Consider the following 55704-nt stretch of genomic DNA (forward strand, 5'->3'; position numbering starts at 1 on the left):
TGACGGTTCTTCCCTCTTGCTGCCACAGGTCATCCTCGGAAATGCCCTGTCACCGAGATTATCGTGTCTCACTTGAGGGGTGCAGTCCAGTGCACCTAGTGCGCGCGCGAACCGAATTAGGCGCACGGTCATCGCATAGCTCACGATAAGTTCGCTGGAGGCGACTACTTCGAGCGGCCGAAAAGTTTCTTCAAGTCAATGTTCATTCCAAACATTCCCGGCTTGATGTTCAGCGCATCAATCAGCCGTTCCCACCATTTGCCTTCCGTACTCTTCACTGTCGGCAATAGCTCCCGATGGGCTTGCGCCAGCCGCAGAATCTCCACATTGGTTGCGCTGTGCATGCCGCTACCCTCAACGGGGGGATCCTTTACCGGCACACCGCGTCCTGTAACGGCCCGATAGGTCTCTAGGGCGCGGGTTGCTACCGCGGCTACAAATTGCCGCAATAACCTCTCCGTTCCGTCCAAGGACGACGACCGTAAGGTTGCTGGATAGGATCGGGTGTCTTGGTCCCATTTCTGGAAGGTCTCATGAACCTTGCCATTCAAATTCCGCCCGATCGCCTGCCAATAGATCGACTGCGCCTGTCCCTCAAATCGTACGCCGCCAATTGTGATCCGGCCCCCATCAAATCTGGGAACGTCGACTGTTCGCCCTTCCATATTCAAGCAGTGCCATTTGAATAGCCACTCGTTATCGAAGCGCAGCCGCTCAATATCGAGGTCGTGCTTGAGGCTCAGTTCGAACGGCGTCATCACAATTCCGACTCAGCGGCCCGCGACAGTATACCCGACATCTTCCCGCAGTCGGGGGACCGCTATGCGGACATACTGGTGTTTATGGCGCCGCGAAGATGGCAGGCGTGATAATGTGGAGACTGCCCCACCATCCGAGGCCCCCCATGCTCCCCATTCCCGCCGACATTTTTACCGAGTCCGACGACGTCTCCCCGGACGGTCTCGCCAATCTCGGCCCGCTCCGCCGTCTCGCCGGCGTCTGGCAGGCCGACAAGGGCATCGACATCAATCCGAAGGCGGAGGGGCCGGAGCGGCGGGTGTTCATCGAGCATATCCAGATGGACCCGATCGATCCGCAGGCCAACGGGCCGCAGCTGTTCTACGGGCTGCGCTATCACATCCACATCAACACGCCCGAGGAAGACATCACCTTCCACGACCAGGTCGGCTACTGGCTGTGGGAGCCCGCGACCGGGCTGATTATGCAGACGGTGGCAATCCCGCGCGGGCAGGTGTTGCTCGCATCGGGCAAGGCCAGGCCGGATGACAAGACAATATCCGTCACGGCGAAGCGCGGCGATACGGCTTACGGGATCTGCTCGACCGACTTCCTGGAACAAGCCTTCCGCACCGATACTTATCGCTGCGACATCACCTTCAACGATGATGGCAGCTGGAGCTATCTGATCCAGACCGAGCTGTTCGTGAGAGGCGCCCCGTTCAATCATCACGACAGCAACACGCTCAAGCTGGTCGCGCCGCCCAAGCTCAATCCGCTCGCGGTGATCGTGAGCGATCGCGCCAGGAACCCTGAGAAGGGTCATGGGCCGGCTGTCTGAGAAGAAGGTGCGGAGAATTGACATGAAGCCCTACGTCATCTGCCTGATGCACTCCAGCCTGGACGGTCGCACGCATCCCAGCCGCTGGCGTCCGAAGGGCGCCGGCGCCGACTGGTTCGAGAAGATCCATGACGAGCTCGGCGGCGATGCCTGGGTGATCGGCCGCGTCACCGGCTCGGAGTTCGCCAAGGGCAAGCCCTATCGCGCGACGTCTGGCGAGACATTTCCGCGCGAAAACTGGTTCGCGCGGCGCGATGCCAAAACTTATGGCGTCGTGCTCGATGCACACGGCAAGATCGGCTGGGGCCGCTCCGACATCGGCGGCGATCCGATCGTCGTGGTGCTGACCGAAAGCGTGCCGGATTCGCATCTCGCAGGCCTGCGCGGCGAGGGCGTGTCCTACATCTTTGCAGGCCAAGCGGAGATCAACCTGGCGCTCGCACTGGACATCCTCAATCGCGAGCTCGGCGTGAAGCGCCTGCTGGTGGAGGGCGGCGGCGTCGCCAATGGCGCGTTCCTGCGCGCCGGCCTGATCGACGAATTCAATCTGATCCTCAGTCCCGCCATCGATGGTGCCAAAGGCGCACCTTTCGTGTTCGATTCGACGGACGCCGAGAGCGACCAGCGCGCGCCGCTCACAGCGATGACGCTGGAGAGCACGCGACAGCTCAGCGGCGGCGTCCTGCTGCTGCGTTATCTGATCCAGAACGAGGCCGCGGGCCAGTAAAGCAGCGGCATGTCAGGCACGGCAGAGCACATCGTCATCGTCGGTGCCGGCGCGGCTGGCCTGATGGCGGCCCGCGAACTCGCGCGTGCGGGCAGGCAGGTGACGATCCTGGAGGCGCGCGAACGCTGCGGCGGGCGCATCCATGCATTGGCCGCCTCGCAGTTCGGTTATCCTGCCGATGGTGGCGCCGAATTCGTCCATGGCGAGGCTCCGGTCACGCGCGGCCTGCTGCGCAACGCGGGGCTGTCGTTGCAGGCCATCGAAGGCACGCAATGGAGCTTCGACGGTACGAAGCTCTCGCGTGAGGGCCGCGATGATCCGCATCAAGCCGAGCTTCACGCTGCGCTGAAGGATTTGAAGGACGACCTCACTGTCGCTGATTTCCTGCGCCGACATTTTGCCGACGGCGAACACGCGCGGATGCGGCATTCCATTGAACGGATGGTCGAAGGCTACGACGCCGCCGAACCCGAGCGCGCCTCGACGCTGGCGCTGCGCGACGAATGGATGGACGGCGGACGTCACACGCAGGCCCGCATCGTCGGCGGCTATGGCGCGCTGATCGAATTCCTGGTGGCCGAATGCCGCAGGCATGGCGTTGTGTTTCGCCTCAGCGCTGTGGTGTCGGCGATCGAGGAGGCCGGCGGCGCGGTTGCCGTCCGTTGTGCCGGCGGTGGGGGTCTTTCATGCGACAATGTGATCCTCACCGTGCCGCCGCCGCTGTTGCGAGAGATCGCGCTTCCGCCACGTGCGCGTGAGAAGGCCGCGCTGGCGGCCGATATCGGCTTCGGCAATGTCATCAAGATCCTGCTGCGTTTCGAGAAGCCGTGGTGGCGCGACAGAGCGGAATATCTCGGCGATCTCACCTTTCTGCTGTCGGATGAGACAATTCCGGTGTGGTGGACGCAGCGCCCGGCCGATCATCCCGTGCTCACCGGCTGGTTCGGCGGCCCGCGGACGGCGGAGCTATCTGGCCTCGATCCGCAGGCGTTGATCGATGCCGCGATCGACTCGCTTGCGGCCGTGTTCGACTTGCCGCGGAGTGATCTCGCACGCGACGTCGTCGCGGCCGTGGCGACCAACTGGGCGCATGATCCCTTCGCCCGCGGGGCCTATTCCTGGGCGACGCCGCAGACGCGCGCGGCGCAAAAAATTCTCGCGCGTGCCGATGGCTCGGTGCTGTTCTCCGGCGAAGCGCTCTATCGCGGCCGCGACATGGGCACGGTCGAGGCCGCGCTTGCGAGCGGCCTGGAGACGGCGGGCATGATCTTGCGGGGATGAAAAAAAGGCCCGCGCGCTCGCGGGCCTTTCGTTCACCGGTGACGGTTGTTTACCAGCGACTGCCGCCGTAGCCGAAGGTCACGCCGGGGCGGCCGCCGCCATAGTAGCCGTACGGTCCGCCGCCATAATAGCCGTGATGCCGCGGGTAATAGCCGTAGCTTCGGTAGTGCGGTCGATAATGGCCGTGATGGCGCCACTGCTGATGATAGCGGTGACCGTGATGGTGGTGCCGGTGCTGCGCGCTGATGTCGGTCGATTGGGTCTGCGCGTTCGGCCTGGCCTTTCCGCTGCCGGCGGCGTTCGCCGCTGATCCGCTGGCCAGTGCCGCAGCACCGACAGCCATCGCGACAAAGAGATACTTCATGTCATCACTCCAGTTGAGACGTCGAGTGACAACAGATGGGTGTTGGCTGCGTTCCGGCGAGGGCGGGCGTCGAAACGACGCAGACGCGAATGGTTGAAGTGCGTTGAGGTTTATTGTCGCACTGTTGCGAGCGAGGTGATCACGTCATTCGTGGTCACAATGCGGGCGAATTCGCCGTTGAGATTCGACAGCGTCATCGCGTGGATCGCCTCGGCCGAATGCGTGTCGCCATCGGGCCCGACGCGGTCGAACGTCCAGGTGGCATCGCGCACGAGGCGTGCGTCGAAGCCGAGATTGCCGGCCATGCGTGTCGTCGTCTCCACGCAATGATTGGTGGTGGCGCCGCAGATGACGAGCGTGCCGATGTTGCCTCCGCGCAGGCGGCTTTCGAGGTCGGTGCCGATGAAGGCGCTGTTGACGTGCTTCACGATCACCGGCTCGCCGGCCTGTTCGCGCGCCTCGTCCTTGACGGCATAGCCGGAGTTTTCGGGGCGGAACGTCGAGTTCGGCTTCGTGCCCTCATGGCGGATGTGGAAGATCGGCGCGCCGTTCGCCCTGAACGCCTTCAACAGATCGGCGATGCGCGCCACCGCGTCCGGATTGTTGCGCCGCTTGCCCGCCACTTCCCATTCATCGAAGGCGCGCTGGACATCGACGACAATGAGGGCGGGGAAGGGGTGCGGGTTGGTCATGGAGAACGGATTCCGGCTTTTGTCGAGCCGAGTATGCGAGGCATGTGCCGCGGCAGGCAATGCCGATTTTCCCTCGTTTCGGGACGGCTATCGTAGCCCGGATGCAGCGTAGCGTCTCTTTGACGATGCGCTGCATCCAGGGCCCATCTTTCTGAGCGCGACCGCTGCAGCATAGGTCCCGGCTCTGCGCGGCAACGCCAAGCGCGTTGCAGCGCGTCCGGGACACGAGAATAAGTGATGTCGCTACTTGAACGGATCCTGGATCGACGGCGCCGACTGCCTGATGCGGCGCACGCTCACCGGCTTGCCGTCGGAGACGAACAGCAGCTCGTATTTCCGGCCCTCATTGTCGGTCGCAGAGCAGGTGACGTCGTTCACCTTCTTGGCGGCAAAATTGCCGGTCTGGCGGCAGACACCGGTGGAGGTCTGCTCCGCCGGCACCGGCAGGCCGTCGACCTTGGGCCGGTCCTTGGAGTTGAGCAGCATGCGGTCGATCGGCAGCTCGTAGGAATTGTCGTCGGCCCGCTTGCCGTTCTCGCCTGAGAACGACACGACGTGGTTCTCGTCGGTGGGATCGTCGACGGCGACCGCGAAATTGACCCGGCCCTTGTCGCCATGGGCGTAGGCCACCGTCTTGCAGGCGAAGGTGCGGCCGGCGACTTTCAGCGTCTTGCAGTGGCCGGAGATCAGCGCCAGCAGGTCGACGAAGGAATTCTGCTGGGCGGACGGATTGTTGACCGGGATCGCGGTGGAAGACTCGGCAAAACAAGGGCTTGCGAAAGCCGGGATCAAGACCGTGAGGGTTGCAGCCAGAACCGGTCGGCGGAGGCGCATCATCAGGCTCGTATGCCAGAGGGCCAAGGACAGGGCAAGGACAGGACCACGGAAAAGTTCCATCCAACAACCATCGAACCACGAATTGGTTGCGATCCCGTTTCTTCGGCCAAGCCCGTCTGGAATACCACCGCGCCACCCATCGGCGATTCGCATCGATCGCCCCGACCCGTCCCGGCAGGCACTTGCCGCCAGGGCGATGTTTTTTTCGTGGCAGAGACGGCAGCGATCATGCCGCCTGCTTCATTGTCCGCGCAAAGGCCGGGTAAGTCTCGGCGAGCTCATCGAGAATTTTTCCGCGCAATAGCGCAAGGGTCGCGGCATCGGGCCGCAGCGTTTCCCGCACGACCTCCGGCTCCTGATAGGCGAAGCCGGTATTCTCGCGGATGTCGGCCGGCGTGAACGGCGGGTGCACTGAGCGCAAGGCGAAGCCGCCCGCCTCGCGGTCGAAGTCGAACAGCGCCATGTTGGTCAGGAGCGCGTGGGGGCCGCCGCGGCGAGGGATTTTCGGCGTGATCGCCCGGGCGCTGACGAAATCGACCTTCGGCACGAACACGCGCGGCGAATGCTCCTCGCGAAACAGGATCACGCGCGGAACGAGGTGGTAGAGATAGGCCGAGCCGAATGAGCCCGGCCAGCGCACGTTGCTGGTGGGATAGTCGCCGGTGCCGACCAGATTGATGTTGCCCTGGCCGTCGATCTGGCCGCCGCCGAGGAAGAAGGCGTCGACGCGGCCCTGCGCGGCGCAGTCGAACAGCTCGATCCCGCCATTGGTGAAGAAATTATGCGCCTGCGATCCCAGGATCGAGATGCGCACCGGCGGCTTGCCGTCGCGCGCATTGCGTGCGCGCAGCAGCATTGCGCCAGCGGCGGGGATCGGCGACGACGCGCCGACCGCGACATGGCGGATGCCGTCGAGCAGATCGGCGATGGTGGCAATGAGGATTTCGCGCCGTTCGCGTTCGGACGACATCGCCTCACGCCACTTGCTTGCGGTGTGACAGGAAGGTCGAGAGATAGGCACGAAAGCCGTCCTCGCTGCGCGCCATCGCCGCGTAGCGCGCGATCTCGGCCTCGTCGGCCGGATATTCGTTCCACAGCGCCAGCGGCCACGCCCCGCGCGCGGCGACAGCGATGGTGTCGACGTAGAGCGAGGGCAGCACGCCCGCGGCGGAGTCCTCCGACTCCAGCAGATTGCGGTCGACGATACGCTCGACGGTCACAAGCGTGCGTTTGGAGGCATAGGCGAGATCGGCGAGTTCGCGATGGCGGCCGATGCGGATGTTGCCGGCGCGGTCGGCCTCGGGCGCATGAAACAGCGCGACGTCTGGGGAGAGCGCGGGCACCACGACCACCTTGCGCGCCTCGCCGACGGGATTGTCGATCACCTGCCAGTCGGGCCGCACCTCGAGCAGGTCGCTGCCGATGATGCCGGCGATCGGCATGAACGGCACGCCCTTCTGCGCGGCGAGCAAGCCGGCGAAGATCGCCGGGCAGGTGGAGTCGCGTAACGCGAAGGCGCCACTCTTGACGCCTGCGGTGAAGCGCGGCGCGCCGCCGGCCTCACCCAGCGATACCGCGCTGGTCTCGATCGAGGCGATCGCGCCGGCGCCGATCAGGAGGTCGGCCTGGAGGCCCGAGATCGGCACGCAGATCAGCCCGAGATCGCGGATTCCGGCCTCCAGCAGCGCCGCGGTCGCCGCCATCGCCACGCCGGAGCCGTCGACGGGGATGGCCAGCGACTGCCCCGGTGTGACGCGCGCAGCCAGCGCCTCCAGCGCAACGATCTCGGTCATCGGCGTCCTCCGGTCTTGTTTTGGCTATCCTGCCTCAAGCCATTGCCGCCTGCCAGCGCGTATCGCGTGAGGACGGGCGGCGGTGAAGGCGGGCATCGAGCATGGCGCGGGCGCGCGGCAGTTCGCCGCTGCGCATCAGCGCAACGATGAAAGTGTCCTCGATCAACTCGCGCTGGGCGTGGCTGCCGCCGATGCGCACGACCTGGCTGAGGACAGGTGCGAGTTCGCGCACGCAAGCGGCATAATCCTCATCCGCAAAGGCCGCCAGCGCGCGGCAGATCGCCGGCACCACGGGTCCGGCCGGCAGCTTGCCCTCGGCGAGGCGCTGCTCGATCACGGCAAGGCGTGCGGCGAGCGCTTCGCGATTTTGGGTTGCGGCGGCGAACAGCGCCATATGGACGTCGGCGAAAGGCAGGCTCGATTTCGGGAACAGTTTTTGCGCAGCAACGTCGGCGTCGAGCCAGAGCGGTTTCGGCACGGCGTGGCCGTAAGCCGACAGGCGCCAGAGCAGCGAAGCGGCGTCGGTGATGATGTTCAGCGGCGGTGCCTGCGTAACCGCGGGCTGGAGCACGTCGGCGTAGATCGCGAGCGCCCGCGCCGGGTTGCCATGTTCCAGCGCGCCGAGCGCCTGGTGCCAGAGGATATGGCCGTGCAGAATTCCGGCGCGGCCGTAAGAGGGAATCCAGTCGTCGACGAGACGGTCGGCCTCGTCGATCGAGCCGTCCTCGAACATCGCATGCAGCACGGCGTGGGCGGCATGAGCGTTCTGCCGCCGCAGGCCGAAACCGCGTTCGGTGACGCTGCGGCCACGTGCGACATTGCCATTCTCGGTCATCGCCCAGCCGTAGAGCGTGAGGAACCACCAGTCCTCGCCGTAATGCTGCGCGACACGCTCGCACAGATCCTGCCGCGCCTGGTCGTGATCGGCCATGCCGGAGATGGCGAACAGGCCGAACGCGCCGAGCGGCAGCGACAGCACGATCGTATCGCGCGGCCAGCTCTCGATATGCCGCAGCGTCGCGGCCAGCGCCTCGGGCAGCCGGCCCTCGATCGCAAGCGCCAGCGTCTCGACATGCGAACGCTCGCGTTCGTCGCCGCGCTTCGCAACGAACTCGCGTGCGACTGCCGCCTTGGCGCGTGCAAGATCGCCCTGCTGATAGAACGAATGCAGCCGCGCCCGTGCGATATGCGCGAGCGCAAAATCCGGATCGGCTGCAATCGCACGCTCCAGCACCTCCGCCGTGCCGGTCCAGCCCGCGAGCATGAGGTCGACGCCGTCGCGATAGGCGCTTGCGGCCTCATGCGAAGAGGTGGAGAGCGATAATCCGCAGCGGTCTTCAAACGCCATCGCCGTCTCCCACTCTCACGCCGTCCGTGCGCGGCGGCCCTCGATCGGATAGGCCGGGTCGTTGTAGCCCGGTGTCGACGGATGGCCCGGCGTCACCAAACGGTCGATCAGCGCCTCGTCCTCGGCGGTGAAGCGATAGTCGAGCGCGCGGATGTAATCGTCCCACTGTTCTTCTGTGCGCGGACCTGCGATCACGGAGGAGACGAAGGCGGAATTGAGCACCCAGGCGACCGCGAGCTGGCCGGCGGTGATGCCCTTCGTCTCCGCGTGGGTCTTGATCTCCTGCGCGAGCTTTAGCGACTCCGGCCGCCATTCCGTCTGCATCATGCGGGTGTCGTTGCGGCCCGCGCGCGTCTCCTTGTCCGGGGCTGCGTCGGGCCGGTATTTGCCGGTGAGCACGCCGCGCGCCAGCGGGCTATAGGCGACGATGCCGAGGCCGTAATAACCGCAGGCCGGAAAGTGCTCGACCTCGGGCATGCGGTTCATCGCGTTGTAATAGGGCTGGCTCGCGACGGGCCGGTCGATGCCGAGCCGGTCGCAGATGTTGCAGATCTCGGCGACGCGCCAGGCGCGATAATTCGAGACGCCGAAATAGCGGATCTTGCCGGCGCGGATCAGGTCGCCCATCGCGCGCACCGTCTCCTCCAGCGGCGTCGCGTGGTCCTCCTTGTGCAGATAGTAGATGTCGATCTGGTCGGTGCCGAGCCGCTTCAGGCTCTCGTCAGCCGCCTGCAACACCCAGCGCCGCGACAGCCCGACGCGATTGGGGTCAGTGCCCATGGGATTTGCAAGTTTCGTCGCGAGCACCCAGGCGTGACGGTTGTTGCCGATGGCGCGGCCGACGACCTCTTCGGAGCCGCCGTTCGAATAGGCATCTGCGGTATCGATGAAGTTGATGCCGGCCTCATGTGCCTTCGCGACGATGCGCTGCGAGGCGGCTTCATCCGTCGGGCCGCCGAACATCATGGTGCCGAGACAGATCGGCGAGATCTTGAGGCCGCTGCGGCCGAGCTGGCGGTATTGCATGGGGTTTCCTCAATGCTGCTGTGAGGGCCAGCATAACCATCTCGTTCCGTCATTGCGAGCGCAGCGAAGCAATCCAGAGATGCATCCGCGGAAAGAGTCTGGGTTGCTTCGCTGCGCTCGCAATGACGGTGTTTGTTGAGACACCACTATCTCCCCAACGTCGTCCCGGCCGCGCAGCGATGGCCTACCCCGGCCCCCTCAATATCTTGAACACGCCGTTGGCCATTACCACGCAACGGTCGTCCACCGTCACCTCGGTGCGCATGAAGATCAGGCTGCGCGTCGCACGCACTACACGGGGGCGGGAGATCAGGATGTCACCGATCTGGCCGGCTTCGACGAAATGGGTGTCGAGCTGCACGGTGGCCATGAATTCCTTGCCCGAGACATAGCGGGCAGTCATGCCGCAGGTGCGGTCCGCAAACGTCATCATCACGCCGCCCTGGACCATGCCGCGGCGATTGTGGTGCTTGTCCTCGGTCGCCAGCGCGAATTCGTAGTGGCCGTCGATTTTGCGCTCCCAGAGCGGGCCGACCAGGTGCATGAAGCCGGTGGTCTCGAGGATGGTCCAACCGTCCTGTTTGAGCTTTGCGGCGGTCTTGTCGATCATCTCCCGGTCCATCCTTGCAACGCTATCTCTCCTCGTTTCATCAAGTGCGGTCCTGGTGTAGTCAAGCATCATGAGACCTTTCGACGATGCCACCAGACGGAATATCGCAGACGCCTGTGCAACATTCGCGCGGCTGCCTGACGCGGCTGCACCGTCAACGCTGAAGCGGGCCGCAGTGGTGCTGGCGCTGACCGCATCCGATCACGGCAACGATGCCGCGTTCCTGCTCACCAAGCGTGCTTCACACCTGCGCGCGCATCGCGGCCAATGGGCCTTGCCGGGCGGACGTTGCGATGCCGGCGAGACGCCGGTCGAAGCGGCGCTGCGCGAGCTCGACGAGGAGCTTGCGCTCAAACTCACGGCAAACGACGTGCTCGGCCTGCTCGACGACTATCCGACGCGCTCCGGCTATCTGATCACGCCGGTTGTGGTCTGGGCCGCCGACAGCGCTGCGATCATGCCGAACCCGGATGAGGTCGCCTCGGTCCATCGCATCGCGCTCGCGACAATCGAGCGCGAAGAGGCGTTCGATTTCGTCGCGATCCCCGAAAGCACGCGCCGCGTGATCCGCTTCCATCACGAGAGGAGCCTGATCCACGCGCCGACGGCGGCGCTGATCTACCAGTTCCGCGAGGTGCTGGCGGGGCGGCAGACCCGCGTGACCGACCTGGAACAGCCGGTGTTCGCCTGGAAGTGACGATGGTAAACGACGCGTTAACGTGACGGTTACCGGATGCCTGCTAAGAGGGCAGCATGCATCATTCGATTCGAAAACATCTGGCGCTGGTTCCAGTCGCGCTCGTCCTGCTCGCGCCCACAGCGCGAGGTGGTGACGCCGACGCGCTGCCGCCCGCCGTCAGCAATGCCAACGCCCAGCTCTTGTCGCAGTTTTTTGCGCAAGGCGGGGCGTCGCCGGCCGTGCTCGAATATCGCCGCAAGCTGCAGGAGTATCAGCAAATCCGCGGCGCCTTCGACGAAGAGGCCGGCGCCTATTGGAGCCAGGTCACGGAGAAGCGGCGCGGCCGCAACGCCAAGCGGCGCAGCGGGCAGCAGATCACGCTCGACGATTACGTGCTGGAGCAGCCGCCGGTCTATACCGGGCCGAAGCGGCCGGTGAACCCGGAGCCGGAGCAGACGCCGGAGCGCCCGGCCCGCAAGCCGCTTCCCGTGGTCGCCGATCTGATGCGCGCGGCGCAGGATCTTTATCAATTCACGCCGCAGCGGCCCACTTCCGAGGTCGAGTTCAAGCGCGTCTATGCGCGTTACGCACTGGCTTCGGGACTGACGCGCGAGCAGGCGGTGCGGGTCTATTCGTTCGAGACCGGCGGCACCGGAAATTACGACGTGCAAGCCGGAATCGAACACGGCGGCAAGCGCGCGATCTCGACCGCGATGGGCTACAACCAGCTCTTGACCACCAACAGCGTCGAGCTGCTCGCCGAGCAGGGCCACGAATTCATTCGTGCGCTGAGCGAGAAGGTGGCGCAGACATCGGGACCGGCACGGAAGTCGCTGGAGTACAAGCTCTCAGTGCTCAAGCGCATGGTCGCGCATGCCAAGTCGGTGCCGGACTCCTGGTCGGAGCACGAGAAGATCGGCGACACCGCGCAGGGCTGGGCCATGCATGCGATGGTGCTCGACATCGATGTCGGGCCGATGCTGCAAACCCACAAGCTGCTGACCTCGGTGCTGTTCGCCCGCGCCAAGGGTTACGCCCGCCCGCTCACCGCCGCCGAGCTCGAGATGATGAACCTCACCGGCGATGGCACCGGCCTCGACATGGTGACGATGCCGCAAGCCATGCGCGAGCAGGTGCCGACCTCGAACTTCTTCCAGCGCGGCGGTTACGAGCGCAACCCGGTCGCGATCCGCCACAACACGGTGGCCAAGCTGCTCGCGATCACGGATGCGCGGATGGATTCGAACAGCAATAATGGTGGGGCGAGGGAGCTGGCGGCGGCGTTTTAGAAACGCACTGTCGTCCCGGACAAGCGCGCTCAAAGCGCGCGCAGATCCGGGACCAATAACCACAGGATGTGGTTTGGCGACGACTCGACAACCCAAGTCTCGTGCCCCAACTTCTCCCTGTGGTTGTGGATCCCGGATCAGCGCTCACTTCGTTCGCTTGTCCGGGACGACAGTGAGTATGGGCGCCGCCCCGCCGTCCCTCACCGATCCGACCCGAATTTGAACTTGCCGTCGCCTTCCAGATACGGGCCGCTGCGCATGTAGAGCTGGCCGTTCTGGCCGATGAAGAACAGCGTGCCCTTGGGCACCTTCTTGGCGCCTTTCAGCAGCTCGCCGGCATTGCTGGTGCCCATCTTGTAGGAGAAGGTCTTGCCTTCCTTGTCATAGGCATAGCCCGTGTCGGGCTTGAGCTCCCACGGCGTCGCCGCGGTTTGCGCCAATGCGGGCGCAGCGAATGCGCCCAGCACGGTGGCAAGCGCAAAAATCTTGGTTGAAAATGCCATCGTCCCATCCTCCCCATCGTTGGGGCCCTGACTGAACAAATCACGAACGGTATTGCCGGGTCAATCCGCAAGCCGCATTGCGGCGCATCACGTCTTGCCCAGCAGTTTGTGATTTTCCCTTCGTCCCCTCGCGACTATGTTCCGCTTTCAGTCTAGAACGCAACTCGACAAAGATATTGGTGGGGATGATTCGAATGCGCCATGTCATTAAAATTTGCTGGGCTGCTGCGTTGTCGCTGACGGCGCTGGCGCCGGCCGCCAGGGCCGATGATTACCAGCTCAGCCACAACCAGCGGATTTCGTGCAGCCGCGGCCTTGCCCCGGGCAAGCTGAACACCGCGACCTGCAAGTCCTACACCTATCTCTTCAATACCAAGACCTCGGAATATTTCCGTTGCCAGGTCTCGCTGGCGCTGACCCGCGACAACAAGGAAGTCATCAACGTCCAGACCGACGGCGGCTGCACCAAGAAGCCGCGCATCTTCGAGAACGACGGCCATTATGACTTCGACGCCACCGAGACCGAGCCGCCGAACACCAACTCGTTCTTCGGTCCCGGCGGCTACTCGGTGTGGGCGGCCGACGCGACCGCGCAGAAGGTGCGCGGTTGCATCACCATCTCCTCCGGCCTCGGCTCCGACATCTCCAAGTGCATGGACATGACTTTTCAGTGAGGACTTTTCAGTGAGGACTTTCCAGTAAGACTTGCCAGTGACCGGGCAGCGCGCTCAGGCCTGACGTGCTTGAGCGCGCGGCTGGCCTGCCTGCGCCACGTCGCCGCACCCGCCCGGTTCCCTAAAAAATCGAGGCCGTACGGCCGTTTACCGCAGTCCTGTTTTGCCTTTTGGATGGGTTGACCCCGTCGCCTCATCCGGCCAATTTCGCCGCCGGTTTGGGGAGTCTAGAAATCATGACATCGAAGTTTTTCGGCGTGGCCGCGGCTCTTGCTCTGGCGGCGTCGGCACCTTGCGCGCATGCGCAATCCTTCATCAACGTGCTGACCGGCGGCACCTCCGGCGTCTATTATCCGCTCGGGGTCGCGATCGGGAAGATCTACGGCGACAAGATTCCGAACGTGAAGACGCAGGTGCAGGCCACCAAGGCGTCGGTCGAAAATCTCATCCTGCTCCAGCAGGGCCGCGGCGAAATCGCGTTCACGCTGGGTGACTCGCTGAAAGCGGCCTGGGAGGGCGACGAGGAAGCCGGCTTCAAGACCAAGCTCGACAAGCTCAGGACCATCGGCGCGATCTATCCGAACTACATCCAGATCGTCGCGACCGCCGAGAGCGGCATCAAGACGCTCGCGGATCTCAAGGGCAAGAGCCTGTCGGTCGGCGCGCCGAAATCGGGCACGGAGCTGAACTCGCGCGCGATCCTCGCCGCCGCCGGCATGACCTACAAGGACCTCGGCAAGGTCGAATACCTGCCGTTCGCCGAATCCGTCGACCTCATGAAGAACCGCCAGCTCGGCGCGACGCTGCAATCGGCCGGCCTCGGCGTGGCCTCGCTGAAGGATCTCTCGAGTTCGAGTGCGATCAATGTGGTGGCCGTGCCGAAGGAGACCGTCGACAAGATTGGCCCGCCCTTCATCTCGACGATCATTCCCGCCAACACCTATACCGGGCAGGACAAGGACGTGCCGACTGCGGCCGTGGTCAACTACCTCGTGACCAGCTCCGCGGTGTCGGACGATCTCGCCTACCAGATGACTAAGCTGATCTACGAGTCGCTGCCGGAGCTCGCCAACGCGCACGCGGCCGGCAAGGAGATCAAGCTCGAGACGGCCGCGACCGGCAGCCCGGTTCCGCTGCACCCCGGCGCGATCCGCTATTACAAGGAAAAAGGGCTGATCAAGTAATACACCTGTCATGGCCGGGCTTGACCCGGCCATCCATCCTTCAAGAGTCGTTTATTGATGGATGCCCGGGTCAAGCCCGGGCATGACGATTTCAGGGCGCGGGGATACGGGCATGTTGCAGGCAGAGGGCACCGAGGCGCCCATCAAGGTTGAATTCGACAATTTCGAGCACGGTTTTCCGGAAGGTTTTGGCCCGGGCTGGTGGGGCACGCTCGCCTACTGGATCGGCATCGTCTTCGCCACGTTCCAGCTCTATGTCGCGGCCTTCAACTATCTGCCGAGCCAGGTGGTGCGCGGCGTCCATGTCGGCTTCCTCGTCCTGCTCACCTTCGGCCTGATCGCCAATTTCACCGCGAAGAGCAATGTCGGCCGTGCGCTCGGCTGGCTGGTCGGCGGCGCCGGTTTCTTCTGCGGGCTCTATCAGTGGATTTTCTATGCCGATTTGATCGCGCGTGACGGCGATCCGACCAGGCTCGATCTCGCGGTCGGCACGCTGCTCGCGGTGCTGATCTTCGAGGGCACGCGGCGGCTGATGGGCGCGGCGCTGCCGCTGATGTGCGGGGCGTGTCTGGTCTACTGGTTCTTCGGGCAATATCTGCCGTCGCCGCTCAATCATCGCGGCTATGACTTCGACCAGATTATCACGCATCTGTCCTTCGGCACTGAAGGCTTTTACGGCGTGCCGATCTACGTGTCGGCGACCTACATCTTCCTGTTCATCCTGTTCGGCTCGTTCCTGGAACGCGCCGGCATGATCCAGCTCTTCACCGACGTCTCGCTCGGCCTGTTCGGCCGCACCCGCGGCGGACCGGCCAAGGTCGCGGTGTTCGCATCCGGCATGATGGGCACGATCTCGGGCTCCGGCGTCGCCAATGTCGTCACCGTCGGCCAGTTCACCATTCCCTTGATGATCAGGTTCGGCTATCGCCGCGCCTTTGCCGCCGGCGTCGAGGCGACGGCCTCGATGGGCGGGCAGATCATGCCGCCGGTGATGGGCGCGGTCGCCTTCATCATGGCGGAGACGCTCGGTGTCCAATACTCCGAGATCGTCAAGGCGGCCGCGATCCCGGCGGTGCTCTATTTCGCTTCCGCTTTCTGGATGGTTCATCTGGAAGCCGGCAAGCACGGCCTCACCGGCATGAAGCGCTCGGAAACCCCGAACGCCTGGAAGGCGCTGGTGACGGGCTGGTATCTCGTGCTGCCGCTGGCGGCCCTCGTCTACATGCTGTTCGAAGGCTTCACACCGCTCTATGCCGGCAGCATGGGCCTGGCGCTGACCGTGGCGCTGATCCTGGGCGCCAGCATCACGGCGGGCGTCTCCGCGGTGCTGATCCGCTACATCTTCTGGATCGGGCTCGCACTCGTCGTCGCTGCGCTGTCGCACGACGGATTGCAGATCGTGCCGGTCGCGTGCGTCGTCGTCGCCCTGATCGTGATCACCGCGTTCGTTCGCGGCGGCTTCGCCGCCTTGCGCGACTGCCGCGACTCGCTCGCCGAAAGCGCCAAATCCGCCATCACCGTCGGCATGGCCTGCGCCATCGTCGGCGTTATCATCGGCATGATGTCGCAGACCGGCGTCGGGACCATCTTTGGAAGCTGGGTGATCGGTCTCGGCGAGAAGAGCCTGTTCCTGGCGCTGATCATGACCATGCTGCTGTCGATCCTGCTCGGCACCGGCATTCCGACCATCCCGACCTACATCATCACCGCCGCGCTCGCGGCGCCTGCGCTTGCCAAGCTCGGCGTGCCCCTGATCGCGAGCCACATGTTCGCGTTCTATTACGGCATCATGGCCGACCTCTCGCCGCCGGTCGCGCTCGCCGCACTTGCCGCAGCGCCGATTGCGAAGGAGAGTCCGGACAAGATCGGCTGGGAGGCGATGCGCATCGCGCTCGCCGGCTACGTCATCCCCTTCATCTTCGTCTATTCGCCGGCCTTGATGCTCCAGGCCGGCGATCCCATGGCGGCAAAGCTCGGCTTCTACGGCGCGGTGGCGCTGGCGAGTTTCAAGGCGCTGGTCGCGATCGCGCTGTTCGGCATGGTCGCGATCGGATTCCTGTTCACGCGGCTGACGCTGATCGAACGCGTCGTTGCGCTCGGCGCCGCGCTGTGCCTGCTCGGCGACTTCCCCTTCAGCGACACCGCGGGCTTCGTGCTTACGGCCGCGCTCGTGCTGTGGCAATGGCGGCAGCGTCCGCCGGCCATCGTCGAGGCGGTGTGAGCCTCTGCTTCGCCACCGCTGGCGGCGTCAAGGTGCTGGCGTTGTCCGCCTTCACGCTGGTGTGGACGCATTCGATCGCAAAGGTCGACTGGCAGGAAGACTGGCGCGTCACGCCGGCCGGTCTCGAACTGGTGCAGGCGCGCGTCAAGGGCACGGGCCCCGGCATGGAGCCGCCGCCCGAGGCGCGGCTGGTCGACGGCTGGTTTCAGTGGCAACCGAAGCGCGACCCGATGCAGGAGGTCGTGCTCGGCAACTCCGGTGCGGCCGGCGAATGGCGGCTATGCCATGATGGCGCGTGTCAGACATTGTCCGAGATTGTCGGTCATCCGATCGGTGCTAACGTGACCAAAATGAGCATCTGCGAAGAACAGCAGAAGTAAGGGAGACACGCGATGGACCGGCTCAAGGGCAAGGTTGCGATGGTGGTGGGCGCCGGCTCGATCGGACCCGGCTGGGGTAACGGCAAGGCCACCGCGGCGACCTTTGCGCGCGAAGGCGCGCAGGTATTTTGCGTCGACCGTAACGGCGCGGCCGCCGAAGAGACCGCCAAGATCATCACGGACGAAGGCGGCAAGGCGACTGCGTTCACGGCCGACGTCTCCCGCGCGAGCGAGATCGAGGCGATGGTCGCGGCGTGCCTCAAGGCCTACGGCCGCATCGACGTGCTCGACAACAATGTCGGCATCGCCGAGATGGGCAGCGTGGTCGAGGTCACCGAGGAGAGCTGGGACCGCGTCTTCAGCGTCAACCTCAAGAGCGCCTATTTCGCCATGAAATACGTCATCCCCGTGATGGTGAAGCAGGGCGGCGGCTCGATCATCAATATCTCCTCGATTGCCTCGATCCGCCACATGGGCATCTCCTACGTCACCTACGGCACCTCAAAGGCCGCAATGAACCAGATGACGCGCACCACCGCGATCGAGTTCGCGCGCCACCATGTGCGCGTGAACGCGATCCTGCCCGGCCTGATGAAGACGCCGATGGTCGAACATTCCGCAGGACTTGCTGCAAGCTACGCCAAGGGCGATGTCGAAGCGATGTGGCGCGCCCGCGACGCCCAGGTGCCGATGGGTCATATGGGCGACGGCTGGGACGTTGCGAATGCCGCGCTGTTCCTGGCGTCGGACGAGTCGAAATATGTGACGGGGATTGAGCTCGTGGTCGACGGCGGGATCACGTGCAAGGCGGGGGCGTAGTTTGCTGTCGTCCCGGCGAAGGCCGGGACCCATAACCACAGGATTGTGTTTGGCGAAGACTGGGAGTTAGGGACTCGCACCGAACGTAAAGGATGGATTCCGCGGTATGGGTCCCGGCCTTCGCCGGGACGACAAGAACCATCATCCCCCCGCGCTCAATTCCGCGCGATCAAGCTCTTCCTCGATCCGGTGAAACGCGTCGTCGCCGATCACTTCGGTGGCGCGGAGGTCGAAGACCGATTTTCGTGCGGCCTCGATGGCGCGGCGGCGCAGGGGGTCGGCGGGCAGTTCGCCATTGGTGATGCCGCCGTTGGGATCGTCGTCCGCCTGCATCAGCACGGCGCGATATTCGAGCCGCAGGATTTCCGCTTCCTCCGACGGATCGTCCTCGATCGCATCGAGCGCCGCGCGATAAGCCACAACGCGTGCGCGCGCGACCTCGACGCCGACGGGATCGTCGTCCTTGAGCCCGAACGCCAGGATCAGCGGCCGCAGCGTCAGGCCCTGGATCACCAGCGAGCCCAGCACGACTGCAAAGGCGATGAAGACGATGAAGTCGCGATAGGGGAAGTTCTCCGGCAAGGCAAAGGCGGTGGCGAGCGTGACGAGGCCGCGCATGCCGCACCAGGAGATGATGAGGCCGCCCTTGGGCGAGGCCACCTGCTTCGGATCCTTGGGGTGATAGACCCCATGCGCGATCAGCACGCGCAGCGTGGTGCGGTAGAACGTGATCCAGGCCAGCCGCACCAGGATCACCGTGAGCAGGATCCACGCCGCCGCCACGCAATATTCCCAGCGCACGTCCGCATCGAGCCGCGTCCAGATCGGTCGCATCTGCATGCCGATCAGCATGAAGGCGAGCACGTTGAGCACGAACACCGTCGTCTCCCACACCGCGTAGGACGGCACCCGCAGCCGCGCCGGCATGCGCGCCGGCGCCGTGCGCGCGATGGTAATGGCGTAGATCACGATGGTGAGGATGCCGGAGAGGCCGAGATGCTCCGCGGCGATCCAGATCATGAAGGTGGTGGCGAACTGCACGATGATCGCGCTCGGGACTTCCTTCACGCGCTCCAGAAACAGCGGAATGATGCGCGCGGCAAGGTAGCCGGCAACGACGCTGCCGACCAGCCCCAGTGCGATCGTCGGCGCGACCTCGCTCCATTTCAGATGCTCCATCGCGACCGCGCCGACTGCGATGCGATAGATCAGCAGCGCGCTGGCATCGTTGAGCAGGCTCTCGCCTTCCAGCACCTTCACCATGCGGTAGGGCAGCTTCACCTGGCTCAGGATCGCGACAGCAGCCACGGCGTCCGGCGGCGCCACGATCGCCCCCAGCGCCACCGCGGCGGCCCACGGCATGTCCGGGATCAGCCGGTGCGCGACGAAGGCCACGCCGACCGTGGTCAGGCCGACCGCGGCCACGACCAGGGTCGAAACCGGAACCCAATTGTTGCGAAGATCGCGCAGCGATGTGTCGAAGGCGGCATCCATCAGCACCGGTGCGACAAAAAGTGCCAATGCCAGGCCCGGGTCGAGCGTCCAGGACGGGCTGTTCGGCACGAAGGCAATCACCGCGCCGCCGATGGCGAGAAACGTCGGGTAGGGGACCTTGATCCGCCGGGCCAGCGCCGATAATGCAACGGCGCCGAGCAGCAACGCGATGATCCATTCGAATGTCAGCACGACGATCCCCGAAAACAGATTTGAGCGTCGCCATAAGCTAGCATCAATCCGGCCGTATGATGGATAGTGTGGCTACAAAGCAAGAGCTTCCGACTGCAACGAGCATGCGCTTTCAGAATCTCATTCAATTGTCAGGAGCCGTCGTGCTGTGTGCGCTTTCGCTCAGCGCTGCCCATGCCGCGACCGGCGGCGAGCCGGCGGCCGTCACGCAGGTCGATATCGCGCCGTGCCTCGCCGCGAGCTCTGCCGACGACATGGACAAGGCCAGTTCCGCCTGCGCGGCGGTCATCGACAATGAGAAGGCGGCCAAGGCGGACCTGGTCAAGGCGCTGATCGCGCGGGGCGCGCTGCTGGCGCGGCATGACCAGCTCGACCGTGCGATCGCCGACGACAGCCGCGCTCTTTTGCTCGATCCTACGCTCGCCGACATCTTCAACGCCCGCGGCGAGCTTTGGCTGAAGAAGGGCGACAAGCCCAAGGCGGTGCAGGATTTCGGCGCGGCGCTGAAGATCGATCCGAACCACGAGAGGGCCAAGGCCAATCACAAGGCGATGGCACGTGAGCTCGAGCGGATCGGCGCACAGATGGCTGTCGCCGGGAAGCCCAGCTTCAATTGCGCGGGTGTGCGCCGCCCGGTCGAGAAGGCGATCTGCGCCAACCGCGAGCTCGCCGATCTCGATCGTGAGGTTTTTGCATCCTTCTCCCGCGTGTTGCGCGAAGCCCGTAACGCGGGAGAAGCCAAGGCACTCCAGCGCGAGCAGGATGATTTCATCACCCGCCGCAATGCAGGGTTTGGCCGGTCAGGGTATGATCTGAAGAAGGCGATGCAGGACAGGCTGCAGCGGCTGAATTCCCTTGGTTAGGGAGGGGGGTAGCCACAAACTCGGAGCGGAGTTCGTGGCTACCCCCCCTCTCCCGCAAGGGGGGAGAGGGCTCATCTTTGCCTCGATCGCGCCTCCGCGGATACCTCGTCGTTGCTCCAAAGCCCCATCCTTTTCAGCTTGAACCGCGCCCCGATCCCGGGACAATACCCCTCAAACAAGGTCGGCACTTGATCCGGGTCGTGGCGGGACTGACGTCCTGCCGTCAGGTCAAGGCCAGGCCAATAAAGGGAACGGGAGCGCGGAAATGAACGTCCAAGGGAAGAGTCGCTACCACGAGGTCCATGCGCGCTCGCTGGCCGATCCCCAGGGCTTTTGGGCGGAGGCGGCGACGGAGATCGACTGGATCGAGTCGCCGAAGACCATCTTCGATGCTTCCCAGGGCGTCTACGGCCGCTGGTTCAGCGGTGGCGTCGTCAACACCTGCTACAACGCGCTCGACCGCCATGTCGAACGCGGCCGCGCCGACCAGGTCGCGCTCATCCATGATTCGCCGCTGACCAATTCGGTCACCAAATTCACCTATGCCGAACTGCTGGCCGAGGTGCAGGCGCTCGCCGCCATCATGCAGGATTTCGGCGTCGCCAAGGGCGACCGCGTCATCCTCTATATGCCGATGGTGTCGGAGGCCGTGGTCGCGATGCTCGCCTGCGCGCGTATCGGTGCGGTGCATTCCGTGGTGTTCGGCGGCTTTGCCGCAAAAGAGCTCGCCACCCGCATCGACGACGCGCAGCCAAAGCTCATTCTCTCCGCGAGTTGCGGCATCGAGCCCGGCCGCATCGTGCACTACAAGCCACTGCTCGACGAGGCGATCAGGCTTGCGAGCAGCAAGCCGAAGGCCTGCATCGTGCTGCAACGTCCCCAGCACATCTGCGACCTCACGCCAAAGCGCGATTACGATTGGGCGAGCCTGCGCCGCAAGGCGATGAACGACGGCAAGAAGGCGCCTTGCGTGCCGGTCGCCGCCACCGATCCGCTCTACATCCTCTACACGTCCGGCACGACCGGGATTCCCAAGGGCGTGGTGCGCGACAATGGCGGTCATCTCGTCGCGGTGAAATGGTCGATGTTCAACCTCTATGGCGTCAAGCCGGGCGAGGTCTGGTGGTGCGGCTCCGACATCGGCTGGGTGGTCGGCCACAGCTACATCATCTACGGCCCGCTGCTGCATGGCGCGACCTCGATCATGTATGAAGGCAAGCCGATCGGCACGCCCGATGCCGGCGCGTTCTGGCGCGTCATCAGCGAGCACAAGGCGGTCGCCTTCTTCACCGCACCAACCGCGTTCCGCGCGATCCGCAAAGAAGATCCGGAAGGCAAGTTCATCCGGCAATACGATCTCTCGACATTCCGCACGCTGTTCCTCGCCGGCGAGCGCGCCGATCCGCCGACGGTGGAATGGGCGGAAGCGCAGCTGAAGGTGCCGGTGATCGACCATTGGTGGCAGACCGAGACCGGCTGGTGTATCGCCGGCAATCCGGTCGGCCTGGGCATGCTGCCGGTGAAGCATGGCTCGCCGACGGTGCCGATGCCGGGCTACCAGGTCGACGTCGTCGACGAGGCGGCGAAGCCGGTCGGTCCCAACATCATGGGCTCGATCGTCATCAAGCTGCCGATGCCGCCCGCCTGTCTGCCGACGCTGTGGAATCAGGACGCGCGCTTTCGTGAGGCCTACCTCACTGAATTCCCCGGCTACTACAAGACGTCGGATGCCGGTTACAAGGACGAGGACGGCTATGTCTTCGTCATGGGCCGCACCGACGACATCATCAATGTCGCCGGCCATCGGCTCTCCACCGGCGGCATGGAGGAGATTCTGGCCTCGCATCCGGATGTCGCCGAATGCGCCGTGCTCGGCATCAGGGACGCAATCAAAGGCGAGGTGCCCTGCGGCTTCCTGGTGCTCAAGGCCGGCGTGAAGCGCGCGCCCGCCGAGATCGAGAAGGAGATCGTGGCGCTGGTGCGCGACAGGCTCGGCCCCGTCGCCGCCTTCAAGCTCGCCATCACCGTCGGCCGCCTGCCCAAGACGCGCTCGGGGAAGATCTTGCGCGGCACCATCAAGAAGATCGCCGATGGCGAGCCCTGGACCATGCCGGCGACGATCGAGGACCCCAAGGTGCTGGACGAGATCGGCGAGGCGCTGAAGGGGAGGGTGTGATTTCCGGCCGGTGATGGGGCTTGAATAGGCCGCATTTTTCCGCTCAACCCTCATCCTGAGGAGCGCGCTCTTCGCGCGCGTCTCGAAGGATGAAAGGCCCCGCTGCTGCGTCCGGGCCTTTCATGGTTCGAGACGCCCGCTGCGCGGGCTCCTCACCATGAGGATAAAGAGCCTGCTATGAATTCGAAGCCGTTTCTTGCGATTGTGTTTGCAGCCCTCGCTCTCTCCGCCTGCTCGGCGCGTTACCAGACACCGACGGCGATGGGCGGTGACGATGACGATGCGGTGTGCCAGAGCCGCGGCTATGCATCCGGCTCGCCTGAATATGTGGCCTGCCGCAAGGATCGCGACGTCCAGCGCAACGCCGCGATCGCTCGCTCCGACCGCCGCCAGCGCGATCTCGGCGAGTACATGCTGAACCATCCGGAGCGGCCCTGAGGCGAAACGCGGCATTCCTTCGCAGCGACGACATCGGCTAGTAGGAAGCGCGCTCCTTCGCCGGGACGACGCCTCAGAGTGTGGAGATGGTGTCATTTCGCAAACAAAAAACAAAAACGCGGCAGGTCACCCCACCGCGTTCGAATTGTATTCGATAATGAAGGGAGGGCTGAGGACTACTCCTCTTCCTCCTGCTTCTTGCCGCCGAGCGTCTTGAGCTTGGCGAACACGGCGTCGACGTTGAGGTCGTCGCTGGACCGCTCGGCCGGCTCGAACTCGTCCTTCTTGGTGGTCTCGGAGGCCGGCAGCAACGTCGCGCCGCCATAGGCTGCATCGATCGGCTTTTCCTTGGCCGCGCGCGCCACCTCGAAATCGAGCTCGATCTGCGAGCAGAGGCCGAGCGTCACCGGATCGATCGGCGTCAGCGACGAGGTGTTCCAGTGTGTGCGGTCGCGCACGCTCGCGATCGTGCTCTTGGTCGTGCCGACCAGGCGCATGATCTGCGCGTCTTTGAGCTCGGCATGGTTGCGCAGCAGCCAGAGGATGGCGCTCGGGCGCTCGTGGCGGCGCGACACCGGGGTGTAGCGCGGGCCCTTGCGCTTGGGCTGGGGCGGCAGCACCACCTTGCTCTCCTGGAGGCGAAGCCGGGCGTCCGGGTTCTTCTCGGCCTTCTCGATTTCCTCGCGGGTCAGCTGGCCGTTGGAAATGGGGTCCATGCCCTTGATGCCCTGGGCGGCGTCGCCGTCCGCGATCGCCCGGATCTCCAGCGGATGCATCTTGGTGAAATCGGCGACCTGGTCGAAGGTCAGCGCGGTGTTGTCGAGCAGCCAGACGGCGGTCGCCTTGGGCATCAGAGGTGCGTTGCTCATGGCAAATCTCCTTTGTGCTTCGCCCACCCCTTTGGAGGCGAAGCCGGTGGTCATCAGCGATGACTGGGAATTCGCGCTATATAAGCCCGGAGGGGGTAGCCACGCAATGGTTCTGCTATAGATAGTGCCTTGACAGCGCCCGAAAGGGGGCCCAATTCCCTGTAAGCCCGTACCTAAGCCCTGTTCCATCCATCGACCGCTTCCCGCCCATTTGGCGAGGTGATTCGGTCCCGAGATCGCTCAATGTCAGCCAAACCAGACCTCAAGATCGTGCTTTGTTCTCCCCGCGGCTTCTGCGCCGGGGTGGTCCGGGCGATCGACACCGTGGAACGGGCGCTCGATAAGTATGGCGCGCCGGTCTATGTTCGCCATGAGATTGTGCACAACAAATACGTCGTCGACGGGTTGAAGAAGAAGGGCGCCATCTTCGTCGAGGAACTGGCCGAAATCCCGGAAAATACCTCCGCGCCGGTGGTATTTTCCGCCCATGGCGTGCCGAAATCGGTTCCGGCCGACGCGCAGTCCCGCAATTTGTTCTCGCTGGATGCGACCTGTCCGCTGGTGACCAAGGTGCACCGCGAGGCCGCCATCCACTTCAAGCGCGGCCGCGAGATATTCCTGATCGGCCACTCCCATCACCCTGAGGTGGTTGGCACGCTCGGCCAGTTGCCGACCGGCGCCGTGACCCTGATCGAGACCGCCGAGGACGCCAAGACCATCGCCCCGAAGGACCCGAACAACCTCGCCTTCGTGACCCAGACCACGTTGTCGATCGACGACACCGCGGAGATCGTGGCGCTGTTGAAGGAGCGCTTCCCCAACATCAACGGGCCGCACAAGGAAGACATCTGCTACGCCACCACCAACCGCCAACTCGCGGTGAAGAAGGTGGCACCCGTGGTCGACGCCCTGATCGTGGTCGGTGCGCCCAACTCGTCGAACTCGCAGCGCCTGCGCGAGGTCGCCGAGCGCGAGGGCTGCAAGATCGCGGTGCTGGCGCAGCGCGCCGCCGACCTCGACTGGGAGCGGTTCAGCAACATATCGAGCCTCGGCATCACCGCGGGCGCCTCGGCGCCGGAGGTGATCGTCGAGGAGATCATGGACGCCTTCGCCGAACGCTTCACGCTGCATGTGGAGACGGTCTCGGCCGCGGAGGAGAACGAGTTCTTCCCGCTGCCGCGCCAGGTGCGCCCCGAAGCCGCCGCCGAGTAGACCTTTATGGCGGTCTACACCGACGTCGCCGCCGACGAGCTTGCGGATTTCCTGAATCAATACGATCTCGGCGAATTGCTCTCCTACAAGGGCATCGCCGAGGGTGTCGAGAATTCAAACTTCCTGCTGCATACCAGCCAAGGAAACAATCACGCGTCGTTCATCCTCACGCTCTACGAGAAGCGCGTGGCGAAGAACGATCTGCCGTACTTCCTCGCGCTGATGACGCATCTGGCCGAGCACGGCATTAATTGCCCGCTGCCGGTGAAGGCAAGGGATGGCGAGGCGTTGCGCGAGCTGTCGGGCCGGCCGGCCGCGATCATCACCTTTCTCGAAGGCGTCTGGCCGCGCAAGCCGAACGCCACCCATTGCGCTGGGGTTGGCGAGGCATTGGCGAAGATGCATCTGGCCGGCGCGAATTTTGCGATCAGGCGTGCCAACGCGCTTTCAGTCTCGGGCTGGCGGCCGTTGTTCGATGTAGCCTCGGCGCGCGCCGACGAGGTGCAGCCGGGGCTGCGCGCGTTCCTGGCGGCCGAGCTCGATTATCTCGCGAGCGGCGTCTGGCCGAGCAATTTGCCCGAAGGCGTGATCCACGCCGACCTCTTCAACGACAACGTCTTCTTCCTCGGCGACAAGCTTTCCGGGATCATCGACTTCACCTTCGCCTGCAACGACATGCTGGCCTATGACGTCGCGATCTGCCTGAACGCCTGGTGTTTCGAGCCGGATCACTCCTTCAACGTCACCAAGGCGCGCGCCTTCCTCAATGCCTATGGCCGCGTGCGCAAGCTGACCGAGGCCGAAGAGGCCGCGCTGCCGCTGCTGGCGCGGGGTGCGGCGATCCGCTTCCTGCTGACGCGGCTGGTCGACTGGCTCAACGTGCCGCCGGGCGCGCTGGTCAAGCCGAAGGATCCCTTGGAATATTTTCGCAAACTGCGCTTCCACCAGAGCGTTTCGAGCGCGCGCGATTACGGGCTGATGCCGTTAGGATCGGTGGCGTGAGCGAACTTCCCAATGTCACGATCTATACGGACGGCGCCTGCTCGGGAAATCCCGGGCCCGGCGGCTGGGGCGCGATCCTGAAGTTCGGCGACAAGGAGAAGGAGCTGAACGGCGGCGAGCGCCACACCACCAATAACCAGATGGAGTTGATGGCGGCGATCTCGGCGCTGGAGGCGCTGAAGAAGGCGTGCACGGTCGATCTCTACACCGACAGCCAATATGTCAGGCAGGGCATCACCGGTTGGATTCACGGCTGGAAGCGCAACGGCTGGCGCACCGCCGACAAGAAGCCGGTCAAGAATGTCGAGCTGTGGCAGCGGCTGGATGCGGCGCTGAAGCAACATGAGGTGCGCTGGCACTGGGTCAAGGGCCACGCCGGCCACCCCGAGAACGAGCGCGCCGATCAGCTCGCGCGGGATGGGATTGTGAAGGCGAGGTTGCAGACGCGCGTGGCGGAGTAGATTGGGCGTAGTGTCCCTCCACTCGTCATGGCCGGGCTTGACCCGGCCACCACGCCTTGCCGCGCGTGACCAAGAACGTGGATGCCCGGGACAAGCCCGGGCATGACGTCGTCGTTAGAGTCGCGCCGAAGGTAGGCTTACAGCTGCCCCAGCAGCGTATCGCCGCCGGACACCTCGACCTTGCCGGGCATCGCTTCGAGGTTCAGCTTTTTCACCACGCCGTCCTCGATCAGCATCGAATAGCGCTTGGAGCGGATGCCGAGACCGTTGCCGGAGGCGTCGAGCTCCATGCCGATCGCCTTGGTGAAGTCGGCATTGCCGTCGGCGAGGAAGGTGGCCTCGTCGCGCTGGTCGGTGTCGCGCTTCCAGGCGTTCATGACGAAGGCGTCGTTGACGGAAACGATAGCGATGGTGTCGACGCCCTTGTCCTTGATGGCATAGGCGTTGAGGAAGATGCTCGGCAGATGCATCTTGTGGCAGGTGCCGGTGTAGGCGCCGGGTACCGCGAACAGCGCCACCTTCTTGCCCTTGAAGATATCGTCGGTGGTCTTCACCTGCGGACCTTCCGCCGTCATCACGCGGAATTTCGCCTCGGGCAGCTTCTCGCCAATCTGGATCGCCATCGTCAGTCTCCCTGGAATTCGATCCTGCTTTGTAGACCGTGCGGCCGGCCTGCACAATATTGCCGGCAAGGGAGGCGATAGGGGAAGCGGCAAGGGCCCCGGCCTTTCACCGTTATGTCATCAACCGGCGAAACCGCCTTCGTCGAGGAAGGCCTGCTCCTCCTCCGTGGTGTCGCGGCCGAGCAGGCGGTTGCGATGGGGAAAGCGGCCGAAGCGGCGAATGATATCGGCGTGCTCCTCGGCGTATTTCAGGTTGTCCGCATTGTCGGTGCCGCGAAACAGCGCGACGCAACGCAACTGGTCCGGCAGATGCTCGGAATGCATGAACGGCATATAGAGGAATGCGAGCAGGGTCGGGTCGATGCTGCTATCCGCGCCGCGATCAATGGCGCGGCGGGCGACGTCGCGCGCCATCGCGTCGCTGGCAAAGGCTTGGGGCGTGCCGCGGAACATGTTGCGGGGAAACTGGTCGAGCACGATGACGAGCGCCAGCGCGCCGTCATCGCTTGCCTCCCAGGACGCTAGCCCGCCTGCGGCGGCCTTCTGCCAGAGCGCGAGAAAACGACGCCTGACCTCCGCGTCGAAAGCGTCGTTGCGCTTGTACCAACGCTCGCGGCCGGCTTCGCGCCAGAAGGCGAGAATGCCGGCCGGCTCGATGTCGTCGACCTCTTGCATGGATGATAGGCGAGCTTACGCCGCCTCGGCCTTCTTCTCGTCGCGGAGTTGCCGACGCAGGATCTTGCCAACATTGGTCTTCGGCAGGTCGGTGCGGAATTCGATATGCTTGGGGATCTTGTAGCCGGTGAGCTGCCCCTGGCAGAACTTGATCACGTCCTCGGCCGTGAGGTTCGGATCCTTCTTCACCACGAACGCCTTCACTGCCTCGCCCGACTTGGCATCGGGGATGCCGATCACGGCGCATTCCAGCACGCCCGGATGGCTCGCGATCACTTCCTCGATCTCGTTCGGATAGACGTTGAAGCCGGAGACCAGGATCATGTCCTTCTTGCGGTCGACGATCTTGGTGTAACCCTTCTCGTCCATCACGCCGATGTCACCGGTACGGAAAAAGCCGTCGGCGGTCATCACCTTGGCGGTTTCTTCCGGCCTGTTCCAGTAACCCGCCATCACCTGCGGGCCCTTGGCGCAGATCTCGCCGGGCTGCCCGAGCGGCACCTCGTTGCCGTCGTCGTCGCGGATCGAGATCCAGGTCGAGGGCACGGGGACGCCGATGGTGCCGTTGAACTCCGAATTGGTCGCGGTGTTGCAGGTCAGCGTCGGCGCCGTCTCCGACAGGCCGTAGCCTTCCGCGATCGAGCATCCCGTGATCGCCTTCCACTGCTCGGCGACCGGGCGCTGCACCGCCATGCCACCGCCGTTGGAGATCTTCAGCTTGGAGAAGTCGAGCTTCTTGAAATCGGGATGGTGCATCAGGCCGTTGTAGAGCGTGTTGACAGCCGGGAAGCTGTTGACCTGGTACTTCGCCAGCTCCTTGACGAAGCCGGCGATGTCGCGCGGATTGGGGATGAGCAAGTTGCAGCCGCCGGCGCGCACCGCGAGCAGGTAACAGGCCGTCAGCGCGAAGATGTGGTAGAGCGGCAGCGCGCAGACGATCAGAAGCTGATCGATCTGCGGCGGCTGCGCCATCGCCGGCTGGAGCCAGGCATCGTTCTGGAGGACGTTGGCGACGATGTTGCGGTGGAGCAGGGTGGCGCCCTTGGAGACGCCGGTGGTGCCGCCGGTATATTGCAGGAAGGCGACGTCGCCCGGCGACAGCTTTGGTTTGTTGAAGGTCAGGCCGCGGCCGGCCGAGAGCGCGTCGTTGAACGATACCGCACCCGGCAGCGAATAGGCCGGCACCATCTTCTTGACGCGGCGGACGACGAGATTGACGATCACGCCCTTGAAGCCGAGCAGGTCGCCCATGCTGGCGACGATGACGTGCTTGACCTGTGTCCTGGCGATCACCTGCTGCACGGTGTGGGCAAAATTCTCCAGCACGATGACGGCTTCAGCGCCGGAATCCTTGAGCTGGTGCTCGAGCTCGCGCGGCGTGTAGAGCGGGTTGACGTTGACGACCGCAAAGCCGGCGCGCAGCACGGCCGCGGTTGCGACTGGATATTGCAGCACGTTCGGCATCATGATCGCGACGCGCGCGCCGCGCTGGAGGCCGCGTCCTTGAAGATAAGCGCCGAGCGCGACCGACATCTGGTCGAGGTCGCGGTAGCTGATCGACTTGTCCATGCAGATGAACGCCTTGCGGTCTGCGAACTTGGTGAAGCTCTCCTCCAGCAGGTCGACCAGCGATGCGTATTGGGTCGGCTCGATATCAGCGGGCACGCCGGGCGGATACTGCTTGAGCCAGATGCGCTCCATGGAAACTCCCCTCTCTTACGCCTGAGCCCGTTGTGTCTCGGGCTTGCCTCATTGCCGGCAGTATCGAGCCTGCCGGAACGGCTGGCAAGCGGTCGAGGCTTAGGGCAAAGGCCGGAGAGTGGCTACTGGAATTGTCGCAAACCGCTGCCGCAGTGCGAAGTGCGGGTGCAGCGTAGCGGCCTTGCGCCGTTAACCTAACTGTTGTTCGGCGCGGGCTTGGCTGCTGGCTTCGTTGCCGCCTTGGGCTTGGCGGGCTTGGCCGCCTGATCAGCGCTTGCAGCAGGTTTCGCTGCTGCATCGGGCTTGGCCGCGGCATGCTTGGTCGCGGCCGGCTTGGCTGCGGTCTTGGCATCAGCTTTGGCATTACTCTTGGCGTCGGGCTTGGCATCCGGCTTCGCCGCTGCCGTCTTGGTGTCCTTGTTGGTGTCCTTGCCGGCATCCTTCGGCTTGTCGGTCGCGTCGGGCTTCTTGGCAACGCGCGACTTCTTGCCACGCGCCTTCGGGACGGCCTGCTGATCGGCGTCTGCTGCGACCGCCGCGATCAGGGCGGTGCCAGTGCGGGTCGGGCCGGTGTAGACCAGCACGGGGTCTGCGGCCGCCGGGGCCGAGGCCATCAACTCGGACGCTTTCATCAGGGGCGGCTGAAGTCCCGCAGTGAAGAAGGTCACTTGCGCTTCGCCGCCTGTAGCCGAGGCCGATCCGGTCGTGCCGCCATTGGTCGCGATCAGCGCATCGTCGTCGTCGCTGGCCGGCCGCTTGCGGTGACCGCCGCACATCTCCTCGCGCAGGTTCGGCGGCGAGGCGTCGACCGGCACGAGGTTCTCGACCGTGCCGAGCGAGGGGCGCAGCCACGACAGATTGTCTTGGCTGAAGCCGCGCTCCAGCAGCTGCGCCGCCTTCACGGCGCGCGCGGTGCCGGAGCTGGCACCGAGCACCACCGCGATCAGCCGGCGGCCGTTACGCGTGGCTGACGCCACGAGGTTATAGCCGGAGGCGCAGATGAAGCCGGTCTTGAAACCGTCGGCGCCGGGATAGCGGCCGATCAGCTTGTTGAAATTCCCGGTGACGCGCTTGCCGAAGCGGATCGCCGGGATGTGCACGAAATACTCATACTCCGGCAGGTCGCGCAGGAACGAGCGTGCGAGAATGCCGAGGTCGCGCGCCGACGTGATCTGGCCGTCGGCGGGCAGGCCGTTGGGATTGACGTAGCTCGTCTGCGTCATGCCGAGCTTCTTCGCGGTGTCGTTCATCATCGCCGAGAAGCCGTCGATCGAGCCGCCGACGCCTTCGGCGAGCACCACGGCCATGTCGTTCGCCGACTTGACCAGCATCATCTTCAGCGCGTTGTCGATGGTGAGCTGCGTTCCCGGACGGAACCCCATCTTCGAGGGCGATTGCGAGGCCGCGGTCGGCGACACCGTAATCAGCGTGTCGAGCGTGATCTTGCCGTCCTTCACCGCCTTCAGCGTCACATAGGCGGTCATGATCTTGGTGACGGAGGCCGGATACCAGGGAATGGTCGCGTTGTCCGCCTGCAACACCTTGCCGGTATCGGCTTCGATGAGAAGCAGCGCTTCGGCATCCGCCATGCGCGGCGCGAGCAGCGCACCGATTGCGAGTGTCGCAGCGAACAGGTTGAACAGGGATTTGCGAAGCAGCGGGCGAAAGACGTGCACTATCCGATTCCGGTCCTTGGAGATCCGCCGGTTCCGGACGGCTCTCGTGATCTGATGCTCGGTTCTGAAATCCAGCGCCGCCGCTTGCGGCGTCGCAAACCTATACCGGCTCTTGCGTCGAGAATAGGGTTTCCCCCGGGTATTCCGCAATGAAATAGGCCGAATTTCGGCGGTCCTACGGGGACTTGACCGCGGTCGCGATAGGCTCGGCCGTTGTCACGCTGGCCCGCGCATTCTCGTGCACCATGAACTGAGCCCTGGCGAGCTCGGCGAAATGGCCGCCTTTGGCCACGAGTTCATCGAAAGTTCCGCTTTCGATCACCCGTCCGTTCTCGAACACCAGGATCCGCGTGGCATTGCGGATGGTGGAGAGGCGATGGGCGATCACGAAGGTGGTGCGGCCCTTCATCACTTCATCGAGAGCGGCATTCAGCTTGGCCTCGGTGACAGCGTCGAGCGCGCTGGTCGCCTCGTCCAGGATCAGGATCGGCGGGTCCTTCAGCAGCGCGCGCGCGATCGACAGTCGCTGCCGCTCGCCGCCGGAGAGCATGCGGCCGCGCTCGCCGGCATTGGTCTCGAAGCCGCCGCTGCGCTCGATGAATTCGAGCGCCTGGGCGCGCTCCGCCGCCTTGCGCATCTCGGCGTCGGTCGCATCCGGCTTGCCGACGCGCAAATTCTCCGCGATCGAGCGGTTGAACAGCAGCGCCTCCTGGAACACCACGCCGATGTTCCGCCGCAGCGACGTCAGGGTGACGCCGCGCACATCCATGCCGTCGATCCTGATGAGGCCGGATTGCGGGTCGAAGGCGCGATGCAAAAGCGCGATCGCGGTCGACTTGCCGGCACCGGTCGGGCCGACCAGCGCGATGGTCTGGCCGGGCAGCGCGGTGAACGAGAGATCCTCGACCGCCGGCCGTTTGCCGTCATAGGAGAAGGTGACGTCGTTGAACTCGACGAGGCCGGAGAGCCTGCCGGCGTCGATCGCGTCGGAACGGTCGTGCACCACGGGTACGGCGTCAAGCACGTTGAAGAACTCGCGCAGGCGCGGCGCTTCCATGAAGACGTTGTTGATGAAGCTCACGACCTGCTCGAGCTTCTGGATCAGAAGCGTGGCGAAGCTCACGAACATCACGATCTCGCCGACCGAGGTGAGCCCCTGGTCGTGCAGCGCGATGCCGAGCGTGAAGATCGCGAGCACCGTGATGGTGGTGGAGGCGCGCGTGATGACGGTGACGAGCGCCCACCATGACAGCACCGGCATTTGCGCGGCGAGCAATTGGTCGGCGATGGAGCGCAGGCCCTGCACCTCGGATTCAACGCGCACGAAGCTCTGGACCAGCGCGACGTTACCGAGCGCGTCGGAGGCGCGGGCGGAGAGCTCGCTATATTGCTCTTCAACCGCCATCTGCATGCCGAAGGTCCTGCGCACGACGAACGTGGTCAGCACCGTAAAGACGATGCAGAGCACGAACAGCAGGATCGCGAGCCGCCAGTTCAGATAGAGCGACAGCGGCAGCAGCACCACGACCGAGAGGATCGCGGCAAAGTGTTCGCGGAAGAAGCCGAGCCACAGCCGCCAGAGCGCATCGGTGCCGTTGAGCATCACCTTCATCAGCCGGCCCGAATGGGTGCCGGAGTGGAAGGTCAGCGGCAATTGCAGGATGTGCTCGAAATAGCTCGTCAGCACGGCCTGGCGCTGGCGGTGGGAGAGCCGGTCGGCCTGCAGCGCAACAAGCGCACTACAGGCGATTGTGAACAGGCCGAACGCGACCCACGCCATCAGGAACGGCCAGGCCGAATTCGATCCTGCCGCCGTCTTGCCGGAGAGCACGTCGACGATGCGGCCGAACAGCACGGGCTCGGCGAATTGCGAGGCGGCAAGCAGGAGATTGGCGAATGCCAGCAGCCAGCCCAGCCGCGCCTCCTTGCCGAGCAGCTCGAGAACACGGGTGTAGAGGCTGAAAATGGACATGAGATACGCTGGACCGCGGAAAGGTCGTCAGTCAACCGGTTGAAGGGCTGCAAAGACTACACTGGTGTGGACGGCTCAGGCCACCTTCAAGGTGGGGATATGGCTGACGTCCACCGTCTGTTCCGCGTGCCAGGTGTCATGAGCGGCCTGCATCCGGACCCAGATGCCGGCTCCGCCTCCAAACAGCTTTCCAACGCGCACCGCCACCTCCGGGGACAAGGGCTTCTTCTCTGTCATGATGTCGTGAAGATGCTGCCGCGAAATGCCCAACAGGCGCGCGATCTCGACCTTGGTCTTGCCGGAGGCCGGCAACATGTCTTCGCGAAGCACCGCCCCGGGATGAGCGGGACAGCGATGGCGGTTTTTCTTGGCAGGATATTCGGCCATGACGCTCCCGGCTTGGTGTTAGTGATATTGCTCGAAATCGACTCGATAGGCATCGCCGTTCTCGAATTCGAATGTGATGCACCACGGTCCATTCACATGGACTGTGTATCTGATCGGCTTCCCGTGCAGACGGTGGAAGTCAAAGCCAAGCACGTTCATGTCCTCAGGAAGAGAAGCGCTATCGAGCTGATCGAGCCGCCGCAGAATTCTGGCGCGCATCTTCGAATCGATCTTCACCGTCTTTCCTTTAGACCAAAGATCGCCAAGAGCCTTGTTCCGGAAGGGCTTGATCAAGGTGCTGCCAAAAATCCGACGCGCTATAAACGTAAGCTATTCGCTTACTTTGGTCAAGGTGGCGCCCTCAATTGATCAACCGCCCTGCGACCGGCGGCAGGAACCGGTCGTCGAAGATATCACCGGCCGCGGGCCGCCGGTTGAATTTGAAATCCTCGGCGATCTTGTCGATCGAACGTTCCAGCCGCGCCGGGTCGATGCCGCCGAGGCCGTTGCGCTTGACTTCGTCGGTCAGGATGTTGTCGGCGAGCACGGTGCGCAGGCGTGCGCGCTCCAGGTCGCGGTCGGCATCCTCCATGCGGCTTGCGGCCTCGTCTGCCGCGCGCGCAGGGTCCCTGACGGTGGCGTTGATGCCGGCGATCAGTGCGCGGACAAAACCCTTCACCGCGTTCGGCTTTGCCGCGGCGAAGGCAGGGCTGGCCACCACCGCAAAGCCATAGGCCTCGCAGCCATAGTCGGCATAGCGCAGTACGGCGAGATCGTCGGCCGGCACGCCGCGGTCGCGCAGGTTCACGGCCGAGAGATAAGAGAAGCCGGCAACCGCATCGACCTGTCCTGCCGAGAGGACCGGCTCGCGCACCGCCGCGCTCATCTTGAAGAATTTCACATGCGAGACGTCGATGCCGTTCTGGCGCGCGAGCGCCGGCCACAGCCGGATCGACAGATCGCTGTCGGCCACGCCGACGGTCTTGCCGTCGAGATCGGAGAGCAGGTGGATGCCGCGGCTCTTGCGGGCGACGATCGCGTAAGGTGCGCTGTTGAACAGCACGAACACCGCCTTGACCGGCGACACATCGGTCTTGTCGCGAAAACGAATAAGCTCGTTGATGTCGACGAGCGCGAGTTCGCTGTCGCCCTTGGCAACGCGCGCGAGCGCTTCCGGCGATCCGGCCGCGTTGTTGAAGGACACGTTGAGATGCTCGGCGCCGAATTGACCGTCCTTCGCGGCGATGAAGAACGGCGCCATGCTCGCATCGACCGGACGATCGAAGGTGAAGTGGATCGCGACAGACGGCGCGGCAGTCTCGGCCGCATTGACGTCGCGTGCGGCCAGCGCGGCAAGCGAGATCGCAAGGGCCAGCAGGCAGCGAAATGCGATCGTCTTCAATCCATCCATCGGTCGCGCCGGTTCCGCATTGTTATGGTTTCGTGACGCTCGCAGCGCCGGCCGGCAATCACTCTCTCCGCGTCAACATGAACGGCGGATGAGCAGTGGTTGCGTCACGATTACGCAGCCCCGTTCAGCTTCTGTTGGGGTTGGGGAACCGAACATCGCATGCGGGTGTTTGAAAGACATGAGCCTGTCTCGAGGCACCATTGAAGGTCCCAAGGAGGGTCCAAGGCATGTTTGACCGATTTTCGAAGCTTGCCGGCCGCAAGGCCGTTCTCGCCACCGCCGCAGTGCTGGCGCTGACCACCGTCGCCCCCACCGCATCGTTCGCAGGCGGCCGCCACTGGCACGGCGGCGGCGGTGCTGCCGCAGCCGCGGCCTTTGCCGGTATCGTCGGCACCGGTCTTGCGATCGCCGCGACCCGTGATGCCTACGCCTATGACTACGGTCCGGGCTATTATGGCGGTCCCGCCTATTACAGCCGCCCTGCCTATTACGGCTACGGCCCCTATTACGGTCCGGGCCCGAACTATGAGGCACAGCGTTACGGCGGCACGGCGCCGTCCGAGCTCTGCGGCCAGGGCTATTACACGAACTGCTACTAGCTTTGGCTACCAAAGGTTGACCACAACGGGCCGTCGCGCTTGTCGCGCCGGCCTGTTTTGGCTTTTACTGTCAGGCGTTAACGCGCTCGCCATTGATTTAGAGTAGTTTTGAGTACCATGAGTGATTCGCTTGAGCGGCTATATCTGGCTGTGCTCGCGGCCAGGGATCTTGATCCGGCAACATCGCGCACTGCGCGGCTGTTTCAGCGCGGCCCCTCCAAAATGGCAAAGAAGCTGGCTGAAGAGGCCATTGAGGTCGTCATCGACGCGGTCAATGGCGATAGCGAAGCCGTGATCCGGGAAAGCGCCGATCTGCTCTACAATCTCACCGTGCTCTGGGCCTCGGCCGGCGTGCGTCCCGAGGACGTCTGGCGCGAGATGGCGCGGCGGGAGGACATGCTCGGCATCGCCGAAAAGCTGCCGAAGTCGCCGATGAAGCTGCCCAAAGTCGCGTCACCGCCCGTGGCCGCCCGGCGGCCAATTGCCGCGCTCGAGGGCCGCGTGGTGCGCAAGCGCCACTAGAACCGTCACAAATCGCCTCAATCTCGGCATGGACAAATCCGTCCCATGGTGCTTCATCGCGGCGCCATGCTGAAACGTATCTACGACTGGTGCATCGACGCCGCCCACAAGCCCTACGCGCTCTGGATCATGGGCGCCGTGGCTTTCGCAGAAAGCTCCTTCTTTCCCGTCCCCCCGGACGTGATGCTGATCCCTATGTCACTGGCGCGCCCGCAGCGCGCCTGGATGTATGCGGCGATCTGCACCGCGACCTCGGTGGTTGGCGGCCTGTTGGGCTACGCCATCGGCGCGCTGCTGTTTGACTCGGTCGGCCACTGGCTGATCCAGGTCTACGGCCTCGGCGACAAGGTTGACGCTTTCCGCGCCTCCTATGCGGAATGGGGCGCGGTGATCATCCTGCTCAAGGGTCTCACGCCGATCCCCTACAAGCTCGTCACCATCACCTCGGGCTTTGCCGGCTACAATATCGGCCTGTTCATCCTGTGCTCGATCGTTGCGCGCGGCGGACGTTTCTTCATCGTCGCCATCCTGCTCAACCGCTATGGCGACTGGATCCGGGTCAGGATCGAGAAGCATCTTGGATTGTGGGTGGCGCTCGGCGCCGCGGTGCTGGTGCTCGGCTTCGTTGTCGCGATCAAGCTGATCTAGAGCATGATCCGGAAAAGTGTGAAGCGGTTTTCCGGAAAGATCATGCTCAATCAATAAGCCTCCCGCTTTGCCGTTGGACCGGCTTCGGCTACGGTTGCCGTCATGATGGTTCGATCCGGCAATCCGGCCGTGCGGCTCGGGACGCTGACTTCAGCAGTGCTGTTGCTCCTGCTCGGTGCCGGCGGCACCGGATGGCCGCAATCCACGCCGCCGGCGCTCGGTCTCCAGGAGCAGGGGTCGCAGGCCGCCCCGCCGCCATCGACGCCCGCTCCATCAGCGCCGCCGGCGCGCGAGGAAAATCCCGGGTTGATCAACGAAATGGGCAAGCTGTTCGACAGACTGCCCTCGATCCTGCCGCCGATCAAAAGCCCAAGCGAGACCATGAACGACCTGTCGCGTTTGGCGAAGCCGTCCAGCATGGTCTCGGGACGTGTGGCCTGCCCGGCCTCGTCAAACGGCGGGCCCGACTGCAAGCTGGCCGCCGACCAGCTCTGCCAGAGCAAGGGCTATCGCGAAGGCAAGAGCCTGAATGCCGACGCCGCCGAAAAATGCTCGGCCAGGGTTTTGATCCCCGGCAGGCAGCGCAAGCCGGACGACTGCCGTACCGATACATTCGTCACCAGCGCGCTGTGTCAGAACTGATGCGATGACGCCGCGCGCAAGCAACAAGGAGCGCCCATGAGCCGCACGGAGCAGGATTTCCTCGGACAGCGTGAGATCGCCGACGACATCTATTACGGCGTCCAGACCATCCGCGGGAAGGAGAACTTCCACATCACCGGCATTCCGATGAACCAGGAGCCTTACTTCGTGAAGGCGCTTGGTTACGTCAAGAAGGCCGCGGCGATGGCCAACCGCGACCTCGGCGCGGTCGACGCAAAGGTCGCCGATGCGATCATCCTGGGCTGCGATCGCGTCATTGCCGGCGACATGATGGATCAGTTCGTCACCGACTTCATCCAGGGCGGCGCCGGCACCTCCACCAACATGAACGCCAACGAGGTGATCGCCAATCTCGCGCTGGAATCGCTCGGCTTCAAGAAGGGCGACTACCAGCACGTCAGCCCCAATGATCACGTCAATTACGGTCAGTCGACCAACGACACCTATCCGACCGCGTTTCGGCTGGCGCTGATCCTGCGGCTCGAGAGCTATATGACCGCGCTGCGCCAGCTCCGGGAGGCGTTCTTCACCAAGGGCCGCGAGTTCGAACGCGTGCTGAAGATGGGCCGTACGCATTTGCAGGACGCCGTGCCGATGTCGCTCGGCGCCGAATTCCGCGGCTGGGGCACCACGATCGGTGAGGAGGTCGACCGCATCTCCGAGGCGCGCGCGCTGCTGCGCGAGATCAATCTCGGCGCTACTGCGATCGGCACCTCCGTCACGGCGGCAGTCGGCTATCCAAAGCTCGCCGTCCGGCATCTCAGCGCGCTGACCGGCGTCGACTTCATTCTCGCCGGCGATCTCGTCGAGGCGACGTCGGATACCGGCGCCTATGTGCAATTGTCCGGCGTGCTGAAGCGCACCGCGAGCAAGCTCACCAAGATCTGCAATGACATCCGCCTGCTCGCCTCGGGTCCGCGCGCCGGCTTCAACGAGATCAACCTGCCGCAATTGCAGCCGGGCTCCTCGATCATGCCCGGCAAGGTCAACCCGGTGATCCCCGAGGTCGTCAACCAGACCAGCTTCCTCGTCATCGGGCTCGATACGACCGTCACGCTGGCGGCAAGTGCCGGCCAGCTCCAGCTCAACGTGATGGAACCGGTGATCTCGTTCGCGCTGTTCTTCTCGATCCGCACCATGGAGCGTGCGGTCAACAGCCTGCGCGAGAATTGTGTGCTCGGCATCACCGCCAACGAGGAGCACACCCGCAACATGGTGCTGAACTCATTGGGTATCGTTACGGTGCTGAAGCCGCTGCTCGGCTACAAGCAGTGCGCCGAGATCGCGCGCGAGGGCTACAAGAGCGGCAAGTCGCTGCACCAGATCGTCGTGGTCGAGCGCAAGCTTCTGACGCAGGAGAAGTGGGACGAGATGTTCTCGTTCGAGCGGCTGATCAATCCTGATCTGATAGGGTGAACCTCTGGTCTCTCCTCCCGTCATTCCGGGGCGCGCCTCTTGGCGCGAGCCCGGAATCCATTTCTCCATTCGTGCTGACGCCTGATGGATTCCGGGCCTGCGCCTGCCGGCGCATCCCGGAATGACGGAAGAGGAATTCCGCGCGTTGGAATTGCGGTACGGCGTCCGCCGGGCGGCGTCAAAACGCAATACTTGACAGTGGAAAGATTGCCTTGTTGGTATGGCGCCCAGCTCTCGATTTGCCTGCCAACAAAGGATCCTTTCGCAATGTCCATGCCTGCTCTGTTCAAGGGGCGTCTGTCGATCCCCGTGATCGGTTCGCCGCTCTTCATCATCTCGGTGCCTGATCTCGTGATCGCGCAGTGCAAGGCGGGCGTGGTCGGCTCGTTTCCGTCGCTGAACGCGCGTCCGCCGGAGCTGCTTGACGAGTGGCTGGCGCGGATCACCGAGGAGCTCGCGGTCTACGACCGCGCGCATCCCGACAAGCCGTCGGCGCCGTTCGCGGTCAACCAGATCGTGCACAAGTCGAACAACCGGCTCGACCACGACATGCAGCTCTGCGCCAAATACAAGGTGCCGATGATCATCTCCTCGCTCGGCGCGCGCGAGGAACTCAATCAGGCCGTGCACGGCTGGGGCGGCATCGTCTTCCACGACGTGATCAACCAGAAATTTGCGCACAAGGCGATCGAGAAGGGCGCCGACGGCCTGATCCTGGTCGCGGCCGGCGCCGGCGGCCATGCCGGCACGATCTCGCCGCTCGCTTTCGTCGCAGAAACGCGAAAATGGTTCGACGGCCCGATCGCGCTGTCGGGCGCCATCGGCAACGGCAAGGCGATCCGAGCCGCGCGCATCCTCGGCGCCGATTTCGCCTATATCGGCTCCGCCTTCATCGCGACGAAGGAAGCCAACGCGGTCGAGAAGTACAAGGAGATGATCGCGGGCTCGACGGCCGACGACATCGTCTATTCCAACCTCTTCACCGGCGTGCACGGCAATTATCTCAAGCCGTCGATTCTCGCCGCCGGCATGGATCCCGAAAGCCTGCCGACGTCTGATCCCTCCAAGATGAATTTCGGCACCGACGCCTCGGGCGAGCGCGCCAAGCCGAAGGCCTGGAAGGAGATCTGGGGCAGTGGCCAGGGCATCGGCAGCGTCGAGGGAATCGTGCCCGCCGCCGAGATGATCGCGCGCTTCAAGAGGGAATACGACGAGGCGATCGATCCGCCGTTGTGAGTACCGTCGTCCCGGCGAAGGCCGGGACCCATGGAAACTCGGAGTTACCGCTTTCCCGTAACGACTCCTCCCTGTGGTTATGGGTCCCGGCCTTCGCCGGGACGACATCTTTTACTGAGCTGCGAATGTGCATCACGGAGAAACGATGACCACCATCTATCGCGTCGACGGCAACAACGTCGTCACCAGCCCTGACGCCGCAGGTCCCTGGGACCGGCGCATGCAGCACGGCTCGGCGCCGGCTTCGCTGGTGACGTGGGCGGCGGAGCGCATCCCGACGCCGGTGCCGATGTCGATCGCGCGCGTCACCATCGACCTGATGCGCCCCGTTCCGGTGGCGCCGCTCACGATCGCGACCAAGGTGCTGCGCGAGGGCCGCAAGATCCAGCTCTGCGAAGTCAAGCTCTTGGCCGACGGCATGCAGGTCGTCGGCGCCACCGTGCTGAAGATCAAGACGCAGGCGCTGACGCTCCCGGACGACGTCAAGGAGCTGCCGGTCAATTTACCCTCGCCGGAGGATTCGCTCGTCGAGGACGGCCACGCTGCCACCAGCCCGTTCGTGCGATCGGTGTCGATGCGCGCCGCGCGCGGCCGCTTCGGCCAGGCCGGCGCGGGTGCGATCTGGTTTCGCGTCGATCATCCCTTGATCGCGGGCGAAGCGGTCTCGCAGGCGATGCGGGCGGTGGTCGCCGCCGATTTTTCCAACGGCACCGCCTCGACGCTCGATTTCCGCGCCTGGACCTACATCAACGCCGACCTCACCGTGAGCTTTGCGCGCCAGCCGGTCGGCGAATGGATCTTGATCGATGGCGGATCCTCGATCGGTCCCGACGGTGCCGGGCTGGCGATGTCGCGGCTTGCCGATCGCCATGGCTATTTCGGCCGCGCAGTCCAGAGCCTGGTGATCGAGAAGCGGTGAGCGTGAAGGCTTTCGCCGTGTGCGGTCCCGGCGCCGTTTGAATGGCAGGCTTCCGCCGCCGCGGAAGGGATGCCCTGGTCGCGAACCTCTTCTTGTCCGGAGGCCTCTCGTTCGACGCCAGCGTCCAGCCAGTTCAGATGCCGTAGAAGATCTTGATCTCCCACAGCACGACAACAATAGCCGTGATCAACGTGACCGCAGCCAACGCACTTTCCAAGGAAGCGACTCTCATTTGATACTCCGCTTCCCAGCCCCGTTCAGCGGTCTAGTTGATTCGTTGATTCGCCGGCAATTGGGCGCGCATCGCCTCCACACGCTCCGTGGCGCGCTGTTGTTTGCCGGCCACAACAACTCCGTAGAATCCCGGATGAGGACGCTGCCACGCGCCGACTTTCGCGCGGCAAGTGTGTGGGGGAGAGCTGGCTTCGGCGGCCCGAGCACAGTTAATCCCACATGTAATCCCACATGGCTCCGCACCGCCGCACTTAACGGCAGATTAACCATCGCCCGCCAACAATCCCCCTCGCGGCCGCCAATCAGGACCGAGAGGGACAGGCGATGGACTACGATTTTCTCAACTCCAAGACACAGGCTTCGCTGGATGAAATCCGCGTCCGCGTCGCGCATGCGCTGGCCCGCCATCCGCTGTGCCGGAACGTCCGCTTCGACATCCTGAGCGTTCCCCGCACCCGCCGGGGCGGCAACTGGACGGTGACGCTGCAATCGGTCGAGCCGCGCGCGGTGTGGGAGGCTTCCGAGATCGTCGCCGACATCCAGGACGCCTACGATCTGGCACTAGCTGCCTGATTTTGTTGAATTTTCCCGGCGATGTCGTCGCGGTCCGAGCGATTGCCGCCGCGATTGCACGGTTAAGCCTTAATTCTCGCCCAGTTTCCAGGCAGTGATCACGTGGACTTGACGTTGGACGCGGAGGGACGTTTGTCCAGAGCCATCACCATCACCGTGCTGACCTGCTTCCTCGTCCTCGGTGCCGCCACCGCTGCCATTCTCGGCCGCGACAGCGTCCCCAGCGTCAGCGCCGAGATGATCACGGCGGCCCCGCCGCCCAAGCCGCTCGCCGCCAACCGCGCCGCCAAGGCCGACCGGCTGGTTCCGACCCTGGCGCTGGCCTCGGCCGCGATCGACCCGGTTCAGGTTCCTGCCGACAGGCTTTCGCAAGCGCCCGTGCTGACAGAGCCGCTGCGCCAGGCCTTTGCCGCCGCGACGCCCTCGGATTTCCCGGTGCCCAAGGCGAGCGTGAACGAAGCGCCCGCTGCCGCGGAAGCCCCGGCCGCCGTCGAAGCTCCGGCCAAGCCGAAGGTCGCCGCGAAGCCGCAGCCGCAGAAATCCTACTCGCTGCTCACCGACGTGCAGATCGCGGGCATCAGGGATCGCCTGAAGCTGTCGTCGTCCCAGGAATATTACTGGCCGTCAGTCGAGACCGCGCTGCGCAACGTGGTCCGCAAGATCTCGGCAAACAAGCTCTCCAACCCGAACGCGCCGGGCGTGCCGATCGATCCGAACTGCGACGAGGTCCAGGAGTTGAAGTCGGCCGCAATGCCGCTGCTGTTCCAGCTGCGTGACGACCAGAAAGAGGAAGTGCGCAAGCTCGCCCGCATCATCGGGCTGGAAAAGGTCGCACAGCAGATCTGACGACCGGTTTCTTTCGGGAAACCGCCGATATCAGGAACGTCCGGCAATCCTCAGGCGTTGCCTGCTCCAAACAGGGAGTGGCCCAATGCGTGCCTCGGCAGCCTATTTCGTCGGTACCGGATCGATCGCCGCCGCCATCGCCATTGGTCTCGGCGGCGGCATCGTCGCCAGCAACATCATGCATCCGATCGCGCCCAAGCAGGGGCCGGATAGCAGCAGGATGGCGCAACGCGCTGAAGCCGCTGCCCCCGCAACCACGGCGAACGCGCCGTCGGAGCGTGTCCAGTATCTCACCGGTTCGCAAACTTTCGGCGCGGTGATCGCCGCGCCCGCACAGGCGCAGAGCGACAGCAAGTCCGAAGCCAATCCGGACGCGCAGTCCACGCAGGCTGTCGCTGAACCCCCGGCGCCGCCGCCTCCGCAGACAACAGCTGCGGTCGAGCCGCCCAAGCCAGCACCCGCATCGCCTCCGCAAATCGCAAAACCCGCCGAGCAGCAGGCATCGACAGAGCCGGCATCCGCACCTGACAACGCCTATGCCAAGGCCAGGGACTCTGACGTGAAGCGAGCCGCGTCCGAGCGGCGCCGGTCGGAGCGACGTGAGCGCTGGGCCGAACGCCGTCACTACGACCCGCGCGATGCGCGCGGCATGCGCGATCAGACCAATTGGGACGATGTCGCCAGCCGTCCGCGTAGTGGTTTCCCGCAGATCAGGCTGTTCGGTCCCGACGACGATTAGCGCCTGACGCATCTTGCCCGGCCGCGCACGCGATCGTGTGCGACGGTTCATTCTGTGGCGGCGCCTGCCTTAAAATTCAACTTCCGGATGATCTCCGTTCAAGGCATGATTGACGCTGCCAGCCAGAGGCCGCGTCATGGGAGTAGCGCTGCTAGCTTGGGGACGCTTTTTCGGTCCGCATGGCGAACGCGTGACCGTGCCTGCCCCCGTCGATGGCACCGGCGTACCTTGGCTGTTCGATTTCCTGGCGAAACACGTTCGCGCATTGCGCAATGTCGGCTTCACCGCAATCCAGCTACCACCGACGTCGAAGGCGCAGGGCGGCGCGGGGCCGGGGTGTGACGGTTATGGCGTGTTCGATCCCCGCGACGTCGGCAGCAAGAGCCAGCAAGGCTCCGTGGCCACACGCTATGGTCCGAAAGCGTCGCTGACGCGTCTGGTTGCGGTGGCGCATGCCTGCGATATCGACGTCTATCTCGATCTCGTTCTGCATCAACGGAGCGGAGAGAATGGCGGGCCCGGCGTGTTCCGCTATCTCGGCGCGGACGGCCAGACGCTGAACGGCAGGGGCACCACGGCGCCCGGCTGGTTTCGCGGGGTACCGCCCGACGATCTGGCCGACGACGACGTGCCAAGCGTCCGCGACGATTTTCCGTTCGGCCGCGAGCTCTCCTATCAGCACTGCCGCCCGCCGCGCGTCACCATCGACGACGCGCTCGATTTCGGCGAATGGGTGTTCCGCACGACCGGCGCGGACGGCGCGCGCTTCGACGACGTCAAAGGCACATGGGCGCCCTTCGTTCGGGAGTTCATGAGCCACGGCGTCATGGCCTCGAAATTCTTCTACTCGGAGTTTTTCGACGGCAACCGCGCGATTCTCGACGGCTGGACGACGCAACCGCCGCTGAGCGGCCGGTCGCTCGTTGCCGACTTCCCGATGCACTGGGCACTGCAGGCCGCCTGCGACGGTGGCAATGCGCGCGTGCTCGACGGCGCCGGCTATACGAGCTGGCGTCCGGATCTCACCTGTACCTTCGTCGACAATCCCGACACCGACACGTCTCCGGGCCAGCAGGTCATCAGCAACAAGCTGCTCGCCTACGCCTTCCTGCTGTCGATCGAAGGCTATCCCTTCGTCTACGGCAAGGACTATTTCCCGCCCAGCGTTTGGCCGGGTGCGTACGGACTAAAGCCCTGGATCGACAATCTGGTCTGGATCCACGAGCACCTCGCCGTGGGGCCGACCAGCACGCGCTTTCTCGATGACAAGGTCGTCGTGCTCAACAGGACCGGTACGCCCGGTCTGCTGACCGCGCTCAATTTCGACACCATCAATGCGCGCACGGTCAGCTGCCAGACCGCGTTCGGCGCCAACGTGCATCTGCACGACTACACCGGCCATCACGACGATATCTGGACCGATGGAAATGGCGTCGCGAGCTTCACGATTCCAAGCAACGCCTTCAACAAGGGCCAGAGCTATCTGTGCTTCTCCCGCGCCGGCCTGAACGTTGCCTCGATCCGGCATGCGCGCCACACCACACAGACCATCTTCGGTGCCGCCGATCTCGACACGCCGCCGGCCAGCAACGCCGAGACCGAGACGGGACAAATCTGGGTAGAGCGGGGCGGCAGGATCGCCCTGCGGGTCAGCCTCAATCGCCACGGCGTGCCCGCAGATGGTTCGCTCAAGGTCTCCGTCACAGATGCGCGAGGGCACGGCGTGGTCGAAGCGTTGTGCACCGGCGACCATGTCAGCGCGGAAGGGACGGCCGTCGTGACCGGCGAACATCATATTCGTGTTGCAGGCCGGCAGTTGCCGGAACACGGCTCGGCTTTTTCGATCGACGTCACCTACCTTGCCCCACAAGCCGTTTGAGAGGGTCTTATGTCATTGCATCTGTTGTGGACGTCCGCCGACAGTCTCATCGCCGCCTTCGCGCTCTCATTCATCGTTCCACGGCGACACGTGCTGCCGCTCGCTCTGATGTTCGGCGTCTGCGACGGGCTCGGCTCGGCCCTCGGGGTCAGCGTGCCGCTCGCGGGCGGGCTCGCCGCGATCCTGCTGATGGCGTGTGGTGCCGCACTGATCGTGCGTCACCCCGTCGCGCAACGTCTTCTGGATGCGCCCGCCTTGCTCTATGTGCTGCCGCCGCTGCTGGCGATCGACAATGTCGTGTCGCGCACGCCCGATGCGCCGGGCCTTGCGGCGCTGTCGAGCGCGATCATGGCCGGCCTCGGCTTTGCCTGCGGGGCCGCTGTGTTGAGCCGGTGGCGCACGGGCTTGCGTGACGCGCGACCGCGAGCGGCGGCTTGCCTGATCGCGGCCGGAAGCGTCCTCGCCTGGGGAGCCTGACCATGGTCGCCTCCGTCACGACCCGCAGCTATGACCTGGCCAGGACCGGCGCGAACAATGCCGAGACGGTGCTGACGGCGACCGCGGTCCGTACCAAGGGCATCGCAAAACTCTTCAGCATCCCTATACCCGACGATCCCCGGCTCGAGGCGCAGCCGCTGGCGGTCGGCGGCGTGCAGACGCCGGACGGCAAGACCCGCGATCTCATTTTCCAGGCCACCATGGGTAACTGGGTCTACGCGTTCGATGCGGAGACCGGCGCGAAGGTCTGGGCGACGAATCTCGGCCGGCCGATCGTCGGAACGCGTGCCATCGATGGGCACATGACCAATGTCAATTGGGGGATCCTCTCGACCCCCGTGATCGACGAGGTTGCCGGCATTCTCTACGCCTGCACCTGGATCAGCGCCGACGGCAGCGTCGCCAAGGGCCAGCACTTTCTCGCGGCGCTCAGGATCAGCGATGGGTCGAAGGTACACGGGCTCTTGAACCTCGAGGGCGCAGTCTACACCCCGCCGGGAGGCCTTCCCGTGCAGAGCTTCGTCTCGGCCGAGCGCAAGCAGCGCAGCGCGCTGACATTGACGCAGAACCACGTGCTGATTCCCTTCGGCACGATCGCGGAGACGTCGAAGACGGCGCGCGGCTGGCTGATCGCGGTCGACGTCCATGCCTGGCATCTTGCGGCCGCATGGTGCGCGACCGTCACCGGCATCGGTGGCGGGCTGTGGCATAGCGGCGCGGGTCCCGCGATCGGCTCCGACGGTTCGATCTACGTTATCACCGGCAACGGGGCGTTCTCGCCGCAGCATGGTGATTTCGGCGAGAGCATCGTGCGGCTGGCTTTGCACACCGGAGCTCATGCGCGCTTCGAGGTTGTGTCGTGGTGGAGCCCATGGACCGATGCCAACCGGGTCGGCGCCGCCGCCGTCGCTGCGCTCGACGATGATGACGAGGCGGCGTTGCCGTCCAACGTCTCCTTGACCGCGGTGATCGGCCACGCCAAGCGGATGGGAATGGCGCTAAAGCCCCTTCATGCGCGCGAGATGGCGCATGTCGCGATCACGTCCGGTCCCGACGCGATGGATGCACAGATCGCACCGGCCGTGGCGCACCACCTGGCGGCGATGAACGAGTCGATGTGGAGCGACCAGGATTTTGGATCGGGTGGTCCGGTCTATGTCGCATCGTCCCATGCCGTGCTCGCGGCGGGCAAGGATGGCATTCTCTACACCGGCAACGCCGAGGCGCTCGGCAGCACGCAGCCGCAGGACCTCGCGGCCGGCCACTTCGCCGCGAACTATGCCAAGCTCCGCATGCCGCCGATCCTCTATACTTATTTCGATCCCGCCGTGGCGCCGGCGCCGGCCTCGCCGATGCAGTTGAATCTGTTTCCCGGCGGCGCGACGCGGCATCTGCACGGCACGCCGCTGCTGTTTTTGTCCGCCGTTCACGGCACGATGCATTTCGTCGGCGGCGAGAACAGTGCCCTGCGGGCCTGGTCGATCGCGGCCGACGGGACCACGGCCTATCTCGCCGGGTCCAACGAGTTCGCCTCGCCGCAATCGCCGCGTCCGCCGGGCGGCATGCCCGGCTGGAGCATCACGCTCGCCGCCAACAACGGCGCCGACGGCATCATCGTGGCGATGGTGCCCTACCAGGACAGCAACATGCTGCTCAGCCCGGGCCGCTTCCTGGTCTATGACGCGCAGAATTTCGCCACCAATCCGGACGGCTCCAAACGGCTCCAGGTGATCTGGGACAGCGAGAACTGGGGCCCGGAGCACGCCTTCATGCATCCGAAGTTCAACCGTCCGATCATCTGGAAAGGCCGCATCTATCGCCCGACCTATGACGGGCGCCTCGACGTCTATGGTTTGGCCAACTAGCGATGGCGACCCCATCATCATCATGGGGGCGCGTTTGTTACTCTTTCGCTTCGTCGCTAACGGCGCCTACCGCTTTGCCGCGGTCGGCTGTTCCGGTGGCATCGGCGGCGCGGGCAGACGCTGTACCGTGATCCGCGCCGTGCCTTTGTTGTTCTTGTAGTATTGTTCGTCCGGTCCGAAATAATCGGCGTATTTCGCCGGGACCAGCCACTTCAGGAAGCCCGGGTAGATCTGCGCGGCGTCGTTGACGTAGAAGAACAGCTCCCCGGAGTCCGGTGCCACGAATTCGGCGACCATCCGGTCGGCGAGGTTCTGAGCTTTCCAGGCCTTGCCCGCGGCCTTGAGGGAGCCATCCGGTATCGGGGCGAGGGCGCTCAATTCGTCCATCTTATTCGCAAACGCCTTCCTTTCGTCCGCCGTGCCAAATTCCTCCGCGTCGTCGACATGGACGGGATATCTGTGCTTCGACTTGTCCAGGTCCTTTTCCGCAGGAACGGTCGGATCAATGCGACGCGGCAGTTCGTCGGCAGCCATCACATTCACGGCTTGCAGCGGTTGATCGTTCAGGCCTTTCTCGCCGACGCGAACGACCGGCTGGAACCAGTCTGCGCCGAGCAACCGCCGGGTCGGCAAGGCGAAGTAGTGGTGTTCTTCGTAGGTCTGGAATCCATTGACACTGGTCATGATCGTGCGGTCGAACCAGGGTTGATCCATATCGATCCATACCCGGTATTTGCGGCCCTTCTCGACCGCAAGCCTGCTCGGCCAACAGAACTGATTGACGTTGAACATCTCGGCCGCGGGAAGCGCGTTGTCACCCACTGGTTTCGCCGGGGGGATGTCCGTCGCGATGTTCAGCCCCTCTTTCTTCGCATTCTCCGCCTTTGTTTCCGGGCCTTGGCAAACCTGTCCGGTCGCGACGCGCCAGGTAAAATAGCCGCTCGAGGCGATCAGGAGGACCGCGGCATAGATCGCGGTAATGGAGACGAACGGAAAGATGATCTTGGTGAACGGAAAGCTCATCCACCATGCATTTCTCTGCATCAACCCGCCAAATCTGAACAACACACTCATCCGGCTGAGATTCTTTGCGCTCGCTTTGCGCTCCGGCCGGTACCAGGCTAGCCGCGCGCGCTCCTGGATGCCGTCACGCAGCGCGGAGTTGATGTGCCAGACCCCCCACGTGAGGAGCACGACGATCGAGGTCAGGAAAGGGTAGTACAGCGCGATGTTGAGCCACGGCCCTGCGTAGGAGGGCAGTACGTTCCGGAGCAGGTTGGCGACAGGGCCGACCACGGCGCCCATGCCCCAGTCGATGTCGATGATGGCTCGCAGCACGGGAGTGTCGCGCAGGCCCTTGTCCTCGGACGTCTCGACGATCTTGTGGGCGATCCACGGCCAGGCGGCGACCACGCCTGCCATGGCGAGGAGCGCGAAATAGGCCACGCGTCGCCACCACACCGCGCCACGCGCGAGATTCGCCATGTCGGCGTCGGGCGCTTCCATCGCAGTGAAGGCGCCGGCTTCCTCCTTGCTCGCCGGGCCCTTCGCCTTCTTCAGATAGGCGTCCTGCATAGCCTCGTGCGTGCCGCCATTGGTGAGCTCCCCGATGCTTCCGTCGGGCATCAGCACCCGCGCGTTCGCCGGCAGCATGATCGGCGCATAATCGTCGCACCCGAAGAGCATCCGCTCGACCACCGCGAAGTGCACCACCGGCGCGCCGCCGTTTGCCTTGCCCTCGAGGATTGGCCGCGGACCGTAACGGTACAGCACCGCGGCCCCGCTGCGTGAATCGTGCATCGGCCCGATCGCCGACTGATACTCGCGGAAATGCTTGATCGTGCCTTGCTGAAACCGAAGCTTGCCGCCGAGCTGCTCGACCATCCAGACCAGCGGGACGAAAGAGAGGGTGGATTCCGGATAGCCGCCGCCGATGTCGGAATGGACGCCCGCAAACCAAACCTCCTTGACGGTCTGATCGGTCGCCAGATGGCTCTGGTCGATCCGCAGCGGATGAAAGGTGGTGCGCTCGTCGTCGAGCGCGAGCGCGTGACAGATGTGCTTCGCCTTGTGCGAGGGCCGGTGATTGCGGAACGAAATCGGCCAGATCGCCCAGTCGATCGCGACGCGGAGCTCCTCAATCGGGACGCCGAACGCCTCGACCGTGTCGAACAGCCCGAGGAATTCGATCTTCACGTTCTTGCGGCCGGCCATGGCCTTGCGGACTATGCAATAGGAGCGGTGTCCGCAGACGAAATGGTAGATGATGAGCAGCAAGTCGCGAATCCAGCGCGCAATCCAGATGGTCGGCAGGCTGCGATAGCCCACCGACTCCTTGCGGTATTTCCGCCACGCGGACATGGCGTTGCGTTCCATCTCGGCATGCGAGACCGACTCACCCTTGATCACCGCCGGCACCAGGCCCTGACTCGCGATCATGGCCGCGAGCGTGCGCGCCGTGAAGGCGCCGCGACTGAAGCCGAAGATGTAGATCTTGTCGCCCTCGCGCCAGTTCCAGCACAGGAAGCGATAGAGTTTGCGGACGTTGGCGGGCACACCAATGCCGGTGGCACCGTCAAGCGCCGCAAGCGGCGCCCAGCCGGCGGTGCCGACGCCCTTGATGTAATACGCGATCTGGTCGGGCTCGGTATGATCCAGCGCCTCGTAGAGACGCCAGACGCTGGATTCCTGGCTGGTGAAAGCGTTGCCGGTGCCGTCGGCAAACAGCACCAGCTTGCGTCCCGGCTGTGCAGCGGCCGCAGTCCCGTCGGCATTCGGATTGTTGCGCGCGTGTTCCGGTCCCGCCCCGTCCTGATGCGACATGGACCCCCTCCGACAATTCAGTCGGGGATGCCTCAAGCCCAGGCCCGGCGGCATCCTCCGAATTCAATCAATGGTTGCGTCATGAAATAGCGGGTGCATTCTGCACACAGTCGCGCTGAGGTCGCAAGCGGGATCGCGCTGCATCGCCGTTGCGGCTCGCCGCGCAACAAAGACGCGAAATGCCCGGGACAAGCCCGGGCATCACGCGTTTTGTGAAGCGGCCGCTCGCGACGCTGCGCAGCAGCGATGAGAGGCCGCGTGGTCTTATCGGCCGTTGCCGCGGCAGGCACCGCCGGGACCGATGTGGTAGCCGCGCGGGCAGGCATGCGCGCCGGGATCGGCGAAGTTCTTCAGGCAGCCGCCATTGGGGCCGCGGTGCCAGCCGGCGCCGCAGCCGCCGGCAATGGCGATGACATCGCCATTCCCCTGTGCGCCGAACGGCGCCAGAGGCATGGCCTGGGCAGAGCCCGCGATCGCGCCGAGCGCGAGCGCCGCGGCAAACACGGTTCGTATCATGCTGTGTGCTCCTGGATGTTGTTGCGTTAGTGGGTGGCGGCGAAGGCGATGCCGGCGCGCACTTCGGTGATCGCCTGGTCGATCAGCCCCAGCGCCCTTTCGCGATGGCCGCCCTTGTTGGGCTCGGCCTTGGCGAGCTCGGCGCGCGCCGATTGCAGGATCCCGATCGCTTCATCCATGTGCGGCTGCGCGCCGAGCGCATAGCCGATGCAGAGGCTGGTCGCGATGGCGCCGCCGAGCACGAGGCTGCGGGGTAGAGAGGTTCGCATGTCGTTGTCTCCTCCAGCGGGCGTCAGGCCGGGGCCGCCCGGTTGCCCGGACGCGATTCGCATGTGGCGGGATGTCGCATCCGCCGTCTGAATAGGATGGCGGCGTACGAGCCGTCTTGGACTGTCCGGCGCCGGCCACGCGCCGGCTTGGACTGACCGGCGCCGCTTGAATCAGGTCGCCGTGCTGATAGCCTGCGGCGGCCAGCCTTCAGCGCAGGTTCATCCCCGGCCTGCGAGGCTCGGCCGTTTCGCGCGCGATTTTTTTGAAAAAGTCTTTCCTGGAAGTCCGTATAGATGCCCGTCATCAAGAAGACGCTCTCGACCGACATGCTTCCGCCGGGTCTGTCCGACCGGCAGCGTTTCATCCGGTTCGCCGAACTGTTCGAGCACTTTTCCAACACCGGCGAGCTCGACCCGGCCGCCGACGTGCCGTTTCGCGCGACGATGAATTCGATCCATATCGGCACCACCATGCTTGGCCGCTGCGACGGCAGCTTCGTCACGGTGCGGCGGGAAAAGCGCCAGGTGATCGAGACCGGCGACGACCGCTATTGCCTCGCGCGCAACACCGGCGATCGCCCCTCGCAGGTGATCCATCGCGGCCGCGAATTCACCATGCGGCCGGGATCGATGGTGCTGTTGAAGCTCGACGAGCCGTTCTTCGCGGCCGACGGGGCGAGCCACAAGCGCTTCACCAACGTGCATCTGCCGGTCACCACGCTGCGGGCGATGGTGCCCGACGTCGACGATCTCGTCGGCTGTGAGCTCGAGCCCGGCGGCGCGTTGTCGCTGGCGATGGATTATAGCGATCTCCTGCTTCGCCATTCCGCTGCCGCGGACGAGGCCGGCATGGCGATCGCCGCCCACCTGCTCGATCTCACCGCGATCGGGCTGGGCGCCCGCAGCGACGTCGCCGCCGCGGCGCGTCGCCGGGGCCTGCGCGCGGTGCGGCTGAAAGCCGTGCTGACAATCCTGGAGGCGCGTTTCCACGAGCCGGATTTTTCCGCGCAAAAGCTCGCGACCGGCGCCGGTCTCTCCGAGCGCTACGTCAACGAACTGCTGTTCGAGGCCGGTGCCAGCTTCACCACCCGCCTGACCGAATTGCGCCTGCGCAAGGCCGCTGACCTGCTCGCCCATGGCGAACGCCGCATCAGCGACATCGCGTTTGCCTGCGGCTTCAACGATCTCTCCTATTTCAACCGCTGCTTCCGCCGTCGCTACGGCCTGACGCCGACGGCGGCACGCGGGAGGTGAGGGATCGTCAGGCGACCGATCAGCCCGCGAAATCCGGGGGCGTCACGGATTGACTTCACGGGGGATAGACTCGAAACCTCATCGGAGGCGGTGTATATTCTCACGCGCAGATTTGAAGCCTGCATCATGGTCCGATCGAGCTCACCAGCCCCGGTGTCACCTTTGCGTCAGCTAGCTCGCCGCCTGGCGCTGTCGATCGCCCTGATGCTGGTCGCGGTGACGAACGCGCTGGCCGACAAGCGCGTGGCGCTGCTTCTCAGCGTGTCCAATTACCAAAACGTCGCGCGGCTGGCCAATCCCGATAATGACGCGGCCGCCATCAGCGACGTCTTCAGGCAGATGGGGTTCGACGTCGTCGAGCTGCGCCGGGATCTCGGCGTGTCCGAGATGCGCAGGGCGGTGCGCGATTTTGCTGCGGTCGCGACGGATTCGGACGTGGCCGTGGTCTACTACGCCGGACACGGCATCGAGGTAAACGGGTCGAACTTTCTCATTCCGGCGGATGCCAGGTTGCAGAGCGATTTCGACGTCGAGGATGAGACCGTTCCGCTGGACCGGATCCTCCAGGCGATTGGTCCTGCAAGGCGGTTGCGGCTGGTCATCCTCGATGCCTGCCGCGACAATCCGTTTGCGGAGCGGATGACGCGCAGCGTCGCCACGCGTTCGATGGGGCGCGGGCTTGCCAAGATCGAGCCTATGACGGCGGATACGCTGATCGCGTTCGCAGCCAAGGCGGGCGCGGTGGCCGGAGACGGCGACGGCGCGCACAGCCCGTTTGCGACCGCGCTGCTCAATCACCTCGCGACGCCGGGTCTCGACCTTCGCCTGACGCTCGGCCGGGTGCGCGACGAGGTGCTGAAGAGCACTGGGCGGCGGCAGGAGCCGTTCGTCTACGGATCGCTTGGCGGTGACACCGTGGCGCTGGTGCCGCCGGTTGTCCCGAAGGTCGATCCGGATGCGGAGGCCCGCCGGGATTACGAGTTCGCGGCGCAGATCGGCACGAAGGAGGCGTGGACGTCGTTTCTCGGCGTGCACGGCAGCGGAAGCTACGCCACATCCGCCCGTGCGGCACTCGACAAGCTCGAGGCCGCGGAGAAGGCCAGCGAGAAGGCGGACCTGGTGAGGCTGCAGGCGGAGCAGCAATCCAGGCTGAAGAGCGAGGATTTCAGGAAGCAGCTCGAGGAGCAGGCCGCGCGCGAGACCGAGCAGGCCAAGCAACAGATCTCCGAGCAGGTCCGGCGCGATCTCGACAAGGAGCGGCAGCGCATCGCCGCACAGGCCAAGCGCGAGCTCGACGAGGCCCGGCGGCAAGTCGCCGAGGCGCGGCGGCAGGCTGACGCCGCGGCGGTTCAGGTCGAGCAGGCGAAGAAGCAGGCCGCGCTGGAGGCGCAGCGGCAGATCGAGGCCTTGCGCCGCGACGAGGAGCGGCGCGAGCGGGAGCGGCAGGCCGCGCTCGCGGCACTGACGCCGCCGGCCGCGCCGGCTCCCGCACCGGCGGCTGTGCCGGCGATGGATCCTGCGGATATCGCTCGCCTGCTCCAGGCGCATCTGAAGCGGGTCGGCTGCGACCCCGGCACCGCCGACGGCGCCTGGAGCGCGCCATCGCAAAAGGCGCTCGACAGCTTCAACAAATATGCCGGCACCAAGCTCGACATCAAGGTCGCAAGCCTCGATGCGCTCGATACGGTGCGCGGCAAGCCTGATCGCGTCTGTCCGCTGGTTTGCGTCAGGGGACAGAAGGTCGTCGGCGACCGCTGCGTCCAGATCGTCTGCGACAGCAATTATGTGCTGGATGCCCAGGACGCGTGCCAGCGGCGTCCCGATCCGCCGCCTCAGAAGCCAAAGGCCGTATCCCGCCACGAGCCGAGCCCGCGCGCTCGCGCGCGTCCGTCTGGCGGGAGCGGGGGCGATTCATGCAGCGGCGCTTGCGAAGGCGACTGACCTCGGAGCCGGCAGCGCGATGCGCCGGCTTCCACAGATCATCCGGTGCGCGCGCAGGGCGCGGCTCAAACCGGACGATCGCCGCTCACAGGCTGGGAACGACGTTGACGTTCACTTTCAAGACCAGGAACGTTCGCTTGCCGCTGCCATCCTCGAAATAGAGGCGGCTCTCGAAATGATCGCGGCCGGTAAAGCCAGCGCTCGGCCTGTACACTGCCGTCGTCGAGTTGACCAAGCTGTAAGATCCGCTTGCCGGGGACACCAAGACATCCTGACCGGCGAAGGGACCAAGCGTCTGGAAGTTGAAACCGCAACTGCGATCTTGCGCGACCCGCATCGGAATGACGATGTTGCAGCCTTGGCAGATGTTGAAATGCGGGCGACGGCAATTGGTGTTCGCGTTCAATCCCTGCCGTTGGTAGCTCTTGTAGCCGGGGCGCATCTTGTCGGCGCTGGCACTGTCGGGGAGGAGGACGAAAGCGCAGGCTGCGAGCGCCAGCAATGCCTTCATAAAAGAACGATTCATCTTTGAAATCCCATGCTTGGTGCAAAAGATTTTTTGCCATCATAGAAGCTCAAGGGCTGGCGGATGGCAAGCATTCGAGGGGCTGCTCGCCGCGTCCTACAACGACTCCACCCGCGGCGGCGGATAGCGCCGCGCGAGCATCGACAGCGACAGATTCCGCTCGTCCTCCGCCAGCTCCAGCCAGACCAGCACAAGCGGCCGCTTCCAGTCACTGACGCCGAAATCCATCGCCGTCCATTTCTGCGGTTCGGGACCTTCGAGGCCCCGGACCCAGACGAAATAGCGGGGGAGGTCGTCGGCGTCCGTTTCCGTCGTGCGTTTCCTGGCCATCAAATGCTCGCAGCATCGACACGCGTTGCCCACAGGATATAGGTACTGGCTCGGCGCGTCGAACCGGCTGTCGCGGATTTTGCGAAACCGTAGGTTGATCCCGCGAGTGTAGGTCCAAAGCTATGAACGAAACCGTGATCGATGATTGGGGTGATGCTTCCGAGGTGATGACGAAGCTGATCGGCTCCTGGTCGTTCGACCGGGTTATCGAAGGTCAGGGCACGATGCAGGGTATCGCGATCTTCACCCG

At 64.6% G+C, this 55704-nt stretch carries 57 protein-coding genes (1 of these 57 only partly in view); 32 read left to right on the forward strand and 25 right to left on the reverse strand.

Features of this window, described 5'->3' with window-relative positions:
* Positions 1–164: 164 nt before the first annotated feature.
* Positions 165–758 (reverse strand): hypothetical protein, encoded by a 594-nt coding sequence (locus ABIB73_RS24800; protein WP_354228271.1) that lies wholly within the window; start codon positions 756–758, stop codon positions 165–167.
* Between the two features lie 146 nt (positions 759–904).
* On the opposite strand from ABIB73_RS24800, the gene ABIB73_RS24805 reads away from it, so the two are divergent.
* Genes ABIB73_RS24805 through ABIB73_RS24815 form a run of 3 tightly spaced genes read left to right on the forward strand, consistent with a single transcriptional unit; the run spans position 905 to position 3587 of the window.
* Positions 905–1579, forward strand: coding sequence for an FABP family protein (locus ABIB73_RS24805; protein WP_354228272.1), 675 nt, complete (start codon positions 905–907; stop codon positions 1577–1579).
* Positions 1580–1601: 22 nt separating this feature from the next.
* Positions 1602–2306 carry a RibD family protein gene (locus ABIB73_RS24810; protein ID WP_354228274.1) on the forward strand — a complete coding sequence of 235 codons (705 nt, stop codon included), beginning with the start codon at positions 1602–1604 and terminating at the stop codon, positions 2304–2306.
* 9 nt (positions 2307–2315) lie between these two features.
* Positions 2316–3587, forward strand: a complete 1272-nt coding sequence (locus ABIB73_RS24815) for a flavin monoamine oxidase family protein (protein ID WP_354228276.1) — start codon at positions 2316–2318, stop codon at positions 3585–3587.
* 49 nt (positions 3588–3636) lie between these two features.
* Here the strand turns inward: ABIB73_RS24815 and ABIB73_RS24820 are convergent, their stop codons facing one another.
* From ABIB73_RS24820 to ABIB73_RS24855, 8 genes are all read right to left on the reverse strand, one after another.
* Positions 3637–3951 (reverse strand): hypothetical protein, encoded by a 315-nt coding sequence (locus ABIB73_RS24820; protein ID WP_354228278.1) that lies wholly within the window; start codon positions 3949–3951, stop codon positions 3637–3639.
* Between the two features lie 110 nt (positions 3952–4061).
* Positions 4062–4643 carry a cysteine hydrolase family protein gene (locus ABIB73_RS24825; protein WP_354228280.1) on the reverse strand — a complete coding sequence of 194 codons (582 nt, stop codon included), beginning with the start codon at positions 4641–4643 and terminating at the stop codon, positions 4062–4064.
* A gap of 243 nt (positions 4644–4886) precedes the next feature.
* On the reverse strand, positions 4887–5477 hold the full coding sequence (locus ABIB73_RS24830; RefSeq protein WP_354228281.1) for a hypothetical protein: 591 nt from the start codon (positions 5475–5477) through the stop codon (positions 4887–4889).
* Between the two features lie 229 nt (positions 5478–5706).
* On the reverse strand, positions 5707–6450 hold the full coding sequence (locus ABIB73_RS24835; protein WP_354228283.1) for a CoA-transferase: 744 nt from the start codon (positions 6448–6450) through the stop codon (positions 5707–5709).
* Between the two features lie 4 nt (positions 6451–6454).
* Positions 6455–7273, reverse strand: coding sequence for a CoA transferase subunit A (locus ABIB73_RS24840; RefSeq protein WP_354228285.1), 819 nt, complete (start codon positions 7271–7273; stop codon positions 6455–6457).
* 34 nt (positions 7274–7307) lie between these two features.
* Positions 7308–8621, reverse strand: coding sequence for a tetratricopeptide repeat protein (locus ABIB73_RS24845; RefSeq protein ID WP_354228287.1), 1314 nt, complete (start codon positions 8619–8621; stop codon positions 7308–7310).
* Between the two features lie 15 nt (positions 8622–8636).
* Positions 8637–9647 (reverse strand): aldo/keto reductase, encoded by a 1011-nt coding sequence (locus ABIB73_RS24850; protein WP_354228289.1) that lies wholly within the window; start codon positions 9645–9647, stop codon positions 8637–8639.
* Between the two features lie 184 nt (positions 9648–9831).
* Positions 9832–10257, reverse strand: a complete 426-nt coding sequence (locus ABIB73_RS24855) for a PaaI family thioesterase (protein ID WP_502918457.1) — start codon at positions 10255–10257, stop codon at positions 9832–9834.
* A gap of 70 nt (positions 10258–10327) precedes the next feature.
* Between ABIB73_RS24855 and ABIB73_RS24860 the strand changes: the two genes are divergently transcribed.
* Positions 10328–10954 (forward strand): NUDIX hydrolase, encoded by a 627-nt coding sequence (locus ABIB73_RS24860; protein ID WP_354228293.1) that lies wholly within the window; start codon positions 10328–10330, stop codon positions 10952–10954.
* 56 nt (positions 10955–11010) lie between these two features.
* Complete coding sequence (locus ABIB73_RS24865) at positions 11011–12225, forward strand: hypothetical protein (protein WP_354228295.1); 1215 nt, start codon at positions 11011–11013, stop codon at positions 12223–12225.
* A gap of 200 nt (positions 12226–12425) precedes the next feature.
* Here the strand turns inward: ABIB73_RS24865 and ABIB73_RS24870 are convergent, their stop codons facing one another.
* On the reverse strand, positions 12426–12728 hold the full coding sequence (locus tag ABIB73_RS24870; protein ID WP_354228297.1) for a hypothetical protein: 303 nt from the start codon (positions 12726–12728) through the stop codon (positions 12426–12428).
* Positions 12729–12922: 194 nt separating this feature from the next.
* Between ABIB73_RS24870 and ABIB73_RS24875 the strand changes: the two genes are divergently transcribed.
* From ABIB73_RS24875 to ABIB73_RS24895, 5 genes are all read left to right on the forward strand, one after another.
* Positions 12923–13402, forward strand: coding sequence for a hypothetical protein (locus ABIB73_RS24875; protein WP_354228299.1), 480 nt, complete (start codon positions 12923–12925; stop codon positions 13400–13402).
* A 236-nt stretch (positions 13403–13638) separates the two neighbouring features.
* Positions 13639–14586: a TAXI family TRAP transporter solute-binding subunit gene (locus ABIB73_RS24880; protein ID WP_354228301.1), complete on the forward strand. Its 948-nt coding sequence runs from the start codon at positions 13639–13641 to the stop codon at positions 14584–14586.
* A gap of 112 nt (positions 14587–14698) precedes the next feature.
* Positions 14699–16807 carry a TRAP transporter permease gene (locus tag ABIB73_RS24885; RefSeq protein WP_354228303.1) on the forward strand — a complete coding sequence of 703 codons (2109 nt, stop codon included), beginning with the start codon at positions 14699–14701 and terminating at the stop codon, positions 16805–16807.
* Positions 16768–17187, forward strand: a complete 420-nt coding sequence (locus ABIB73_RS24890) for a DUF1850 domain-containing protein (RefSeq protein WP_354228305.1) — start codon at positions 16768–16770, stop codon at positions 17185–17187. Before ABIB73_RS24885 ends, ABIB73_RS24890 begins: the two co-directional genes overlap by 40 nt.
* A 12-nt stretch (positions 17188–17199) precedes the next feature.
* Complete coding sequence (locus tag ABIB73_RS24895; protein ID WP_354228307.1) at positions 17200–18006, forward strand: SDR family NAD(P)-dependent oxidoreductase; 807 nt, start codon at positions 17200–17202, stop codon at positions 18004–18006.
* A 141-nt stretch (positions 18007–18147) separates the two neighbouring features.
* Here the strand turns inward: ABIB73_RS24895 and ABIB73_RS24900 are convergent, their stop codons facing one another.
* On the reverse strand, positions 18148–19692 hold the full coding sequence (locus ABIB73_RS24900; RefSeq protein WP_354228309.1) for a cation:proton antiporter: 1545 nt from the start codon (positions 19690–19692) through the stop codon (positions 18148–18150).
* 104 nt (positions 19693–19796) lie between these two features.
* On the opposite strand from ABIB73_RS24900, the gene ABIB73_RS24905 reads away from it, so the two are divergent.
* The 3 genes from ABIB73_RS24905 to ABIB73_RS24915 all read left to right on the forward strand — a co-directional run bounded on the left by ABIB73_RS24905 (position 19797) and on the right by ABIB73_RS24915 (position 23169).
* On the forward strand, positions 19797–20555 hold the full coding sequence (locus tag ABIB73_RS24905) for a tetratricopeptide repeat protein (protein ID WP_354228311.1): 759 nt from the start codon (positions 19797–19799) through the stop codon (positions 20553–20555).
* 265 nt (positions 20556–20820) lie between these two features.
* Positions 20821–22731 (forward strand): propionyl-CoA synthetase, encoded by a 1911-nt coding sequence (locus tag ABIB73_RS24910; protein WP_354228313.1) that lies wholly within the window; start codon positions 20821–20823, stop codon positions 22729–22731.
* 177 nt (positions 22732–22908) lie between these two features.
* A complete protein-coding gene (locus tag ABIB73_RS24915) occupies positions 22909–23169 on the forward strand; it encodes a hypothetical protein (protein ID WP_354228314.1) in 261 nt (86 codons plus the stop codon).
* Positions 23170–23345: 176 nt separating this feature from the next.
* Here ABIB73_RS24915 and ABIB73_RS24920 read toward each other — a convergent pair whose 3' ends face one another.
* Positions 23346–24038: a DUF1013 domain-containing protein gene (locus ABIB73_RS24920; protein ID WP_354228316.1), complete on the reverse strand. Its 693-nt coding sequence runs from the start codon at positions 24036–24038 to the stop codon at positions 23346–23348.
* 243 nt (positions 24039–24281) lie between these two features.
* Here ABIB73_RS24920 and ispH point away from each other — a divergent pair, with 243 nt between their 5' ends.
* From ispH to rnhA, 3 genes are read left to right on the forward strand one after another with little or no spacing between them, the layout of a single operon-like run.
* A complete protein-coding gene (gene ispH / locus ABIB73_RS24925) occupies positions 24282–25250 on the forward strand; it encodes a 4-hydroxy-3-methylbut-2-enyl diphosphate reductase (RefSeq protein WP_354228318.1) in 969 nt (322 codons plus the stop codon).
* A gap of 6 nt (positions 25251–25256) precedes the next feature.
* Positions 25257–26252 carry a homoserine kinase gene (locus ABIB73_RS24930; RefSeq protein ID WP_354228320.1) on the forward strand — a complete coding sequence of 332 codons (996 nt, stop codon included), beginning with the start codon at positions 25257–25259 and terminating at the stop codon, positions 26250–26252.
* Entirely contained in the window at positions 26249–26713 is a 465-nt protein-coding gene (rnhA, locus tag ABIB73_RS24935; protein WP_354228322.1) for a ribonuclease HI, read from the forward strand. Before ABIB73_RS24930 ends, rnhA begins: the two co-directional genes overlap by 4 nt.
* A gap of 137 nt (positions 26714–26850) precedes the next feature.
* Here the strand turns inward: rnhA and ABIB73_RS24940 are convergent, their stop codons facing one another.
* The 8 genes from ABIB73_RS24940 to ABIB73_RS24975 form a co-directional block, all read right to left on the reverse strand.
* Positions 26851–27336 (reverse strand): peroxiredoxin, encoded by a 486-nt coding sequence (locus ABIB73_RS24940; RefSeq protein WP_354228324.1) that lies wholly within the window; start codon positions 27334–27336, stop codon positions 26851–26853.
* A 120-nt stretch (positions 27337–27456) separates the two neighbouring features.
* Positions 27457–28011 (reverse strand): DUF924 family protein, encoded by a 555-nt coding sequence (locus ABIB73_RS24945; RefSeq protein ID WP_354228326.1) that lies wholly within the window; start codon positions 28009–28011, stop codon positions 27457–27459.
* Positions 28012–28026: 15 nt separating this feature from the next.
* Complete coding sequence (locus ABIB73_RS24950; RefSeq protein WP_354228328.1) at positions 28027–29712, reverse strand: long-chain fatty acid--CoA ligase; 1686 nt, start codon at positions 29710–29712, stop codon at positions 28027–28029.
* A 194-nt stretch (positions 29713–29906) separates the two neighbouring features.
* Entirely contained in the window at positions 29907–31388 is a 1482-nt protein-coding gene (locus tag ABIB73_RS24955; protein WP_354228330.1) for a D-alanyl-D-alanine carboxypeptidase family protein, read from the reverse strand.
* A 175-nt stretch (positions 31389–31563) separates the two neighbouring features.
* Positions 31564–33360, reverse strand: coding sequence for a glucan ABC transporter ATP-binding protein/ permease (locus tag ABIB73_RS24960; protein WP_354228332.1), 1797 nt, complete (start codon positions 33358–33360; stop codon positions 31564–31566).
* A 75-nt stretch (positions 33361–33435) separates the two neighbouring features.
* Complete coding sequence (locus tag ABIB73_RS24965; RefSeq protein ID WP_354228334.1) at positions 33436–33747, reverse strand: HigA family addiction module antitoxin; 312 nt, start codon at positions 33745–33747, stop codon at positions 33436–33438.
* Positions 33748–33765: 18 nt separating this feature from the next.
* Positions 33766–34041, reverse strand: a complete 276-nt coding sequence (locus ABIB73_RS24970; RefSeq protein ID WP_354228336.1) for a type II toxin-antitoxin system RelE/ParE family toxin — start codon at positions 34039–34041, stop codon at positions 33766–33768.
* 67 nt (positions 34042–34108) lie between these two features.
* Positions 34109–35158 carry an ABC transporter substrate-binding protein gene (locus ABIB73_RS24975; RefSeq protein WP_354228337.1) on the reverse strand — a complete coding sequence of 350 codons (1050 nt, stop codon included), beginning with the start codon at positions 35156–35158 and terminating at the stop codon, positions 34109–34111.
* 227 nt (positions 35159–35385) lie between these two features.
* On the opposite strand from ABIB73_RS24975, the gene ABIB73_RS24980 reads away from it, so the two are divergent.
* From ABIB73_RS24980 to ABIB73_RS25040, 13 genes are all read left to right on the forward strand, one after another.
* A complete protein-coding gene (locus tag ABIB73_RS24980) occupies positions 35386–35757 on the forward strand; it encodes a hypothetical protein (RefSeq protein WP_354228339.1) in 372 nt (123 codons plus the stop codon).
* 117 nt (positions 35758–35874) lie between these two features.
* Positions 35875–36279, forward strand: a complete 405-nt coding sequence (gene hisE, locus ABIB73_RS24985) for a phosphoribosyl-ATP diphosphatase (protein ID WP_354228341.1) — start codon at positions 35875–35877, stop codon at positions 36277–36279.
* Positions 36280–36324: 45 nt separating this feature from the next.
* Complete coding sequence (locus ABIB73_RS24990; protein ID WP_354228343.1) at positions 36325–36927, forward strand: YqaA family protein; 603 nt, start codon at positions 36325–36327, stop codon at positions 36925–36927.
* Positions 36928–37029: 102 nt separating this feature from the next.
* Positions 37030–37569, forward strand: coding sequence for a hypothetical protein (locus ABIB73_RS24995; RefSeq protein WP_354228344.1), 540 nt, complete (start codon positions 37030–37032; stop codon positions 37567–37569).
* A gap of 36 nt (positions 37570–37605) precedes the next feature.
* Positions 37606–39006: an aspartate ammonia-lyase gene (locus tag ABIB73_RS25000; protein WP_354228346.1), complete on the forward strand. Its 1401-nt coding sequence runs from the start codon at positions 37606–37608 to the stop codon at positions 39004–39006.
* A gap of 267 nt (positions 39007–39273) precedes the next feature.
* Positions 39274–40242, forward strand: a complete 969-nt coding sequence (locus tag ABIB73_RS25005) for an NAD(P)H-dependent flavin oxidoreductase (protein WP_354228347.1) — start codon at positions 39274–39276, stop codon at positions 40240–40242.
* A gap of 145 nt (positions 40243–40387) precedes the next feature.
* Positions 40388–41161, forward strand: coding sequence for a thioesterase family protein (locus tag ABIB73_RS25010; protein WP_354228349.1), 774 nt, complete (start codon positions 40388–40390; stop codon positions 41159–41161).
* 558 nt (positions 41162–41719) lie between these two features.
* Positions 41720–41968: a hypothetical protein gene (locus ABIB73_RS25015; protein WP_354228351.1), complete on the forward strand. Its 249-nt coding sequence runs from the start codon at positions 41720–41722 to the stop codon at positions 41966–41968.
* 132 nt (positions 41969–42100) lie between these two features.
* Entirely contained in the window at positions 42101–42814 is a 714-nt protein-coding gene (locus ABIB73_RS25020) for a hypothetical protein (protein WP_354228352.1), read from the forward strand.
* 85 nt (positions 42815–42899) lie between these two features.
* Positions 42900–43553 carry a hypothetical protein gene (locus ABIB73_RS25025; RefSeq protein WP_354228354.1) on the forward strand — a complete coding sequence of 218 codons (654 nt, stop codon included), beginning with the start codon at positions 42900–42902 and terminating at the stop codon, positions 43551–43553.
* A gap of 190 nt (positions 43554–43743) precedes the next feature.
* Positions 43744–45432, forward strand: coding sequence for an alpha-amylase family protein (locus ABIB73_RS25030; protein WP_354228356.1), 1689 nt, complete (start codon positions 43744–43746; stop codon positions 45430–45432).
* A gap of 9 nt (positions 45433–45441) precedes the next feature.
* Positions 45442–45909, forward strand: a complete 468-nt coding sequence (locus tag ABIB73_RS25035) for a hypothetical protein (RefSeq protein WP_354228358.1) — start codon at positions 45442–45444, stop codon at positions 45907–45909.
* A 2-nt stretch (positions 45910–45911) separates the two neighbouring features.
* The gene (locus tag ABIB73_RS25040; RefSeq protein ID WP_354228360.1) at positions 45912–47795 is read left to right on the forward strand and encodes a hypothetical protein; all 1884 of its coding nucleotides are present in this window, start codon (positions 45912–45914) and stop codon (positions 47793–47795) included.
* Between the two features lie 66 nt (positions 47796–47861).
* On the opposite strand, the gene ABIB73_RS25045 is transcribed toward ABIB73_RS25040, so the two are convergent.
* From ABIB73_RS25045 to ABIB73_RS25055, 3 genes are all read right to left on the reverse strand, one after another.
* Positions 47862–50618, reverse strand: coding sequence for a T6SS phospholipase effector Tle1-like catalytic domain-containing protein (locus ABIB73_RS25045; protein WP_354228362.1), 2757 nt, complete (start codon positions 50616–50618; stop codon positions 47862–47864).
* 264 nt (positions 50619–50882) lie between these two features.
* Positions 50883–51134, reverse strand: coding sequence for a GCG_CRPN prefix-to-repeats domain-containing protein (locus ABIB73_RS25050; protein WP_354228364.1), 252 nt, complete (start codon positions 51132–51134; stop codon positions 50883–50885).
* A 26-nt stretch (positions 51135–51160) separates the two neighbouring features.
* The gene (locus ABIB73_RS25055) at positions 51161–51403 is read right to left on the reverse strand and encodes a hypothetical protein (RefSeq protein WP_354228366.1); all 243 of its coding nucleotides are present in this window, start codon (positions 51401–51403) and stop codon (positions 51161–51163) included.
* A 294-nt stretch (positions 51404–51697) separates the two neighbouring features.
* Here ABIB73_RS25055 and ABIB73_RS25060 point away from each other — a divergent pair, with 294 nt between their 5' ends.
* Positions 51698–52657 carry a helix-turn-helix transcriptional regulator gene (locus tag ABIB73_RS25060; protein ID WP_354228367.1) on the forward strand — a complete coding sequence of 320 codons (960 nt, stop codon included), beginning with the start codon at positions 51698–51700 and terminating at the stop codon, positions 52655–52657.
* Between the two features lie 153 nt (positions 52658–52810).
* Complete coding sequence (locus ABIB73_RS25065) at positions 52811–54598, forward strand: caspase family protein (RefSeq protein WP_354228624.1); 1788 nt, start codon at positions 52811–52813, stop codon at positions 54596–54598.
* Positions 54599–54683: 85 nt separating this feature from the next.
* On the opposite strand, the gene ABIB73_RS25070 is transcribed toward ABIB73_RS25065, so the two are convergent.
* The gene (locus ABIB73_RS25070; protein WP_354228369.1) at positions 54684–55100 is read right to left on the reverse strand and encodes a hypothetical protein; all 417 of its coding nucleotides are present in this window, start codon (positions 55098–55100) and stop codon (positions 54684–54686) included.
* Between the two features lie 120 nt (positions 55101–55220).
* Positions 55221–55454 (reverse strand): hypothetical protein, encoded by a 234-nt coding sequence (locus ABIB73_RS25075; protein WP_354228371.1) that lies wholly within the window; start codon positions 55452–55454, stop codon positions 55221–55223.
* Positions 55455–55576: 122 nt separating this feature from the next.
* Here ABIB73_RS25075 and ABIB73_RS25080 point away from each other — a divergent pair, with 122 nt between their 5' ends.
* Positions 55577–55704, forward strand: partial view of a DUF6314 family protein gene (locus tag ABIB73_RS25080; RefSeq protein WP_354228372.1) — the 5' end (the start) only. It continues 334 nt past the right edge of the window; 128 of the gene's 462 nt are visible here — the first part of the coding sequence; its start codon is at positions 55577–55579; the stop codon falls past the right edge of the window.

Source organism: Bradyrhizobium sp. F1.4.3 (genome assembly GCF_040548375.1).
GTDB lineage: Bacteria > Pseudomonadota > Alphaproteobacteria > Rhizobiales > Xanthobacteraceae > Bradyrhizobium.

Bases quoted from the DNA above. Each gene is read 5' to 3' on its own strand.
- ABIB73_RS24800 (WP_354228271.1), bottom strand. From the start codon at position 758: ATGACGCCGTTCGAACTGAGCCTCAAGCACGACCTCGATATTGAGCGG.
- ABIB73_RS24805 (WP_354228272.1), top strand. From the start codon at position 905: ATGCTCCCCATTCCCGCCGACATTTTTACCGAGTCCGACGACGTCTCC.
- ABIB73_RS24810 (WP_354228274.1), top strand. From the start codon at position 1,602: ATGAAGCCCTACGTCATCTGCCTGATGCACTCCAGCCTGGACGGTCGC.
- ABIB73_RS24815 (WP_354228276.1), top strand. From the start codon at position 2,316: ATGTCAGGCACGGCAGAGCACATCGTCATCGTCGGTGCCGGCGCGGCT.
- ABIB73_RS24820 (WP_354228278.1), bottom strand. From the start codon at position 3,951: ATGAAGTATCTCTTTGTCGCGATGGCTGTCGGTGCTGCGGCACTGGCC.
- ABIB73_RS24825 (WP_354228280.1), bottom strand. From the start codon at position 4,643: ATGACCAACCCGCACCCCTTCCCCGCCCTCATTGTCGTCGATGTCCAG.
- ABIB73_RS24830 (WP_354228281.1), bottom strand. From the start codon at position 5,477: ATGCGCCTCCGCCGACCGGTTCTGGCTGCAACCCTCACGGTCTTGATC.
- ABIB73_RS24835 (WP_354228283.1), bottom strand. From the start codon at position 6,450: ATGTCGTCCGAACGCGAACGGCGCGAAATCCTCATTGCCACCATCGCC.
- ABIB73_RS24840 (WP_354228285.1), bottom strand. From the start codon at position 7,273: ATGACCGAGATCGTTGCGCTGGAGGCGCTGGCTGCGCGCGTCACACCG.
- ABIB73_RS24845 (WP_354228287.1), bottom strand. From the start codon at position 8,621: ATGGCGTTTGAAGACCGCTGCGGATTATCGCTCTCCACCTCTTCGCAT.
- ABIB73_RS24850 (WP_354228289.1), bottom strand. From the start codon at position 9,647: ATGCAATACCGCCAGCTCGGCCGCAGCGGCCTCAAGATCTCGCCGATC.
- ABIB73_RS24855 (WP_502918457.1), bottom strand. From the start codon at position 10,257: ATGATCGACAAGACCGCCGCAAAGCTCAAACAGGACGGTTGGACCATC.
- ABIB73_RS24860 (WP_354228293.1), top strand. From the start codon at position 10,328: ATGAGACCTTTCGACGATGCCACCAGACGGAATATCGCAGACGCCTGT.
- ABIB73_RS24865 (WP_354228295.1), top strand. From the start codon at position 11,011: ATGCATCATTCGATTCGAAAACATCTGGCGCTGGTTCCAGTCGCGCTC.
- ABIB73_RS24870 (WP_354228297.1), bottom strand. From the start codon at position 12,728: ATGGCATTTTCAACCAAGATTTTTGCGCTTGCCACCGTGCTGGGCGCA.
- ABIB73_RS24875 (WP_354228299.1), top strand. From the start codon at position 12,923: ATGCGCCATGTCATTAAAATTTGCTGGGCTGCTGCGTTGTCGCTGACG.
- ABIB73_RS24880 (WP_354228301.1), top strand. From the start codon at position 13,639: ATGACATCGAAGTTTTTCGGCGTGGCCGCGGCTCTTGCTCTGGCGGCG.
- ABIB73_RS24885 (WP_354228303.1), top strand. From the start codon at position 14,699: ATGTTGCAGGCAGAGGGCACCGAGGCGCCCATCAAGGTTGAATTCGAC.
- ABIB73_RS24890 (WP_354228305.1), top strand. From the start codon at position 16,768: ATGGCGGCAGCGTCCGCCGGCCATCGTCGAGGCGGTGTGAGCCTCTGC.
- ABIB73_RS24895 (WP_354228307.1), top strand. From the start codon at position 17,200: ATGGACCGGCTCAAGGGCAAGGTTGCGATGGTGGTGGGCGCCGGCTCG.
- ABIB73_RS24905 (WP_354228311.1), top strand. From the start codon at position 19,797: ATGCGCTTTCAGAATCTCATTCAATTGTCAGGAGCCGTCGTGCTGTGT.
- ABIB73_RS24910 (WP_354228313.1), top strand. From the start codon at position 20,821: ATGAACGTCCAAGGGAAGAGTCGCTACCACGAGGTCCATGCGCGCTCG.
- ABIB73_RS24915 (WP_354228314.1), top strand. From the start codon at position 22,909: ATGAATTCGAAGCCGTTTCTTGCGATTGTGTTTGCAGCCCTCGCTCTC.
- ABIB73_RS24920 (WP_354228316.1), bottom strand. From the start codon at position 24,038: ATGAGCAACGCACCTCTGATGCCCAAGGCGACCGCCGTCTGGCTGCTC.
- ispH (WP_354228318.1), top strand. From the start codon at position 24,282: ATGTCAGCCAAACCAGACCTCAAGATCGTGCTTTGTTCTCCCCGCGGC.
- ABIB73_RS24930 (WP_354228320.1), top strand. From the start codon at position 25,257: ATGGCGGTCTACACCGACGTCGCCGCCGACGAGCTTGCGGATTTCCTG.
- ABIB73_RS24940 (WP_354228324.1), bottom strand. From the start codon at position 27,336: ATGGCGATCCAGATTGGCGAGAAGCTGCCCGAGGCGAAATTCCGCGTG.
- ABIB73_RS24945 (WP_354228326.1), bottom strand. From the start codon at position 28,011: ATGCAAGAGGTCGACGACATCGAGCCGGCCGGCATTCTCGCCTTCTGG.
- ABIB73_RS24950 (WP_354228328.1), bottom strand. From the start codon at position 29,712: ATGGAGCGCATCTGGCTCAAGCAGTATCCGCCCGGCGTGCCCGCTGAT.
- ABIB73_RS24960 (WP_354228332.1), bottom strand. From the start codon at position 33,360: ATGTCCATTTTCAGCCTCTACACCCGTGTTCTCGAGCTGCTCGGCAAG.
- ABIB73_RS24965 (WP_354228334.1), bottom strand. From the start codon at position 33,747: ATGGCCGAATATCCTGCCAAGAAAAACCGCCATCGCTGTCCCGCTCAT.
- ABIB73_RS24975 (WP_354228337.1), bottom strand. From the start codon at position 35,158: ATGGATGGATTGAAGACGATCGCATTTCGCTGCCTGCTGGCCCTTGCG.
- ABIB73_RS24980 (WP_354228339.1), top strand. From the start codon at position 35,386: ATGTTTGACCGATTTTCGAAGCTTGCCGGCCGCAAGGCCGTTCTCGCC.
- hisE (WP_354228341.1), top strand. From the start codon at position 35,875: ATGAGTGATTCGCTTGAGCGGCTATATCTGGCTGTGCTCGCGGCCAGG.
- ABIB73_RS24990 (WP_354228343.1), top strand. From the start codon at position 36,325: ATGGTGCTTCATCGCGGCGCCATGCTGAAACGTATCTACGACTGGTGC.
- ABIB73_RS24995 (WP_354228344.1), top strand. From the start codon at position 37,030: ATGATGGTTCGATCCGGCAATCCGGCCGTGCGGCTCGGGACGCTGACT.
- ABIB73_RS25000 (WP_354228346.1), top strand. From the start codon at position 37,606: ATGAGCCGCACGGAGCAGGATTTCCTCGGACAGCGTGAGATCGCCGAC.
- ABIB73_RS25005 (WP_354228347.1), top strand. From the start codon at position 39,274: ATGTCCATGCCTGCTCTGTTCAAGGGGCGTCTGTCGATCCCCGTGATC.
- ABIB73_RS25010 (WP_354228349.1), top strand. From the start codon at position 40,388: ATGACCACCATCTATCGCGTCGACGGCAACAACGTCGTCACCAGCCCT.
- ABIB73_RS25015 (WP_354228351.1), top strand. From the start codon at position 41,720: ATGGACTACGATTTTCTCAACTCCAAGACACAGGCTTCGCTGGATGAA.
- ABIB73_RS25025 (WP_354228354.1), top strand. From the start codon at position 42,900: ATGCGTGCCTCGGCAGCCTATTTCGTCGGTACCGGATCGATCGCCGCC.
- ABIB73_RS25035 (WP_354228358.1), top strand. From the start codon at position 45,442: ATGTCATTGCATCTGTTGTGGACGTCCGCCGACAGTCTCATCGCCGCC.
- ABIB73_RS25040 (WP_354228360.1), top strand. From the start codon at position 45,912: ATGGTCGCCTCCGTCACGACCCGCAGCTATGACCTGGCCAGGACCGGC.
- ABIB73_RS25045 (WP_354228362.1), bottom strand. From the start codon at position 50,618: ATGTCGCATCAGGACGGGGCGGGACCGGAACACGCGCGCAACAATCCG.
- ABIB73_RS25050 (WP_354228364.1), bottom strand. From the start codon at position 51,134: ATGATACGAACCGTGTTTGCCGCGGCGCTCGCGCTCGGCGCGATCGCG.
- ABIB73_RS25055 (WP_354228366.1), bottom strand. From the start codon at position 51,403: ATGCGAACCTCTCTACCCCGCAGCCTCGTGCTCGGCGGCGCCATCGCG.
- ABIB73_RS25060 (WP_354228367.1), top strand. From the start codon at position 51,698: ATGCCCGTCATCAAGAAGACGCTCTCGACCGACATGCTTCCGCCGGGT.
- ABIB73_RS25075 (WP_354228371.1), bottom strand. From the start codon at position 55,454: ATGGCCAGGAAACGCACGACGGAAACGGACGCCGACGACCTCCCCCGC.